Genomic DNA, 57,553 nt, shown 5'->3' with positions numbered 1-57,553 from the left:
TTCCGCATCGGCCGGCAAGGGGTGGAGAAGGCGCTGGACGAGGCCCTGCGCGGCGAGCCCGGCGGTAATCGCGTCGAGGTGGACGCGCGGGGTCGGGTGGTGGCCGAGGATGTGGGCGGCTCCCGCCCGGCGGTTCCCGGGCAGGAAGTGGTTCTGACCCTCGACGCCGACATTCAGAACCGGGCGCTGGAGGTGTTCGGCGAGGAGTCCGGGGCCTGCGTCGTGATGGACGTCCGCAACGGCGACATCCTGGCGATGACCTCCGCCCCCTCGTTCGATCCCAACCTGTTTGTGGGGGGCGTGCGTTCCAGCATCTATCGCGCCTTGGCCGACTATGAACGTCGCCCGCTGCTGGACAAGGCTCTAACGGGGACGTTCGCGCCCGGCTCGACCTTCAAGCCGGTCGTCGGGCTGACGGCGTTGAAACGGGGCGGCGACCCGAACCGACGGATCGTCTGCAACGGGGCCTACTATCTGGGGCGGCGGTTCGCCTGCCTGGGGCGACACGGTTCGCAGGACATGCGTTCGGCGATCAAGAACTCCTGCAACGTCTATTTCATGACCCTGGCGGTCGAGGTCGGGCCGGACGCCATCGCCGAGACGGCGCGCGAAATGGGATTCGGCCAGACCTACGACATCGGCATCTCCGGCCAGAAGCCGGGCCTGGTGCCTGACCGAGAATGGCGGCGGAAGAATCCCGTGCGGGGCGACGGCAAATGGTATCCGGGCGAAACGCCGAGCTACGGCATCGGTCAAGGCGCCTTGACGGTCAACGCCCTGCAATTGGCCGTCTATGCTTCGCGACTGGCCAATGGCCGAAAGGCCGTGACACCGCGGCTGATCAAGTCGATCGGGGGAGTGGAGCAGGGGGGCGACCGCAGCTTCGCCGACCTGCCCTATGATCCGGCCTTCGTGCAGGTGATGCGGGAAGGGATGGAGGCGGTGACCGACGTCGGCGGGACCGGCTTCAGGAACAGCCAACTGGGCCTCGGCGACATCCGCATGGCGGGCAAGACCGGGACGGCGCAGGCGCAGAACTACGGCGCCGGGTCGCGCAAGGGCGCGGGCCGGCCCTGGGCCCAGAAGGACCACAACCTGTTCATCGCCTTCGCGCCGGCGGACAATCCCCGCTACGCCGTGTCGGTGATTGTGCAACACGGCGGCATGGGCGGCGGTACAGCCGGCGCGCCGCGCGCGCGGGAGGTGATGAAGGTCGCCTTGCTGAAGGATCCGGAGATGCGCGCGCGAATGGAACGCCCGCCGGCGCCCGAGCCGACAGAGACGACGGACCTGACCCAGCCTTCGACCGTCGAGCCGGCGGCGCCGACGCCGGAGGCGGTTGATCCGCTTCCCCCATCGACGGAGCCGCGCTTATGACCGCTTCCGCCCTGTCTCGTCCCGGCGAGCGCGAGCGCGTTTCGACCAAGATCAGCCAGCTCGACTGGCGGCTTCTGCTGCTCATCTGCGCCGTAGGCGGCGCGGGCGCAATGATGCTCTATTCGGTGGGGGGCGGCTCGTGGTCACCCTGGGCGGCTAAACACCTGATCCGGTTCGGCGTCTGCCTGGTGCTGATGCTGGGGCTGTCGATGATCAACATTCGCTACTGGTTCGCCCTGGCCTATCCCATCTATGGCGTGGCCCTGTTCCTACTGGCTCTCGTCGAGACGCCGTTGGGCTACACCGCGCTCGGCGCCACGCGCTGGCTTGACCTGGGCGTGACCCGCATACAGCCCTCGGAAATCATGAAGATCGGCGTGGTTCTGGCCCTGGCGCGTTGGTACCACGGGGCCTCGGCCAAGGAGGCGAGCTTTCACTGGAAGCTGATCATTCCCGTCGCCATCATCGGCATGCCCTTCCTGCTGGTGGCGCACCAGCCGGATCTGGGCTCGGCCATGCTGATCGGCCTAACCGGCGCGGCCATCATGTTCATGGCCGGTCTGAACTGGAAGATCATCGCCGCCGTCGCCGCCGTCGCCACGGTCGCCGTCCCGCCCTATGTGATGTTCGGCATGCACGACTATCAGCGCCACCGGGTGCTGACCTTCCTGAACCCTGAGGCGGACATGGCCGACAAGGGGTATCAGATCGTCCAATCCAAGATCGCGATGGGCTCGGGCGGGCTTCTTGGCAAGGGCTACGGCCTGGGCAGCCAGAGCCAGCTGGAGTTTCTGCCCGAGCGGCACACCGACTTCATCTTCGCCGCCTTCGCCGAGGAGTTCGGCTTCGTCGGCGCCTTCTTCCTGCTCGGCGCCTATGCGGCCATCATATTGATCTCTTTGCGAATAGCGTCCCTGTCCCACAGTCATTTCGGCCGTTTGGCGGCGTCCGGCGTGATCGCCACCTTCGCCATGTATGTGCTGATCAACGGCGCCATGGTTATGGGGCTTGCGCCGGTCGTGGGCGTGCCCATGCCGCTGTTGTCCAACGGCGGCACCGTGATGCTGACCGTCATGATCGGCTTCGGCCTCGTCATGGCGACGCGGGTGCATCGATACGCCGAACTGCCGAAGGGCCATGGGCTGATCTGAGGCCGATTGAAAAGCGCGCCTCGGCAGGCCGTCCGCCTAGACCTCGCACGTTTGATTACAGCGCCGCAGATTCAGCGTGCGCCGTAGGCAGACTAGACTACTAAGGTAACCGGTGTCTTTTTTGTCCTCAGCCCTGTAACAGGAGGAACAGAAACGACTCGTCGCGTCCGACCGGCGGGAACTGAGGGAAGGATTTCATGACCCAGCCGCTCCGACTACATCCCGACCGCCTGTTTCCGGCCGATGCGGGAACCCGCGCAGTCGCGCGGCGGCTGTACGACGCTGTCAAAGATCTGCCGATCATCAGTCCGCACGGGCATACAGACCCCAGCTGGTTCGCCCTGAACCAAGCCTTCGCCAACCCGGCTGAGCTGCTGATTACGCCCGACCATTACGTCTTTCGAATGCTGTATTCGCAGGGGATGGCGATGGAGGATCTGGGCGTGCCGCGCGTCGACGGCGGGCCTGTGGAGACGGATCCCAGGAAAATCTGGCGCCGGTTCGCCGAGAACTATCACCTGTTTCGCGGCACGCCTTCGCGCCTCTGGCATGACTGGGTCTATGCCGAGGTGTTCGGCCTAGATGTGCGTCTGTCGGGCGAGACGGCGGACCACTATTACGATGTCATCGACGCCGCCCTCAAAACCGACGGTTTCCGGCCACGCGCCCTGTTCGAACGCTACAATATCGAGGTTCTGACCACCACCGAGAGCCCGCTGGACACCCTGGATCACCACAAGACCATCGCGTCGTCAGGCTGGAAAGGCAGGGTGCTGACCGCATTTCGACCCGACCCGGTCCTGGATCCGGACTATGAGGGTTTCCGCGACAATCTGCACAGCCTGGCCGATCTTACCGGTCGCGACGTCATGAGCTGGGACGGCTATCTTCAAGCCCTCCGCGACCGTCGCGCCTTCTTCATCGAAAGGGGCGCGACCTCGACCGACCACGGCCATCCGACCGCCTTTACGGCGGATCTGCCGAGAGGAGAGGCCGAGGCTCTGTTCCGTCGCGTATCCACGGCGTCTGCGACAGCTGCGGACGCCGAGCTGTTTCGCGGCCAGATGCTGACCGAAATGGCCGCCATGTCGGTCGAGGACGGCCTGGTGATGCAACTGCATCCCGGCAGTTTCCGCAATCATTCGGCGACGGTGTTCGATCGCTTTGGACGCGACAAGGGATGCGACATTCCCACCCCGACCGATTACGTCAGGGCCTTGAAGCCGCTGCTGGATCGCTTTGGAGCGGACAGGCGCCTGTCCTTGATCGTCTTCACCCTCGACGAGACCAGCTACAGCCGCGAACTGGCTCCGCTGGCCGGTCATTATCCGGCGTTGAAACTGGGCCCCAGTTGGTGGTTCCACGACAGCCCAGAGGGCATGCGCCGCTTCCGCGAACAGGTCACCGAGACCGCCGGCTTTTACAACACGGTCGGGTTCAATGACGACACCCGCGCCTTCCTGTCGATCCCGGCCCGTCACGATGTGGCGCGCCGCATGGACTGCGGCTTCCTGGCCCGGCTTGTGGTGGAGCATAGGATCGAGGAGGACGAGGCGCACGAGGTCGCCCACGCCCTGACCTATGGTCTGGTCAAGGCGGCCTACAAGCTGTGAGCGGTCCGACGTCCCGGCTGAACTCAGAGGCCTTGTCGCGACTGCCTTTGGACGTCGCTCAGCCCAAATATGACCGAGCGGAGGTGAAGACCGGCGTGGTGCATCTGGGGGTGGGAGCCTTCCACCGCGCCCATCAGGCGGTTGTCTTCGACGACGCCCTGGCCGGCGGCGACCTGCGTTGGGGGGTTCTCGGGGCCTCGCTGCGGTCACCGGGCGTCAGAGACCAACTGAATCCCCAAGAGGGACTGTACACCCTGGTGGTGCGTGACGGGGCGCGTGAGGATCTTCGCGTCATTGGCGCGGGCTGCGGCGTCCTGGTCGGCCCAGAAGACCCCGCCGCCCTGGTGGCCGCCATGGCGAGGGCTGAGGTTCACATCGTCACCTTGACCGTCACCGAAAAGGGTTACCGTATCGACCCCGCAAGCGGCGATCTGATTTTCAATGATCCGGACGTGGCCGCGGATTTGACCGATCTGGAGGCGCCGCGCACGGCCCCCGGATTCCTTGTTGCGGCGTTGAAGGCGCGCAAGGCTGCGGGCCTCAAACCCTTCACCGTCATCAGCTGCGACAATCTTCCGCAGAACGGGCAAAGAATCAGGGCGGCCGTGCTGGCGATGGCGGGCCGTATCGACCCTGACTTGGCCGACTGGATCAGGCGTCATGGCGCCTTCCCGCAGACCATGATCGACCGGATCGTTCCTGCGACCACCCCCGACGACGTGGCGCGACTGACCGGCCGGCTCGGCGTCGAGGATCAAGGCATGGTCAAGACGGAGCCCTTCACCCAGTGGGTGATCGAAAACCATTTCGCCGGCGAGCGACCGGACTTTCCAGGCCTGGGCGTTCAGTTGGCGGAGTCCGTCGAGCCTTGGGAGAACGCCAAGCTGAGACTTCTGAACGGCGCTCACTCCGCCTTGTCCTACCTGGGGGCCCTGGCCGGCTTCGAACATGTGCATGAGGTGGTGGGCGTGCCGTCTTTCCGCACCTATGTCGAAGCCCTGTGGGACGAGGTCGAGACGACGTTGGAGCCGCCGCCCGGTTTGGTGATCGCCGACTATCGGAACGCCCTGATGGCGCGCTTCTGCAACGCCGCCCTGATGCATCGCACACGCCAGATCGCCATCGACGGTTCTCAGAAGCTGCCGCAGCGACTGTTGGCGACGGCCGCAGATCGTTTGGCGGCAGGGCTCGGGATCAAGGCGACGGCGCTGGGCGTAGCGGCCTGGATGAGGTGGCAATCGGGTTTGACGGAAGGGGGAGAGCGCTTCGAGGTCGATGATCCGCTGGCCGCCGAAACGGCCCGGCGTCTGGCTGAGGCTGACAATGAAGCCGACCAGGTGCTGAGTCTTCTGAGGCTTGCGGCCGTTTTTCCGCAGCGCCTGGCGGCGGACGACCGCTTCGCCCTGGCGGTTACGGACGCCTATCTGTCGCTGTGTCGCAAAGGAGCGGTCGAGGCGGCGCGGGAGGCGGCGGTCTAGATCATGTCTCGCATTCTGGTCTTAAATTCACTCGACGACGTCGCCATCGCCCTGGATGACATTTCCGAAGGCCAGACTCCCGAAGGCTTGGACGTCCCCGCGCGCACCCACATCCCCACGGGTCATAAGATCGCGCGTCATGCTGTGGAAGCGGGAGGAGTGGTTCGTCGCTATGGTCAGGTCATCGGCCGCGCCGGCATGGCGATCGCGCCGGGAGACCACGTTCACATCCATAATCTGATGATGACCGACGATGGACGAGAGGCCGAGGTGGGGGCGGATCTGCGTTCGCCGCCGCTGCGGTCTGACGCGACCTTTCAGGGGATCGTTCGCCCGGACGGGCGAGTGGGGACGCGAAACTATATCGGCGTGCTCACCAGCGTGAACTGTTCCGCCACAGTGGCGCGCCGCATCGCCGACGCCTTTCCTGATGACGGCCTGCCGGACGGTGTCGACGGAGTGGTCGCCTTCACCCACCAGGGGGGATGCGGCGGCTCATCCCTGTCTTCCGATGTGGCCCTCTTGCAGCGCACCCTGGGAGGCTATGCCCGCCACCCCAACTTTCACGCCCTGCTGATCGTGGGGCTGGGGTGCGAGGCCAATCAAATCCCCGCCTGGCTCGCCAATGAGGGGCTGAACGCCGGTCCCACCCTTCACGCCCTGACCATACAGGAGGCCGGAGGAACGGCGCGCGCGATCGAGGCCGGCGTCGCGATCGTTCGCGATCTGATCACGGAGGCCGCCAAGACACGACGCACGACCGTGTCGGTCGAGCATCTAACGGTCGGCCTTCAGTGCGGCGGTTCGGACGGCTGGTCCGGCGTCACGGCCAACCCGGCCTTGGGCGAGGCGGTCGATCGGCTGGTCAGCCACGGCGGGTCGGCCCTGTTGTCGGAGACACCCGAAATCTGGGGAGCCGAACACCTGCTGCTGCGCCGTGCTGCGTCACAGGCCGTCGCCGACAAGCTGCAGGCGCGCCTGGCCTGGTGGCGCGACTATGCGGCGCGACATCAGATGGAGCTGAACAACAACCCCTCTCCGGGCAATCTGAAGGGCGGATTGACAACCATCCTGGAGAAGTCTCTGGGGGCCGTGGCCAAGTCGGGGTCGACGCCGCTCAACGACGTGATAGGCTATGCCGAACCGCTGGCGGCCAGGGGGCTCAGCTTCATGGACAGCCCAGGCTACGACCCCTGTTCGGCGACGGGCCAGATCGCCTCGGGCGCCAATCTGATCGTCTTCACCACCGGCCGCGGCTCAGTCTTCGGGGCCAAGCCGGCGCCCTCGATCAAGATCGCGTCCAACGCCAGATTGGCGCGCTGGATGGACGAAGACATGGATATCGACGCTTCGCCGGTTCTCACGGGCGCCAGCCTGGCCGACGTCGGCGAACGGATCTTCCAAAAGATGCTGGCCGTGGCCTCTGGCGAGCCTTCAAAGTCGGAGGCGCTGGGCATCGGCGACAATGAGTTCGTCCCTTGGCAGGTGGGCGCCTACCTCTAAGGGACTGACACCGGACGGCCCGATCATTCGGGCCGTCCGCTCCGGTCAGGCGACCAGCGCCTGGATCAGATCGCCCATGTTTCGAATGAAGACCGAGGTGGAGACGCCCTCGACCGGGTAGTCGGTCCGATAGGGCGACGTGTCCCAGACGTCGCCGACACGTGTCATCTGATATTCGCCGCCGGTCACGGCGGTCGGGGAGTCGCCCCTGTAGGGGTTCGACGTCGTCGTCAGTGGGGTCGGCCAATATCCCCGCGCATTCAGTCCGGCCAGAACCTCGGCTACGCGGCTTTCGCTGACCGGCGACGGCCGTTTGGCCTCGCTGGACATGTCCCAGACATCGACGTCCTGAAGGGTGAAATAGGTCGGAAGCCGTAGAGAGCCCGGTCGCGCCTTCAGCGGCGACCCTTGCGTCACAGCCTCGACCGGCAGGGCGGAGAGGCGAGCATACTCCGCGCGGAGAGCGGGCGTGTCCACGTTCCGGAACGAACCGTAATGGACGATCAGATTCTCGGGATTGTCGTCGGCGTAGTACTGGCCGTTGGCGACGTTGGATCCTCGGCGATGGATGTAGATCGGTGTGTTGGCCCCTTCAAGAATGAAGGTGGGATGGGTCCGCCCCGGCATATTGAGCGGTGGTTTGGTCGCGACCTGATCCAGCCAGTCCAGGGCCTCAGGCAGACGTTCAAGGAACTTCCTGTCCCCGGTCAATCGGTAGAAGCCGAGCATCGACTTGATGTTGGTGCCCGTCGCATGGGTGACGAAGGCCTGAGGTTCGATCGTCCGCGCGCCGGCCGGCTTTAGGGTGTCGGGGAAATGCTGCAGTCCCCAGGCGGGCTGCGGCTGGGGCTGTTGGGTTCTGACGAAGATATCCATGCCGCGGTTGATCGCATCCAGGATGCGCGGATCGCCGCGTCCGTTCCGCGCCAACCCGTGCCAGGCGTAGATCAGAAACTCCAGGTTCTCGCCTGCGACATCGTCATTGAAGGTGATGTAGGGCGTGTAATCAGCGTGCCCGTGGACGCCGCCATTCTGCACGAAGGGGTAACGTTGAGGCCAGCCGCCGTTCGGATACTGGCTGTCGAGGACAAAATCGATCGCCTTGTTCAGAGGCGCCAGATATTTGCGGTCTCGCTTTTCGAGGTACAGGCGAAGAAGCAGTTGCGAGGCCTCAGCCGTACCCGCGTCATCGAAGGTGGCGTTGCCGTAGTAGCGATGAAATTCTTCCAACCGCCAGGCGTTCTTGCCGACCGTGTCGTACCACCGCCTCAGCGAAGCCTCGCCGGCCGTGTCGATGACATAGTTCCAGCCGCCGGCCGGGTGTTGGCCCCGGACTAGAGCGTCGGCGGCGGACTTGGCGGCCTCATAATAGAATTCGTCGCCGGTCGCATGGTAGGCGTCCAGGAACAGGTGCCCCATGGTCGCGGTTCCAGGCGGCTGCACCCAGATCATGGTCGGGCCGGCTTCCAGCTCGCCCCAACGCCGAGAAAAGTCGGGCAGATACTGCCAGACATAACCGCCTTCGACTGCAGCCTCATCGGTCATAAAGCGTGCGGCCCGCTTCATCCCCGCCAGGATGGCGTCCCGCTGAGGCGCCGAGGCGGCGACAGCGAGGGCGGGTGCTGAGGCGGCGACGAATGTGGCGGCGGCGCCGGCGGCCAAGACGGCGCGACGGCTCATGGAAGGGGCATGCATGCTGAAACTCCTGGACCTCTGAAACGGCTCTTCGCGGCCGGTTGGACACTCAATCAAGCACGATTGACACCGGTTTCCTAGGGGAGTCTTGACGGGATCCGGCTTGGGATCTAACGGCGAATGTCGAACCCGTCGTCACCCATGGCCGCCCGAACCTGATCGGCCGAGAACAGGTTGAAATCGCCCGGAACCGAATGTTTCAGTCCGGCGGCCGCCAAGCCGAAATCCAGCGCCTGCTGATCCGACCAGCCGCTCCAGAGCCCGAACAGCACGCCGGAAGCGAAGGCGTCGCCACCGCCCACCCGGTCCACGACACCGGCCATGTGCAAGGCGTCCGCCCGCGTTTCGACGATTCGTCCACCGTCTCGCGTCAGCATCACCGCTGAAAGCGCCTGGTCGGCGACGCTGTCTTGCACCCGCAAGGTGCAGGCGATGCGTTGAAGACGAGGAAAGGCGTCGAAGGCGGCCTTTGCGGCCTCGCGACGCCGGACGGCGGGGTCGGCGTCGTCGAACCGCGTCCTCAGCACCAGGCCGAAGTCGCGATCGTCAGCAAAGGCCAGGGTCGCGCCGCTCAGCATGCGGCCCAAGACCCTCGGGGGATCGCCGTCCCATTGCTCCCACAGCTTTCCGCGGAAGTTGCCGTCATAACTGACCTTAACCCCCAGGCGCGCCGCAGCGTCTATCAGGGCGACGGCGGCGGACGAGCCGTTAGGGCCCGTAGCCGGCGTGACGCCGGACGCGTGCAGCCATTCCACCCCGTCCAGCAAGGCGTCCCAGTCGAACGCCGTATGGACATGTTCGACGAAGGCGGAGCCGGCGCGGTCGTACAGGACTTCCGATGGGCGCCTTACGGCCCCAGGGGTGAGGAAGTACAGGCCCATTCGACCGGCCTTGAACAGGACCGTCGAGGTATCGACGCCGTGTCGGCGCACTTCGTCACGCGCGGCGCGACCCAGGACGTTGTCGGGCAAGACTGTCGCCAAACCCGTGGGGGCGCCGAATTGGGCCAGGGAAACCGCGACATTCGCCTCCGCGCCCCCTGGACGGACCGTCAGGGCGGGAGACTGCAGAAGCAACTCGTGCTGATTGGGCGAAAACCGCAGCAGCATCTCGCCGAAGCAGAGGATGCGGCGGGGAGATGCGCTGTGGGTCATGCTTCAGACTAGCCGTCGCTCAGCGCGCCTGCCAACCGCCGTCGACCGGCAGGATGGCGCCTTGGACATAGTCGGACGCTCGGCTCGCCAGGAAGACGGCGGCCCCGCCGAGGTCCGAAGGCTCGCCCCAGCGGCCGGCCGGGATGCGGCCCAGGATTTCAGCCGAGCGGACGGGGTCCTCGCGCAGCGCCTGAGTGTTGGCAGTGGCGAAATACCCAGGCGCAATGGCGTTGGCGGTGATGCCGTGCGGCGCCCATTCGTTGGCCATCAGCTTGGTCAGGCCGGCCACGCCCGACTTGGAGGCGGTGTAGGAGGGCACCCGGATGCCCCCCTGGAAGGAGAGCATGGAGGCGATGTTGATGATCTTGCCGCCTTCGCCCTGTTTGATGAAGTGACGGGCCACGGCCTGGCTGAGGAAGAAGACGGTCTTCAGATTGATGTTCATCACCAGGTCCCAGTCGGCCTCGGTGAAGTCCACGGCGTCGGCGCGGCGGATCAGGCCCGCATTGTTGACCAGGATGTCGATCCGGCCCATCGCCTCAAGGGTTTCCTGAACCACGCGCTCGACCGGTTCGATCGAGGTCAGATCGGCGCTGACCGCATGAGCGCGGCGTCCCATGGCCTTCACCTTGGCGACCGTGTCGTCGGAATCCGACAGGGCGACCGAAACGATGTCGGCGCCGGCTTCCGCCAGAGCCAGAGCGATTCCCTGGCCCAAGCCCACATTGCCGCCGGTGACCAGGGCGACTGTTCCGGTGAGGTCGAATGGAGTGGTCATATTGTGTTTCCTCTAGTCTGCGCCTTTTGCGACGCCGTTTAGCGGGTGTGATGCGGCAAGGGCTAATGTTCCGCTCTGTCAGCCTCGCCGGGAAATCGATCCGGCTGACCTTGCATCTCTCCCCATGTGGACTAGGTAACCGGTGTCATATTATGATGCAATCCATTAGCCCATAATCGCGCGACATGGTTCGATGTCGCCTGAACTCGCCTTGAGGAGTCCCCATGAAGATCGCGCTCATTATCGAAAACAGCCAGGCCGCAAAAAGCGAGACGGTGCATGCGGCTCTGTCCGCCGTCGCGGAGCCGCTGGGGCATCAGGTGTTCCACTATGGAATGTACGCCGCCGAGGATAAGGCGTCGCTGACCTATGTGATGAACGGCGTGCTGACCGCCATCCTGCTCAACTCCGGCGCCGCCGACTTCGTGGTGACCGGTTGCGGCACCGGCATGGGATCGATGCTGGCCTGCAACAGCATGCCGGGCGTCTTCTGCGGCCTGGTCATTGATCCGACCGACGCCTTCCTGTTCGGCCAGATCAATGACGGAAACGCCATCTCCATGCCCTATGCCAAGGGGTTCGGTTGGGCGGCGGAGCTGAACCTTCAGGACGTGTATCGCAAACTGTTCGAGGGCGAGCGCGGCCTGGGCTATCCCAAGGAACGTGCGGAGATCATGCGCAAGAACCGAGGCGTGCTGCGCGATCTGAAGGCCGCATCCTGCAAGGACATGCTGACCGTGCTGAAGGAGATGGATCAGGACTTGCTGAAAGCCGCGATCGCGGGCGAGCGGTTTTCCGAGTACTTCTTCGCCAACGCTACGGACGAAGGTATTCGTGATTATCTGAAGGGCGTTCTAAGCGGCGCGAAGGCTTTGGAGCCCGCATAAGGCCAAGGCTCGGCCGGCGCGTGAACTGCGCCGGCCGCCTCTGGGAAAGGCTTTTTCAAGCCGCAGGAATAGCGGATTTCCGCACCACGAGAGCAGGTCGGACTTCCGGCTGCTTCAACTGGGCCGCATCCACGCCGCGCATGGGCGCCAGAAGCTTCTCGGCCGCCATGCGGCCCATGTCGCGAATCGGCAGGCGGACGGAGGTCAAGTTCGGCCAGACCCGCGCGGCCATGGGCAGGTCGTCGAACCCGACGATCGACAGGTCGCGCGGCAGCTCCAGCCCCCGCTCGCGGGCGGCCTGCATGATCCCGATCGCCATGTCGTCGTTGAGGGTGAAGATGGCGCTGGGCGGGTGGGCCAAGGAAAGCAGGGCGTGGCCGGCTTCAACGCCTGATTCAAACGTATAGGCGCCCTTGAAGTCGTATTCGGACGCCAGTGGAATCCCGCGCGCCGACAGGGCGTCGAGAAAGCCCTTGCTTCGCACCGCCGATGATCGGAACAGGTCCGGCCCGCGAACCAGACCGATCCGCAGGTGGCCAAGGTCGGCAAGGTGATTCGCCGCCTCAGCCGCCCCTATTCCGTCGTTCGTCACCACCATCGACGCCGGCTCATCCAGGGCCACCGAGGCGATCCGGACATAGGGGCAATCCAGTTCGCGCAGCAGCGCGATGACCGCCTCGTCCTCAGACACCGACGGGGGCATGATGACGCCATAGAGCCTTTGCCGCTCCACGAAGCCTCGGATGTCCTCAAGCAGAGTAGGGGAGTTGCGGTTGCAAGGGTGGACGACAAGTTCCAGCCCCGAACCCTTCAGGGCGTCCAGCACGCCTTGCTGCATATTGACGACATAGGTCGGGCTGGGGTTGTCGTAGATCAGGCCGATCAGGAAAGAGCGGCGGAACGCCAGCCCGCGCGCCTGGGGATCGGGCGTAAAGCCCAACGCCTTGATGACCGCATTGACCCGTTCCCGCGTGTCCTGGCGCACGAACGGCGACTGGTTGATCACGCGCGAGACGGTCTTTTTGGACACTTCCGCCACGCGGGCGACGTCGTTGATGGTGGCCCGCTTAGCCGTCTTGCCGGGGCGCGGATCGTCTTGAGCCAAGGTGCGGCTCCTTCCTTCTTGTCGAGCTTCAGCCATAACGCCGACTCGCGCCGGACGCTACAAACCTCTTCAAAGCGCATTGACACCGGTTTCCTCCCTCGCTCTTATCGCGGCCTGTTTGCGAGGCCTTACCTTGATCCGCACCTATTCATTCGTGAGCGTCGCGTCATGAGCGCGACGCCGATCGCCGAAATCGGGATGGCCTCTGTCGCCGCAGAGCCAGATCAGATCGCGGCGCGCTTCGTGGCGGCGAGACTCGCCTGCCGCGCCACGCCGGATTATCCAGGCCGGATTCCGGAAAACATGGTCCAGGCCTATGCGATCCAGTCCGCCGCCATAGAGCGGTTTCCCGACAAGGTCGTCGGATGGAAGGTCGGCGGAGTGCCGCCTTCACAGCAGCCGGAGCTGGGGGTTCACCGACTGGCCGGGGCCATCTTTGCACGCAATGTTTGGGCGAGCGCTGAAGGCGCCGCGACGGCGTTGCCGGAGATCGAGGGCGGCTTTGCAGCCGTCGAGTCCGAGTTCATCGCCCGCATCGGTCATGATCTGGACCCCGACAAAACGGATTGGAGCTTGGCGGACGCCGTCGCGGCGATCGACAAGATCTTCGTGGGGGTCGAGCTGGCGGGCAGCCCCTTGTCGGCGATCAATGACCTGGGCTCCGCAGTCGTCGCCTCAGACTTCGGCAATAACGGCGGCCTGATCATCGGGCCTGAGTTGGCGGATTGGCGCGAGCGGCTCGAGGCGATCGAGGTCGAAACCTTCGTCAACGGCGAGAGCGTCGGCGTCGGCGGTTCTGCGTCGCTTCAGGGCGGCGCAATGGAGTCCGTCCGTTTCTTGGCCGAGCATTGCGCCCGATGGGGCCGACCGCTGAAGGCCGGCATGTTGATCTCCACCGGCGCTGTCACCGGCGTACACCGGGTCCATGCAGGGGATCAGGCCGTATGCGTATTCAGGGGCGTTGCCGAACTCCATTGCTCGGTCGTGAGGGCTGAAGCGCAGTAATCTTCTTAAACACGTCAACCTGGCCGCCGTTGAGGGACGAGAGAGCCGGGACGCGTGAGGAACCATCAGGAACGGGAATAATCATGACCGACGCGTCAAGCGCAGGACCGATTGAGATCAAGGCGCCGTCGCCGGGCAAGTATCGGTGGATCATCATGTGGCTGCTGTTTGCAGCCATGGTCATCAACTATGTCGATCGCCAGATGATCGGCTTCTTGAAGCCCATGCTGTCAACCGAGTTCGGTTGGTCGGAGACCGACTACGCCGACATCGTCTTCTGGTTCCAGGCCTCCTACGCCGTGGCCTATCTGCTCTGGGGCCGGATCATGGACCGCGTCGGCGCGCGCTGGGGCTTGGGCGTGGCATTCGGCATCTGGCAGATCGGCCACATCCTGCACGGCGCGGCGCGGGATCTGTCGCACTTCATGATGGCGCGCATGCTCCTGGGCGTCGGCGAGGCCGGCGGATTCCCTGGAGGCATCAAGGCCGTCGCCGAGTGGTTCCCAAAGAAGGAACGCGCCCTGGCGACGGGCCTGTTCAACGCGGGCACCAATATCGGCGCCATTGTCACGCCCCTGATCGTTCCGGGTCTGGTTCTGGCCTTCGGCTGGCAACTGGCCTTCGTCATCACCGGCCTGCTGGGCCTAATCTGGCTGCCGATCTGGCTCCTGGTCTATCGCCGGCCGCGCGAACAGAAGCGGCTGTCGGCTGCCGAGCTGGCCTATATCGAGCAGGATCCTGCCGATGTCGTTGAAAAGGTCAAATGGACCAAGCTGTTGGGCGTCAAGGAAACTTGGGCCTACGCCCTGGGCAAGTTCCTGATCGACCCCATCTGGTGGATGTTCCTGTTCTGGCTGCCGGACTTCCTCGGCAAAACCTACGGACTTGATCTGAAATCCTTCGGCCCCCCGCTGGTCGCCATCTACCTGTTGTCGGACGTGGGATCGGTCGGCGGCGGCTGGCTGTCGTCTCGCTTCATGCACCGCGGCATGAGCGTCAATAGGGCCCGCAAGATCACCATGCTGATCTGCGCCCTGTGCGCCGTCCCGGTCGCTTTCGCCGCCATGGCGTCCAACCTCTGGGTGGCGGTCGGCATCATCGGCTTGGCCACCGCGGCCCACCAGGGCTTTTCGGCCAATCTCTACGCCCTGCCGGGCGACGTCTTCCCGCGCTCGGCGGTCGGTTCGGTCGTGGGGATCGGGGGCATGTTGGGGGCCATCGGCGGCATGGCGATGGCGAAGTACGCCGGCTATGTGCTGGAGCAGATCGGCACCTATACGCCGATCTTCATCGTGGCGGCTTCAGCCTATCTAATCGCCCTGTTGGTGGTGCATCTGCTTTCGCCGAAGTACGCTCCGGCCAAGGTCTGATCAAAGCGCGGCCGGACGATCACTCGTCCGGCCGCTTCTTTTTGGATGAAGAGATGAAGCTGCTTCGAAGACATCTGCTCGGCCTGGTCTTCGCCGCAGGCGGGCTGGCGTTCGGACGACCGGCGGCGGCCGAGGCTTTCTCTGCTGGAGAGCGGCAGGCGGCCGCGCCGCCTGACCCCGACGAAACGATCTGGTTGTGGCCCCGCGGCGCGCCGGGCGGGGAGGGGGTGCGGCTCACGCCGATCGTGCCGGAGCGTTCGACCGATCCGGCTTTTCACGACCGCTACGCCCAGTACACCGATGACCGAGGCTGTGTAAAAACGTCTTGGTATGGAGCGAATTAGCTTAGCCTTCTGAGGTCAGCAGGAGGTGGGTATGAGCCGCTTCGTTCAGGGTGCAGATCGCCGGCAGCAGACGCTGCTTCCCGAGTGTCTTGATGACTATGTGGCCGAGGATAATCCGGTCCGGGTGGTCGATGTCTTCGTCGACGAGCTGGATCTGAAGGGGCTGGGGTTTGAGGGGATGACGCCCGCAGCGACGGGACGGCCCGCTTACCACCCGGCCATGCTGCTGAAGCTCTACGTCTACGGCTACCTGAACAAGGTGCAGTCGAGCCGGCGACTGGAGCGTGAGGCGCAGCGCAACGTCGAACTGATGTGGCTAACGGGGCGGCTGGCGCCGGACCACAAGACCATCGCCGACTTCCGCCGCGAGAATGGCCCTGCGATCCAGGCGGCCTGTGCGCAGTTCGTGGTGCTGTGCCGACAGTTGGGCCTGTTCGGATCGGCCCTCGTCGCCATCGACGGTTCGAAGTTCAAGGCGGTGAACACCCGCGACAAGAACTTCACCGCCTACAAGGTGAAGCGGCGGATCGAGCAGGTTGCCGAGCACATCGCCAGCTACCTCGAGGACCTCGATACGGCCGATCGGCACGAGGGGGATGGCGTGGAGGCACGGTCGGTGAGGCTGGTCGAGAAGATCGATCGCCTTCGCGCCCAGATGGCGATGCTGAAGGTCATGGAGGCTGAGGTCGAGGCGTCGCCGGACGGCCAGGTGTCCCTGACCGATCCCGACGCCCGCGCCATGGCGACGTCAGGCCGGGGGAGTGGCATCGTCGGCTACAACGTCCAATCCGCCGTCGAGGGCGAGCATCACCTGATCGTCGCCCACGAGGTGGTGATGACCGGCTCGGACAAGCAACAGCTGGCGAACATGGCGGGTCAGGCCAAGGAGGCCATGGGCGTGGAGAGGCTCGATGTGCTGGCGGACCGGGGCTACTTCTCCGGCGAAGAAATCCTGGCCTGTGAGGCCCTGGGCGCGACGCCCTTCGTGCCAAAGACGCTGACGTCAGGCGCAAAGGCGAATGGGCGCTTCGGCAAGCAGGACTTCGTCTATCTGCCAGATCAAGACGTCTACCGTTGCCCGGCCGGCTCCCTGCTTCCGTACCACATGACCGTCGTCGAAAGAGGCATGACGCTGCATCGGTACTGGGATCGGGCCAGTTGCACAGGCTGTAGCATCAAGGCTCAGTGCACGCCTGCGGTCGAACGAAAGGTCACGCGGTGGGAGCATGAAGCGGTGATCGATGCCCTTCAAACCCGAATGGACCTGAGGCCCAGAGCCATGCGTGAACGGCGAAGCCTGGTCGAACACCCGTTCGGCACCATTAAGGCCTGGATGGGCCACTCCCACTTCCTGATGAAGCGGTTGCCCAACGTGAAGACCGAGATCAGCCTCCACATCCTGGCCTACAATATGAAGCGGGTGATGGCGGTGATGGGAACCAGGCCGTTGATGGAGGCGATCCGGGCCTGAGCACGAGGCGTCCTGCGCTTCGTCTCAACCTCCGCCCCGCCGTCGCTCAGCACGTTTTTACACGGCCTCGACCCTATGCTGACAGTCTTTCGGCCGGCACGGCCCAACGGCTCAGCCCTGCTGTTGATCCCGGGCGGCGGCTACCGTTGGGCGGTTCTCGACAAAGAGGGCTACGACGTCGCCCGCGTTTTTGCGGCGACCGGTACGACCTGTTTCGTGCTTCGCTACCGACTTCCAGCGGATGGTTGGGCCGCCGGGCCGGACGCCCCGCTACAGGATGCGCAACGGGCGATGCGGCTGATCCGCTCACGCGCGGACGTCTATGGAGTGGACCCGGCGCGGATCGGCGTCCTCGGGGCCTCTGCGGGCGGGCATCTCGCAGGATTGCTCAGCGCCAGGCGCGATGAGACCTATCCCGCCATCGACGCCGAAGATGCCGTTTCGCTAAGGCCCGACCTGACGGTCTTGATGTACCCGGTGGCCACCATGGCTGATCCCTACGCCCACCAGGGTTCGCGAACCCATCTGCTGGGCCAGGCTCCCGCAGCGGACCAGATCAGCGCCTATTCTCTGGAGGCGATGGATTGGCGGGACGCCGCGCCGGTTTTCATGCTTCACGCCATGGACGACCTGGCGGTCCCGGTCGAGAACAGCCTTCAACTGTTGAGGACGCTGAAGGCTGCGGCCGTGCCGACGGAGGCACACCTCTTTCAAGAAGGCGGCCACGGCTTCGGCGTACGTCTGATCCAGGGCCGGCCCGCCCAGGTCTGGCCTGACTTGGTCCGGGCCTGGGCCGGTCGGCTGAACGTGCCGCTCTAGGCGGGTCAGGTTCCGGGCTGGATATAGGGAATGGCGGCGAAGAAGGCGCGCTCGTCGCCCCTGGGATCGTTCGCCATGCGTGGCTCGACATCAAACAGCAGAGTCTGGCGCTGTGGCAGTTCGTAACGGTCCCAGCGCGGCAGGCCCGGGTGGTTCGGATCACCGTCCCGCGCCAAGGCGGCGAATGCCTTTCGCATGGCCGCTGAGACGGTCTCGGCGCCAGGACCGTTCACGCGGGATTCGGGCGAGGCGACAGTTCCGAAGACCAGGGGGATGTCCGCCGTGTGGAAGGCGCCCTTGCGGCCAGAGGCCATGACGCCGGGAAAGTCGAGCTGATAGACCCAGGCGGGCGCTCCGGCCTTGGCGCGTTCCTCGGCCTCGATCAGCGCGCCACGCCAGGAGCGGCCGGCCGTGGTCGCGGCGATCAACACCTGGTCGGGCGACCAGTCGGGATGCATGCGACGATAGGCGTCGACGACGACCTCGGGCGCGACGTCGATCCGCATGACGGACGGCGTCAATCGGCCCGGCAGCGTGTCCCAGGTCAGGTCTTGGTTTTTGGGATCGTCGCCCATGAAGCCCAGCGTCTCCTCGCGCGTATTGCCGATGATCATGGGCGTCTTGAGACCCGAGGACGCGGCGTCCGGATAGAAGGGATGTCGGGGCAGGGCGCGGAAATCTAGGACCGGGCCGAAATACAGCCCGCCGAATCCGAGAATCGGGTCCTGCACCGCCTGGGCTTCGAGCAGGCGCTCCACCGGCAGGGTCGCCGCTTCGGCCGCGCGATCGGGTGTCAGCCCCAGGGCCTTCAACCACGTCACAGCGCGAGTGGTGGCGTTGATCGGTCCGGACGCCGTGACCTGCTGACCGCTCATGGTGGCGGCGCAGTGGAACAGGCCTTCCGCCGCCGGCATGGCCATCAGGGTGGCGATCTTCGCGCCGCCCCCGGACTGGCCGAACAGCATGATTCGATCAGGATCGCCGCCGAAGGCCGCGATATTGTCGCGAACCCATCGCAGCGCGAGGATCAGGTCAAGCTGACCGAGGTTGCCGGAGTCTTCAAAGCCTGGAACGAGCCGCGCTAGATAGGCGTAGCCGAAGGCGTTGAGGCGATGATTAAGCGTGACCACGACCACGTCCTCCTCTGCGGCCAGTCGCGAGCCGTCATAGAGGGGGTGCGAGCCCGAGCCGGTGGCGTAGGCGCCGCCGTGGATATAGACCATCACCGGCCGCCGAGCGGCGTCGGCGCCAGGGGTCCAGACATTCAAGAAAAGGCAGTCTTCGCTTTGGTTGGGTTCATCCCCGCGTTGGGGAGCGGCGGCGCCGAACTGGACGGCGAGGACCGGCGTCCGCCAAGGCACGGGCGGTTCGGGCGGCCGAAATCGCCGTGTCGGGGCTCCGTAGCGAATCCCCTTGAAGACGCTGAGCTCCCTTTCCCGCAGGCCGATGACGGGCCCAGCCGTCGTCGTCACGCGCGGCGCCGAGGCGCGCGGCCCTGCCGTCGCCGTTTGCGCTATAACGGCGGCGGACAAACCCGCCGCTAAGGCCGTTCGCCGCGTCATGGGCGTCTGTCCTGCGGAACTGCTGGAGAGGGGCTGCTTCAACCTGATGTCCTTCCCTGTCGCCGGTGTTCTGTCGCCCGGTCGGTAATGGTCGGCAAGGCCGCCTTGCCTATGATGCGCGGGCCTCGAAAACCCGTCAGACGTCCGTCTTGCAATAGAAAGGCGACTGTGCGTACAACAACTATGACACCGGTAGCAGTACTTTGGCAAACCAAAGCTGACACCGGTGTCGTCCGCCAGCAGCGGGCGGCTGAACGGAGGCGGTTGATCTCCGAGGGCCATGAACGGGAGGAGAAAACCAAATGACCCCACGCCAGAAATTCGCTCAACGCGCCCTGACCGCGACCGCATCGCTCGGCGCCTTGACCCTCGCGCTCATGGCGCACGACGCCGCCGCTCAGGCGACCGAGACGGCGCCCCAGCCGCAGAACGCCACTGAGGTTGATGAGATCGTGGTCACCGGTTTTCGGGCCAGCCTTCAGAACGCCCTGAATATCAAGCGACGCGAGGCTGGCGTGGTGGACGCCATCTCGGCCGAAGACATCGCTGATTTCCCTGACACCAACCTCGCCGAGTCGATCCAGCGTATTCCCGGCGTGTCCATTGACCGCGACGCCGGCGAAGGCCGCACCTTGACCGTCCGGGGTCTAAGTTCGGAGTTCACCCGGACGCGGATCAACGGCATCGAAGCCCAGGCTTCCACCGGGGCGACCGATTCTTCCGGCGGCGTCAACCGAGGGCGGGGCTTCGATTTCAACGTCTTCGCCTCGGAGCTCTTCAACAATATCACGGTGCGCAAGACCTCCTCGGCCGAGGTGGAGGAGGGCTCATTGGGGGCCACGGTGGACCTTCGGACCAGCCGACCCTTCGACAAGATGGGCTTCCAAGGCGCGCTGTCTGGCCAGTACGGCTACAATGACCTGTCGGAAGACTGGAGCCCCCGCTTCGCGGGCCTGATCTCCAACACCTGGGCCGACGATCAGCTGGGCGCCCTGTTTTCCATCGCCTACAGCGAACGTGAGAGCCTCGAAGAAGGCTTCAGCTCCGTCCGTTGGGGCCCGGCCAGCGCCGACGGGGGTTTCCAGAACGGCAGCGTCCTGCCCAGCCCGGCGAACACCTATCATCCGCGTATTCCGCGCTACGGCAGCCTTGAACATGGTCAAGAGCGGCTCGGCGCGACCCTTTCGCTTCAGGCGCGGCCCGGCAACGGTCCGACCCTGTTCACCCTGGATATGCTCTACTCCAAGTTGGATTCGACCCGCAGCGAGAACTTCCTGCAAGCTTGGTCCCTAAGTCGCGGGGCCGATCAGGGCGGCAAGCCCCAGGTGGACATCGTCGATTTTGCAATCGATCCCGACACCGGCGAAATGACCTATGCCCGGCTCGACGACATGGACATCCGCAGCGAGCAGCGGTTCGACGTCCTGGAGACTGAGTTCAAGCAGATGACCTTTGCGGTCGAACACGAGTTCTCGGATCGGCTGAGGTTCAACGGCCTGATTGGCCGGGCGGAATCGAGCTTCGGCAATCCGGTGCAGGTCAGCGCCATCATCGACCGACAGAATGTCGACGGCTATTCTTATGATTTCCGGGAAAATCGCAATCTTCCGGCCATCAACTGGGGCTTTGACGTCACCGATCCTGCGCAATGGTCCATCGTCGGCCCGACCGGCGCCCAGCCCCGGTCCGAGCTGCGCTCCAGCGCCAACTTTCAGGACAATGTCTACACCACCGGCGAAGCCAATTTTGCGTTCGAGTTGAGCGAGCGTCTGACCCTGAAGGCGGGCGTCAGCCGCAAGGAATATGAATCAAGCAGCCGGGCCTTTGCGCGGCTGGCGAATGGCGCGCCGGCGCTTCCGGCTGGGGTGACCATGGCGGATGTGACGGATCTGCGGACCGGGTTCGGCAAGAATTTGGACCTGCCCGCCGGGGCGGCGACATCCTGGATCCGTCCGGACCTGGAGGCGCTGCAAACCGTCTGGGATTATCGTTGCAACTGCGACACCGGGGTGGCCGGCGGCGACTTCCGTCTGGTCGGGTTGAACGGCAACCCCTCTACCTACGGCAACTGGCGCGAGGTGACGGAGACCGACACGGGCGGCTTCGTTCAGGCGGATTGGAATCTGGAGATCATGGGCCTGCCGGTCCGCGGCAATGTCGGCGTGCGTCAGGTCAAGACCGAGGTCGAAGCCCTGGGCTATTCCAACGTCGGCGGGGTGGCGACGCCGGTGACGGGCCAGAACGAGTATGAAGACACCCTGCCGTCGCTGAACGTCGCGATTGAGCCGATGGAGGACCTGATCGTCCGCTTCGGCGCCGCCAAGGTGATGTCGCGTCCGCCGGTCACCAGCCTTGTTCCGGTCTTCGCGCTGAGCGCGGTCAACGCATCGAGCAACACCGCCTCGCTTGGAAACGTCGAACTGGAGCCCTATCGCGCCAAGACCTATGATCTGTCGGTCGAATATTATTTCGCGCCCGAAGCCCTGCTGTCTTTCGCCTATTTCTACAAGGACATCTCCACCTTCGTGCAGACGACCCAGCAGACCCTGACCTACGGCGAACTGACGGCGCTCAATCCCGTGGCCTTCCCGGCGGTCTCCACCCGGCCGCCCGGTTCGCCCTATGTGTTCAGCACCCCTACCAATACGGAAGGGGGGCCGCTGAAGGGGTTTGAAATCAGCTACCAGCAGACTTTCAGCTTCCTGCCGGGGCCGCTGTCCAACATCGGCGCGCTGCTGAACTACACCCACGTCGAGTCTGAGATCGACTACTGCACCACGGCGAGCTGCACCGTCATCGTGACTGAGGATCTGGTGAACCTGTCGCCCGAGGCTTGGAACGCGACCCTCTACTATGACGACGGCAAGCTGAACGCGCGGGTCTCAGCCGCCTACCGCGACGCCTATTACCAGAATGTCCCGGGTTCAAACGGCGCGGCGGGTCTGATTCCGTTCCAGGGCAAGTCCGAGACGACGACGATCGACGCCTCCGCCTCTTACAACTTGACGGACAACCTCAGCTTGTCGGTTGAGGGGCTGAATCTGACGGACGAGGAAAACCGTCAGAACCACGGCGACCTGGGCGGCTCCCGCGACAGCACCTATGTCTACCACCACACCGGCCGCCAGATTTACATCGGGGCGCGCTACCGCTTCTGATCGACGGGCCTTCCTGTCCATCGTGCGGCCGAACGGGCGATGCTTAGGCATCGCCCGTTTTGCATGAAAGGCCCTGGGTTTGCCTTTACGCAGTAAGAACCCCGGTCCCGCAGGGCGGAACCGGGGTTGGAAGGTCAGACCGGTTGGCGATCAGGCCTTTGCGGCGCGTTGCTTGTCCGAGGCGCTGCGGGCCAGTTCGCGGTTCAGCCACAGGGCGACCAGGGTGCAGATTGCGCCGGACAGCAGATAGGCGCCGGCGGCGATCAGGCCGAACTGGCTGGAGATCCACAGGGCGGCGAGGGGAGCGAACCCGGCCCCGAACAGCCAAGCCAGATCTGACGTCAGGGCCGAGGCCGTATAGCGGTTCGCCAGGGAGAAGCTGGAGGCCACCGGACCCGAGGCTTGGCCGAATGACAGGCCCAGCAGGATGAAGCCGGAAATCATGAAGGTCAGCTCGCCGATCGCGCCGCCGTTCAGCAGTTGGGGCGCAAAGCCCGAGAAGGCGGCGATGCCGGCGGCGGTGATCGCCAGCAGGGTCCGGCGGCCGTAACGGTCCGCCAGAAGACCCGAGGCCAGGATGGACAGAAGACCGAAGGCGGCGCCGACCATTTCGATCAGCAGGAAGCGCACCGGCGTCTCCTGGGTGAACAGGAAGACCCAGGACAGGGGGAAGACGGTGACCATGTGGAACATGGCGAAGCTGGCCAGCGGGGCGAAGGCGCCGATGGCGATGCGCGGACCCTCAGCCTTGACAGCGGTGTGGACCGGCACCGGCTGAAGTTCGCGCGTCTCGAACAGCTTCTGGAAGCTGGGGGTGACGACGATGCGGAGCCGCGCGAACAAAGCCACGACGTTGATCGCGAAGGCGACGAAGAACGGATAGCGCCAACCCCAATCCAGGAAGTCGGCGGCCGACAGGGTGTTCAGGAAGAAGGCGAACAGGGCGGAGGCGACGATCAATCCGATCGGGGCGCCCAACTGCGGGATCATGGCGTACCAGCCGCGCCGGTTCTCCGGCGCGTTCAGGGCCAGAAGCGACGCCAGCCCGTCCCAGGCGCCGCCCAGGGCGACGCCCTGGCCGATTCGGAAGACGGCGAGCAGGACGGCCGCAGCGATGCCGATCGTCTCATAGCCCGGCAGGAAGGCGACCGCGACGGTCGAAGTGCCCAGAAGGAACAGAGCGGTCGTCAGCTTGGCGCCGCGCCCGAACTTCTGGTCGATGGCGATGAAGAGGGCGGTGCCGAGAGGCCGCGCCAGGAAGGCCAGGGCGAAGACGGCGAAGGACAGCAGGGTGCCGCCGATCGGACCCGCAAAGGGAAAGATCAATTGCGGGAACACCACGACCGAGGCGATGGCGTAGACGAAGAAGTCGAAGAACTCCGACGTGCGGCCGATGATCACACCAATGGCGATCTCCCCGGCGTCCACCTTGCCATGGCTATGGTCATGACGGGCATGGAGGGCGGCGGCGTCGCGTTCCAGCGACTCTGACGAGGGGGTCGTCGAGGCGGACATAGGCTGGCATCGCTCCGTAAAACGGGTAAAATTGGAAGGTCGCGGCACTGACGCCGTATTATGACCGCGCGCCCTTTGCGATGAAAGGCGGTCCAAGGGGATAGGACAGATTGTCCAATGTCGTTCCGCGTCGAAGCTGACTATCGGGCCGAATTCGAACGCCAACCGTCGCGACTCCTCCCCCTTGTCCGACGTTTTCCGATTGGAGCCGTCTTGCGCCTTCTGCGCCTACTCCTGCTCGCGCCCCTGGCAGCCGCGCTGTCGGCCTGCGACCTGGTCGTCCTGAAACCCGCAGGCGACGTCGCCCAGCAGCAGGGCGATCTGTTGATGGTGTCGACCCTGCTGATGCTGCTGATCATCGTGCCGGTGATGAGCCTGACCGTCTTCTTCGCCTGGAAATACCGGGCGTCGAACAAGGAGGCCGAATATCAGCCCGACTGGGACCACTCGACCCATCTGGAAGTCGTGATCTGGGCGGCGCCGCTGCTGATCATCATCTGCCTGGGCGCCCTGACCTGGGCGGGCACGCACCTTCTGGACCCCTATCGCCCGATCGATCGGATCAAGCCGGGGCAGGCCGTGGCGGAAAACGTCGAGCCCCTGCAGGTCAATGTGGTGGCCCTGGATTGGAAGTGGCTGTTCATCTATCCGCAGTACGGGGTGGCGACGGTCAATGAACTGGCTGCGCCGGTGGATCGTCCGATCCGGTTCCACATCACCTCCTCCTCGGTGATGAACTCCTTCTATATTCCGGCCCTGGCGGGTCAGATCTACGCCATGCCCGGCATGGAGACCAAGCTGCACGCCGTGATCAACCGGCCCGGCGACTATGAGGGCTTTTCGGCCAACTATTCGGGCGACGGCTTCTCGCACATGCGTTTCGTCTTCCACGGGGTCGATCAGGCCGGGTTCGACGGCTGGATCGCCGGCGTGCGGCGCGGCGGTCAGGCCTTGGACCGCGAGCGTTATCTGGAACTGGAAAAGCCCAGCGAGAAGGTCCCGGCCCTCTATTTCGCCAATGTCGAAGGCGGACTGTGGGACGCCATCCTCAATATGTGTGTCGAGCCCGGCAAGATGTGCATGGGCGAGATGATGCAGATCGACCGCAAGGGCGGCCTCACCATGGCTTCGGTGCGCAACACCATGCCGCTGGTCTATGACAAATACGCCGGCCGCGGGAAGAACGCCGCCGTCTTCGGCTCCGACGACAGCTATGTGATGACCATCTGCACCCCCTTGCAGGCCGAGGCGGCCGCCGCAGAGCGTATTCGCCGCGCTGAATTGGATTCGGTCAGCGCCCCGGTCAGCCTGGCTCCTTTGATGGAGCAGGGCCTGTCGCTTCAGGGACAGCCGATGGCGGCGCTGTCCCGATCACAACAATCGACGGGGGCGGTTTCGACCGACGTCCGTTCCGCCCCCAACGCTTGAGCGAACACAGTCGATGAACGCTGACACCCTCATTCCCCTTATCTTCGGGCGGCTGACGCTCGAGGCCCTGCCGCATGAGCCGATCGTGCTCGCGACCATGGTCGTCGTCGTGCTCGGCGGGGCCGCCCTGGTCGGCGCCCTGACCTATTTCAAACTGTGGGGCTATCTCTGGAAGGAGTGGTTCACCACCGTGGACCACAAGAAGATCGGGATCATGTACATGATCCTGGGTCTGATCATGTTCGTGCGGGGCTTCGCCGACGCGATCATGATGCGCCTGCAACAGGCCATGGCCTTCGGCGGGTCCGAGGGGTATCTGAACGCCCACCACTATGACCAGATCTTCACCGCCCACGGCGTGATCATGATCTTCTTCGTGGCCATGCCGCTGGTGACGGGCATCATGAACTATGTCGTGCCGCTCCAAATCGGCGCGCGCGACGTGTCCTTCCCCTTCCTGAACAACTTCAGCTTCTGGATGACGACGGCCGGCGCCGTCATCGTCATGGCCTCGTTGTTCGTCGGCGAGTTCGCCCGGACGGGCTGGCTGGCCTATCCGCCGCTCTCGGGCATCGGCTACAGCCCCGGCGTCGGCGTCGACTACTATATCTGGGCGCTTCAGATCGCGGGGGTGGGGACCACCCTGTCCGGCATCAACCTGATCGCCACCATCGTGAAGATGCGCGCGCCCGGCATGGGCATGATGAAGATGCCGGTCTTCACCTGGACCTCGCTGTGCACCAACGTCCTGATCGTGGCGTCCTTCCCTGTCCTGACCGCCGTTCTGGCCCTGCTGACGCTGGACCGTTACGTCGGCACCAACTTCTTCACGAACGACTTCGGCGGCAATCCGATGATGTACGTGAACCTGATCTGGATCTGGGGTCACCCGGAGGTCTACATCCTGATCCTGCCGCTGTTCGGGGTCTTTTCGGAGATCGCCTCGACCTTCTCGGGCAAGAAGCTGTTCGGCTACACCTCCATGGTCTACGCCACGGTCGTCATCACCATCCTGTCGTACCTGGTGTGGCTGCACCACTTCTTCACCATGGGCTCGGGCGCCTCGGTGAACTCCTTCTTCGGCATCACCACGATGATCATTTCGATCCCGACGGGCGCGAAGATCTTCAACTGGCTGTTCACCATGTATCGCGGCCGTATCCGCTTCGAACTGCCGATGATGTGGCTGGTCGCCTTCATGCTGACCTTCGTCATCGGCGGTATGACGGGCGTGCTGCTGGCGGTGCCGCCGGCCGACTTCGTGCTGCACAACTCGCTGTTCCTGATTGCCCACTTCCACAACGTCATCATCGGCGGGGTGTTGTTCGGCCTGTTCGCCGCCATCAACTTCTGGTGGCCCAAGGCCTTCGGCTTCAAGCTGGACAAGTTCTGGGGGATGGTGAGCTTCTGTTGCTGGGTGCCCGGCTTCTGGCTGGCCTTTGCGCCCCTGTACGTTCTGGGGCTGATGGGCGTGACGCGCCGGATGCGCGTGTTCGACGATCCGTCGCTGCAGATCTGGTTCGTGATCGCGGCCATCGGCGCGGGCGTCATCGCCCTGGGCATCGCCGCCATGTTCATCCAGTTCGCGGTCTCGATCATCAATCGCGACAAGCTGCGCGACACGACCGGCGACCCTTGGGGCGGCCGGACTCTGGAATGGGCGACCTCTTCGCCGCCGCCGGCCTATAACTTCGCCTCCACCCCCGTCGTCCATGACGCCGACGCCTGGTGGGACATGAAAAAGAAGAAGTATCAGCGCCCGCTGAGCGGCTACAAGGCCATCCACATGCCCTCGAACACGGGCGCCGGCGTCATCATCTCCGGCCTGTGCCTGGTGATGGGGCTTGCCCTGGTCTGGTACATCTGGTGGCTGGCGGCGCTCAGCTTCCTGGGCGTGCTGGCGGTCTCGATCGCCCATACTTTCAACTACAAGCGCGACTACTACATCCCTGCGGATGAGGTCCGCGCGACCGAAGAGGCGCGCACCCGCCTCCTGGCCGGAACGGAGGCCTGATCCATGAGCGCGACGGCGATCAAGATCGACGACCCGAACGTCTTCCACCTGGAAGAGGAGCCGCATCACGAGGAAGGCTCCAGCACCATGCTGGGCTTCTGGCTCTATCTGATGAGCGACTGCCTCATCTTCGCGATGCTGTTCGCCGTGTTCGGCGTCGTGGGGGGCAACTATGCCGCAGGCCCCGGACCGAAAGAGCTGTTCGACCTGGAGCTGGTGGCGGTCAACACCGCCATGCTGCTGTTCTCGTCGATCACCTACGGCTTCGCCATGCTGGCGATGGACAAGAACAAGACGCGCCAGACCCTGATCTGGCTGGCCGTCACCGGCCTGTTCGGTCTGGCCTTCCTGGGGATCGAGCTCTACGAGTTCGCCCACCTGATCCATGAAGGCGCGACGCCGCAACGCAGCGCCTTCCTCTCGGCCTTCTTCACCCTGGTCGGCACCCACGGCCTGCACGTGACCTTCGGCATCATCTGGCTGGTGACGCTGATGGTCCAGGTGAGCTGGAAGGGGCTGATCCCCGCCAACAAGCGCCGCCTGATGTGCCTGTCGATGTTCTGGCACTTCCTCGACGTCATCTGGATCGGCGTCTTCACCTTCGTCTATCTGCTGGGCATGGTTCGATGAGCGCCGACAAGAACGACCACTCGCCGGAGTCCCACGACACCGACCACCTGGGCCACGAGGGGCATAATCACGGCTCCTTCAAGAGCTATCTCATCGGGTTTGTGTTGTCGGTGATCCTGACCGCCATCCCCTTCTGGCTGGTCATGACCGGGGTCCTGCCGACCCAGGCCACCGCCCTGATCGTCATGGCCTTCGCCGTGGTGCAGATCGTGGTCCACATGATCTACTTCCTGCACATGAATTCGAAGTCCGAAGGCGGCTGGACCATGCTGGCCCTGATCTTCACGATCATCGTCGTGGTCATCGCCCTGTCGGGCTCGCTGTGGGTCATGTATCATTTGAACACCAATATGATGCCCTCCACCCATGACATGAGCCAGATGTCCTCCTGAGAGGACGGCTAGGAGACCGCCATCCAGGCCCGGCAGTCCATCGCGCGGCGTACCTCCCCGGTTCTGCTTTGGGCCGGGCTGGGCGCGGCCCTGCTGTTCGCCGGCTTCGTCGCCCTCGGCGTCTGGCAGCTCGAGCGGCTGAGGTGGAAGACCGAGCTGATCGCACAGGTGGACGCCCGGGTTCACGCCGCCCCTCAACCGGCGCCGGGCCCCGCCGCCTGGGCGACGCTGTCTCAGGCCAATGATCAGTACCGACGGGTCATGGTCCGCGGCGTGTTCGATCATGGCCGCGAGACCCTGGTTCAGGCGGTGACCGACTATGGCGCCGGCTTCTGGGTTCTGACGCCGCTGCGAACGACGCAAGGCTTCACCGTTCTGGTCAACCGGGGCTTCGTTACCCCCGAGAGGCGCGCGCCCGAGACTCGAAGCGGCGCGCAGGTGGGCGGTCCGCAGACCGTCGTGGGTCTTTTGCGCGTCACCGAGCCCGGAGGCGGCTTTCTTCGCGCCAATGATCCCGGCGCGGGGCGCTGGTATTCGCGCGACGTCGCGGCCATTGCGGCGGCGCGCGGCCTGTCGAACGCCGCACCCTATTTCATCGACGCCGACGCCCGACCGAACCCGGACGGATGGCCGCGCGGCGGATTGACCGTCATCGCCTTTCCGAACTCTCATCTCGTCTACGCCCTCACCTGGTTCGGCATGGCCTTGCTGACCCTGGTCGGATACGGCGTCTTGGCGCGCGAAACGCGACGTCGACGGGCGGCGCCATGAACTCGGTCTTGCAGCGCCTGTTCGGAATGGGCGACTGGCGCGAGACGGCGGTGTCTCAGGAAGCCGTAAACCGCCGCAATCTTCGCCTTCTGGTGCAGTTGCGATGGCTGGCCGTGGCGGGACAGATCGCCACCATCCTGATCGTCCACTTCGTCATGGATATTCGGGTTCCGATCGGCTGGCTGCTGATCGCCCCGGCCGGTCTGGTGGTGGTGAACCTGATCAGCATTCCATTGACCCAGAGGCGCGACGCCATATCCGATCAGGAACTGATGCTGGCGCTTCTCGCCGACGTCGCCGCCCTGACGTGGCAACTGTTCCTGACCGGCGGCTCGACCAATCCGTTCGTCGCCCTTTATATTTTGCAGGTGGTCCTGGGCGCCGTGCTTCTGGCGCCGGCCTATGCCTGGTCGCTGATCGTCGTGACCAGCCTGTGTTTCGCAGGCTTGGGTCTGTTCAACCGGCCGCTCGACCTCCCTGGGGAGCATGGCGGGGGCTTAAGCCTCTATTTGGCGGGCGGTCTGATCTGTTTTCTGCTCATCGCGGTGCTGCTGGTGCTTTTCATCACCCGGATCACGGAGAATCTGAGAGCCAGGGACGCCTATCTTGCGGACATTCGGCAGCAGGCGACCGAGCGGGATCACATCGTTCGCATGGGGTTGCTCGCGTCCGGGGCGGCCCATGAGTTGGGGACGCCCCTGGCCTCCCTCTCGGTCATCCTCAGCGACTGGCGTCGCATGCCTCTGCTGAAGGCCAACGCTGATCTGATCCAGGACATGCAGGTGATGCAGGCCGAGGTCGAGCGCTGCAAATCCATTGTGACCGGCATTCTGATGTCGGCCGGAGAGGCGAGGGGACAGGCGCCGACCCAAACTACCCTGGTGCGATTTCTGCGCGAGGTCGCCGACGGCTGGGGCGCGCGGGACAGCCGCGTGAAGGTGGAGCTGACGCCGTGGAACGGACTCGATCCACGGATCATCGCCGACCCGGCCCTGCGACAGGTTTTGAGCGTCCTGTTCGACAATTCGGTCGAGGCGGGCGCCCGGCGGGTCATCGTCACGCCCACGGTGACCGAAGGCTGTTTGCAGGTCACGCTGCGGGACAATGGGCCGGGCTTCCCCGCCACGGTTCTTGAGCGGCTGGGCAAGCCCTATAATACGACGAAGGATCGCCCTGGCGCGGGCCTGGGCCTGTTTCTGCTGGTCAATGTGATCCGCTCCCTCGGCGGCGTGGTCGAAGCGTCCAATCCCGCCGCAGGCGGGGGAGAGGTGCGGCTGACCGTCCCGATCGACGTCCTGGCGCCGGAGGATAATTCTGCTGGAGAACTTCCATGAGCGATGAAGCCCCCGTGCTGTTGATCGTCGAGGACGACGAGTCCTTTTCGCGCACCCTGCGGAAATCCTTCGAGCGTCGCGGCTACACTGTCGTCAGCGCCGACGGCCCCGACCAGATGGGCGAGGTTTTGAAGACGCATCGGCCCGGCTTCGCCGTAGTGGATCTGAAACTGGGGGGCGCCTCGGGCCTGGCCTGCGTCTCCACCCTGCATGCACTGGACCCCGAGATGAACATCGTCGTCCTGACCGGCTTCGCCAGTATCGCGACGGCGGTGGAGGCCATCAAACTGGGCGCCCGCCACTATCTGGCCAAGCCGGCCAGCACCGACGACATCGAGGCCGCCTTCGGCAAGGCCGCAGGCGACGCCGATACGCCGCTGACTACTCGCCCCACCTCCATCAAGACTCTGGAATGGGAACGCATTCACGAGACCCTGGCTGAGACCGATTTCAACATCTCAGAGGCCGCCCGCCGCCTGGGCATGCACCGCCGCACCCTGGCGCGAAAGCTGGAGAAACGCCGCGTCACCTGATCGACAGGCCGAGGTCGTCGCCGCATGCGAAAGGCGGCGGTGAGCGATCGGATGTGAAGGGAAGGGGGCGCCGCCGATCTCGTCGGCGACTAATCCCGAGTGGCTCCGCGGGTAGGATTCGAACCTACGACCAGCCGATTAACAGTCGGCTGCTCTACCACTGAGCTACCGCGGAACTGCTCGGGAGGCGGGCCTATAGCAGCGGCCGTTCGATTCGTGCAATGGGGAAAATGACGAATGCGCACGATCTCCATCCATGACCCTGACGATCCGAGGATCGCCGGCTTTCGCCACATCCGCGAACGGGACCTGACCGGCCGAGAGGGACTGTTCGTGGCCGAGGGCGAGGTGGTTTTGCGCGTTCTGGCCTCCGCCGCTTCACGCTGTCGTCCACGCGCGATCCTGCTGGCGCAGAAGCGCGTCGAGGCGCTGGCGGACGTGATTGCGATCCTTCCGGCCGACGTTCCCGTCTATGCGGCGCCCCAGGCGGTGCTCGACGGGATCGCGGGCTTCGCCCTGCACCGCGGCATCCTGGCCCTGGGGGAGAAGCCGGCGACGGCTTCCGTCGAGGCCCTGCTGTGCGACGTGCGAGCAGATGATGTGTTCGTCGTGGCCTGCGGCGTCGGCAATCACGACAATATGGGCGGCCTGTTCCGCAATGCGGCCGCCTTTGGCGCGCGGGCGGTTCTTCTGGACGACCTCTGTTGCGACCCCTTCTATCGCAAGGCCATTCGGGTTTCCGTCGGGGCCGTGCTGCGAACCCCATTCGCCGTGGGAACCAGGGCGTCAGCCTTGGTCGAGGCGCTTCGAGCGGCCGGCGTCGAGGTGCTGGCGCTGACGCCCTCGGCGACCGAGCGATTGGCCGACTATCGTCGCAGCGGACCGGTGGCCGTCGTGTTGGGATCCGAAGGGCCGGGCCTTCCCCCAGAGGTGATCGGTCGATGCCGGGCGGTCGGCGTTCCCATGGCGGGCGGCTTTGATTCGCTGAATGTCGCGGCGACCAGCGCCCTGGCTCTGTATCAGATGACATCGAACGGAGATCACCCAGAGTTTAAGCGTTAACCTTCTATTCACCTTGCGTGTCGAACGAAGTTGTGGCGACCATCGGCCTGCTGGGGGGGGCTGATCATGAATCTTCTGTACTTTCTGAACAGGAACGCCAGGGTCGCTCTGGCTATCGCCTTGGGTGTCGCCGCCTTGGGCGCGGCCGGTGCGATCGGGTGGATCACCGCACCGGTCTGATTCGGATCGGCGGCTGAGACAGAAGGGGCGCGAACCGTGCGGTTCGCGCCCCTTTTCAGTGCAGCGTCTCTTCGCGATGGAGGCCTGACCGGGAATCGAACCCGGGTGCAAGGATTTGCAGTCCTCTGCGTCACCACTCCGCCATCAGGCCGCTGTGATCCCCGATCACTCGGGGGCGGTCATCGCGAGGGGCGTTCGCTATCAGATCGGATTGTCCGCTGCAACGCACGGAACTATAAGCACGCGATAATTCCTCTCCCCCTCCCGTTTGAAGGCTGACCACAGATGGATTTCACTGCCGAGCGCAAGGCCATGGTCGATTCCCAGGTTCGCGTGAACGATGTCACCAGCCATGAGATCCACAAGGCGATGATGGCGGTGCCGCGCGAGAACTATTGCGCGCCAGACCGGATCTTCGCCGCCTATTCGGATGCCGAGGTCGAGATCGCGGCCGACCGTCGATTGATGCCGGCGCGGGATTTGTCGAAACTGCTTCAGGCCGCCGACGCCCGCGAGGGCGAAAAGGCCCTGGCCATAGCGGCGCCCTATGCTGCGGCGGTGCTAGCGCGCATGGGCTTGACGGTGACGGCTCAGGAAGCCGAACAGGCGGTGTTCGACGTTGTCGGGGCGGCTTTGGAGGCGGAAGGCGTCGCGACGGCCCTGGCCCCGCTGAGCCGACCGGTCGGCGAGGGCTGGGATCTGATCGTCTGCGAAGGCGGCGTCGCCGCCCTGCCGGACGCCTGGGGCGCCGCCCTGCGGATCGGCGGTCGGATGGTTCTGGTCGAGCGTCGCGGCGCTATCGGCAAGGCGGCCCTCTACACCAAGGGCCGAGAAGGGCTGTCTCGCCGCGAACTGTTCGATTCGTCGCCGGCCCTCCTGGCGGAACTGACGCCGGCGCCCAGTTTCGCCCTGTGAAACCGACGGTAAGCCCGGGTGCAGCCTGGACTCGGCGGTGAGCGTGAAAAAAACTTAACTGGCGTGGAACGGGCGGAAGCCGCAGTTACGCTGAAGAACATCGGACGCTCGCGGGGGCGTCAGGCAAGGACGGACAATGTTGAAACGCTCGCGTACCCTGGCTTCGGCCGCTGTGGTTGCTCTCGTGACCGGACTGGGCGCGCCCGCCTGGGCTGAAACCCTCCAGGATGCGATCGCCCTGGCCTATCGCACCAATCCGAACCTGCTGGCGCAACGCGCCAACCAGCGGGCTTTGGACGAGACGGTCGTTCAGGCGCGGTCGGGCCTGCGGCCGACGCTCAGCGGTTCGGTGGGGGCCAGCTACACCCGCAACGACTTCCCGACCGTGACCCAGTTCGTCGACACCAACAATGACGGCGTGCCCGACACCCAGGTCTCCAGCTCCTCGAGCGAGAGCGACGGCGCCACGGCTGGGGTCAGCCTGTCCCAGAACATCTGGACGGCGGGACGCAGCGCCCTGGCGATCGACCAGGCCCGCGCCGGGGTGTTGGCGGGCCGGGAGACCCTGCGCGGTACCGAACAGTCGGTCATGCTGGCGGTGATCCAGGCCTATGTGAACGTCACCCGCGACATGGAGATCCTGCGTATTCGCGAGGAGAATCTGTCGGTTCTTCAGCGCCAGCTGGAAGAGACCAGCGCACGGTTCGAGGTGGGGGAGATCACCCGCACCGACGTGGCCCAGGCCGAAGCCTCCCTGGCTCAGTCGCAGGCCGACCTGGCCAGCGCGCGGGCGCAACTGTCGACCTCGCGCGCCGCTTATGCCGCCGTGGTGGGCCAGTCGCCGACCGACCTGGAGGCCGCCCCCGTCCTGCCGACGATTCCGGCCGATTTCGACGCCGCCATGGAGGTGGCCCTGGCGCGCAACCCCGGTCTTCTGGCGGCGCAATACCGGCTTCAGCAGGCCGAGGCGGCGGTGGCGGCGGCGCGCGCCGAATATCTGCCTTCCATTCGCGCGACAGCCTCCTACGGCGGTACGGCGACCGACCTCAGCAATCTGGATGAGCTGGCGGATCGCCGCAGCTTTACGGCCGGCGCCACCCTGTCGGTGCCGCTGTTCACCGGCGGCCTGAACCGTTCGCGGGTCGCCCAGTCCCTGGAACAGGCCAACGCCGCCCAGATCGCCATCGAGGCCGAACGGCGCACCATCCTGCAGAACGTCAGTTCCGCCTACGCCCAGGTTCTGTCCACACGGGCGAACGTCACTGCGGGGAACGAGGCGGTTCGCGCCGCCTCCGTCGCCGCCGAGGGCGTGCGGCAGGAGGCCCAGGTGGGCCTTCGCACCACTCTGGACGTGCTGAACCAGGAAGTGGCTCTGCGCTCGGCCCAGACCGCCCTGGCCAGCGCGCGTGCGGCCGAATATGTCGCCCGCGCCTCGCTGCTGTCGGCCATGGGACAGTTGGAAGGGCCTGCCTTGAACCCGACGCTGGAAGCCTATGACGCCAAGGCCAACTACGACCGCGTGCGCAATCGCGGGGCCTTGCCCTGGGACGGCGTGATCGAGGCGCTGGACCGGGTGGCCTCGCCGCCCGTCGTGGACGCTGACGATGCGCCCGACGCCCCGATCGACGCCCAGCTGAAAAGCGAAGTTGTCGAGACGGCGCCGCAGAATTGAGCCTCTGATCAGCCTTCAAGCCTAAAACGCCCGTTGATTCCGGTGGGCGTTGGTGCGACGACAAACGGGCGGCCGGGGGGATCAGCAGTCTTTTCGGGGCGTGTCGCGACGTCTGGCGTCGTGTCTCAGTTTGTTCCAGGTCTCTCCAAGGTTTAGCCATGACCGATCAGCCCGCGCAGGAACCGACCATGGAGGAGATCCTGGCGTCTATTCGCCGGATCATCTCCGAAGACGAGGCGCCGGCGGAAACCCCCGCTGCTGCGGCGGCGGAGCCGCAAGCCGCCCCCGAACCGGAACCCCAGCCGGAGCCTGAGCCGGAACCGGCCGAGACCATCTTCGCCGCCCAGCCGGAGCCGGTCGCCGATGCCGAGCCCCAGCCAGCGGCTGCGGAAGAAGACGTTCTCGAGCTGACCGAGCTTTATGAAGCGCCGCCTGCCGCCGAGAGCATCGGCGATCTGGATGTGGTCGAAGCCGTTGAAGAGGCCCCTGCCGCGACGGAGCCGGCGCCTGCGGCGTCCAGCGGCTATGATGCCCTGGTTGGCGAAAGCGCCGCCGCCAGCGCCGCCTCGGCCTTTGCGGGCTTGGCGGCCAGCTTCAAGAAGCCGGAGGCCGCGCCTGCGCCGGCGGGAGGCGACATGAGCTTCGTCAGCGGCAATACGGTCGAGGCGATGGTGGCGGAAATGCTGCGTCCGCTGCTCAAGGACTGGCTGGACAACAATCTGCCGGGGATCGTCCAGGCGGCGGTACAGAGGGAAGTCGAACGCATCGCGCGCAGCGCCTAGCCCTTCGCTTCACCTCAGACTATCGAGGGGCGGCTCCTGAAGGGGCCGCCCTTTGTCATTCAAGGCCGCGCCCTGGCCGCACGACAACGATCAAAGAAGACCCATGCTCGAAAAGACCTTCGAACCCCAGGCCGCCGAACCCCGCCTGTACGCCCAGTGGGAAGAGAGCGGCCTGTTCGCGCCCCGCACGGAAGGGGCCGAGGGCGCCTATTCGATCGTCATTCCGCCGCCGAACGTGACGGGCAGCCTGCACATCGGCCATGCGTTGAACAATACGCTTCAGGACATCCTGGCCCGCTATCACCGGATGAAGGGCAAGGCGGTGCTGTGGCTGCCGGGTACGGACCACGCCGGCATCGCCACCCAGATGGTGGTCGAGCGCCAGCTGGCCGCCGCCGGAAATGTCGGGCGGCGCGACATGGGTCGCGACGCCTTCATCGACAAGGTCTGGGAGTGGAAGGCCGAGAGCGGCGGGACCATCGTGCGCCAGCTGCGCCGCCTGGGGGCCTCGTGCGACTGGTCGCGCGAGCGGTTCACCCTGGACGAGGGGCTGAACGCGGCCGTGCGCAAGGTCTTCGTGCAACTGCACAAGGAGGGCCTGATCTATCGCGACAAGCGGCTGGTGAACTGGGATCCGCATTTCCAGACCGCCATCTCGGACCTGGAGGTCGAGCAGCGCGAGGTGGACGGCGCCTATTGGCATTTCGCCTATCCGCTGGCGGACGGCGTCACCTACGAACACCCCGTCGCCTTTGACGAGGACGGCGAGGCGACGGAATGGGAGACGCGCGACTTCATCGTGGTGGCGACGACCCGGCCCGAGACGATGCTGGGCGACACCGGCGTGGCCGTTCATCCGGAGGATGAGCGGTACAAGGGGCTGGTCGGCAAGTTCGTGACCCTGCCGATCACCGGACGCCGTATTCCCGTTGTGGCTGATGAGTATGCTGACCCGACCAAGGGCTCGGGCGCGGTCAAGATCACCCCGGCGCATGATTTCAACGACTTCGGCGTCGGCAAGCGCGCCGGCCTGCCGGCCCTGAACGTCATGGACGCCTTCGCCCGGATCGTCGCCGACGACGTGCCGGAAATCCCGGCCGAATACGTCGGCATGGACCGCTTCGCCGCGCGCAAGGCCATCGTGGCTCGCGCCGAGGAAGAGGGCTGGCTGCGCGAGATCGAGAAGACCAAGCATGTGGTGCCGCACGGCGACCGTTCCGGCGTGGTCATCGAGCCCTGGCTGACGGACCAGTGGTACGTCGACGCCAAGGTTCTGGCCCAGCCCGCGCTGAAGGCGGTGGAGCAGGGCGAGACGGTGTTCGAGCCGAAGTCTTACGAGAAGATCTATTTCGAATGGCTGCGCAACATCGAACCCTGGTGCATCAGCCGCCAGCTGTGGTGGGGCCACCGCATCCCGGCCTGGTACGGTCCGAACGGCGAGATCTATGTCGCGGAGACCGAAGAGGACGCCCGCGAACAAGCGATGGCGGGCTATGATTCCGAGGTCGCCCTGACCCAGGACGAGGACGTGCTGGACACCTGGTTCTCCTCGGCCCTGTGGCCGTTCTCGACCATGGGCTGGCCCGAGAAGACCGAGGATCTGGAGCGGTTCTATCCGACCAGCGATCTGGTCACGGCGGCGGACATCATCTTCTTCTGGGTCGCCCGGATGATGATGATGGGCCTGCACTTCATGGACGAGGTCCCGTTCAAGCGGGTCATCATCAACGGCCTGGTCCGCGACGAGAAGGGCCAGAAGATGTCAAAGTCCAAGGGGAACGTGATCGACCCCCTGGGCATCATCGATGAGCTGGGCGCCGATCCCTTGCGCTTCACCATGGCCATCCTGTCTGGCACGCGCGACATCAAGCTGTCGAAGCAGCGGATCGAGGGCTACCGCAACTTCGGCACCAAGCTGTGGAACGCGGCACGGTTCAGCCAGATGAACGGCTGCGCCCGCGTCGAGGGCTTCGATCCCGCGACCGTCGAACAGACGATCAACCGCTGGATCCGGGGCGAACTGACCAAGGCCGAGCGGGCCGTGTCGGAGGCCATCGAGGGCGGGCGGTTCGACGATGCGGCGGGGGCGCTGTACCGGTTCGTCTGGAACGTCTTCTGCGACTGGTATCTGGAGCTGGCCAAGCCGATCTTCCAGGGCTCGGACGAGGCCGCAAAGGCCGAAACGCGAGCCATGACGGCCTGGACCCTGGACCAGACGCTGAAGCTGCTGCACCCGGTCATGCCCTTCATCACCGAGGAGCTGTGGGCCGAGCTGGGCAAGGAGGGGCCGGCGCGCGAGACCCTGCTGATCGGCGCCGAATGGCCGGTGCTGCCGGACGGCTTCATCGAAGCCTCGGCCGAGGCCGAGATCGGCTGGCTGGTCGATCTGGTCGGCGAAATCCGGGGGCTGCGGGCCGAGATGAATGTGCCGCCGTCGGCCAAGCCGCCGTTGGCCTTCGTCGCGCCGGACGCCGCCACGGCCGAGCGAATCGCGCGCCATCGCGACCTGATCCTGACCCTAGGTCGCGTGTCCGAGGTCGGATCGGCGGAGGCCGCGCCGACGGGGGCCGTGACCTTCGTCTCGGGCGGATCGACGGCGGCGCTGTCGCTGGCGGGGATCATCGACCTGACCGCCGAGCGGGCGCGGTTGGAAAAGGAGATCGCCGTCTTTGACGCCGATATCGGCCATGTGAACAAGAAGCTGGGCAATCCCAACTTCGTGTCGCGCGCCGCGGCCGAAGTGGTCGAGGAGCAGCGCATGAAGCTGGCTGAGGCGGAAGCCGGCAAGGTCAAGCTGCAGGCGGCGCTGGCGCGGCTCAGCGAGATCGGATGACCCAATCCTCTCCCGCGGGGGGAGGAGGACCGCGAAGCGGTGGAGGGGGCTCGATCCAAGGCTGGTGTCCGGGGCAGGGCCCCTCCACCACGCTGCGCGCGGTCCCCCTCCCCCCGTGGGGGAGGATTTAGATGCGCATCGACCAACTGCTCGTCGCACGGGGACTGTTTGACACCCGTTCCCGCGCCCGCACCGCCATTGAGGCGGGGCGGGTGAAGGCGGATGGGCGCGTCGTGGCCAAGCCCTCGGAGCAGATCGCCGAGGAGGCCGAAATCGAGGCGGAACCGGCCCACCGCTGGGTCGGGCGCGGGGCGCTGAAGCTGGATCACGCCTTGACCGTCTGGCCCGTGGCGGTCGAGGGGCGGGTGGTGCTGGACGTCGGCGCCTCGACCGGCGGCTTCACCGAGGTCTGTCTGGATCGCGGGGCGGCCAAGGTGTTCGCGGTCGACGTCGGGTTTGGACAGATGCACGACCGGGTGGCGGCCGATCCGCGCGTGGTCAATCTGGAGCGGACGGACGCGCGCGATCTGACGCGCGACCTGATTCCGGAGGCGCCGTCTGTGATCGTGTGCGACGCCAGCTTCATCAGCCTGAGCAAGGTGCTGCCCGCCGCCCTGGATCTTGCGGCGCCCGGCGCGGATCTGGTCACGCTGGTGAAGCCGCAGTTCGAGGCGGACGGTCCCGGCGCCGGCAAGAAGGGTGTGGTCAAGGATCCGGCCGCCCACGCCGCCGCCGTGGAGCGCGTCAGGGATTGGTTGGAGGCCCTGGGTTGGGCCGTCCAGGCGACGACCGAAAGCCCGATCACCGGCGGCGACGGCAATGTCGAGTTCCTGCTCTGGGCCAATCAGCCAGGCTAAACAGCCCTAAGCCGCGCGAAGCGTTGGAGCCCTCCTAGCGCCGGCTCAAATAGGCCAAAGGCCGGTAGCCCCTCAAAAATGAGAAACCGCCGGAGGACTGATCCTCCGGCGGCTCCCGTCACGTCGTCGATTTGACAGGGGGGCTGAAATTAATCGACGACGCGATAGCGGCCGTACTGGTCGGGGCAGGTGCGGACATAGCGGGTGTCCGTGCGACCGTCCGGCAGACGGATGCGGCTTTCCGCCAAGCGGCATCGGTCGGAGTTCTGATAGGAATCGATCGGGCGCGAGCGGTAATCATCGTACCGGTCGTCGGCGTAGTCGTCGCGGCGATCATCGTAGCGATAGCCGTTATCGCCCGTATAGCGATCGTCGTAATAGCCGTAACTCGGCTGGCTGTAGCCGCCGCTGTAATAGCCGTTGGAGGCGTAGCCGGCCTGATAGCTGCGGCAGGCGTCGGAGCTGGAGCGGCCGACTTGCGAGCCGATAACGGCGCCCACGACCCCGCCCAGAATACTGCCTTCGGTGCGGCGTCCGCGCGCGGCCAGCTGAGAGCCGATGACGGCGCCCGCGCCGCCGCCGATCACGGCGCCGGCGCCGGTGCGTCCTTCTCGCTCGCGGGCGCAGGGATCGTAGGTCTGCCGACCATAGCGGCCGTAGTCATAGGCGGGGGCGTAGGCGCCGGTTCCGTAGTTGCGGCTGTAGCTGTAGGCTTGAGCAGAGGCGGAGACCGGGGCGGCCAAGGCGCCGATCGTAAGGGCCGCAACTGCGGCGAGGGACGTGTTGGAAAGGCGCATCTTCAACCCCTTATGGTCGGACGTTCAGTGACGGGCGCTGAACGGCTGGACCGGCTGTCTGTTGCATGCAGGTTTAGGACCGCGAAGCTGAACGGCTTTTGAGCGGGCTGTTCATCTTCGTTCATGTTTCGTGGGCCTATCGCGCTCAGCGCTGCTAGAGGCGGTGGCTTGGCGCGGAGGAGCGTCGGGGCTAGAAGCCCGGCGATGCAGACCTTTACGATCAGCCGCGTCGGCGGGCAGGGCGACGGCGTCGCCGAGACGCCGCAGGGGCCGGTCTTCGCCGCCTTGACCCTGGCGGGAGAGACGGTGCGGGGGGAAGTCGTCGACGGGCGGCTGGAGCAGGTCGAGATCCTGACCCCCAGCCCAGACCGGATCGCGCCGGTGTCGCCCCAGTACGGCGACTGCGGCGGTTGCTCGCTGCAACACTGGGCGGCCAGGCCCTATCTGGAGTGGAAGCGCGAACAGGTGCGGCTGGCCCTGGCGCGCGAGAAGATCGAGACCGAGGTCGAGGCGACGGTGGCGAGCCCGCCCGGAACGCGCCGACGGGTGGCTCTGCACGCGCGCCGGACCCAGGACGGTCGGGTGGTGCTGGGCTTCAAGGCGCGGCGGTCGTGGCGGCTGGTCGAGGTGCGGGAATGCCCGGTGGCCGATTCCCGGATCATCCGCGCCATCCCGGCCCTGACCGAGGTGGCGGCGGCCTTTCTGGAGCATCCCAAGTCGGCGCCGACCCTGCACGTGACCTGGACCCTGTCGGGGCTGGACGTGGATGTGACGGGGGTGGAGCGACGCTCGGGCGGGGGGCTGTCGGCCGACGCCCAGATGCGGGCCATAGAGGCGGCGCGGCGGGCCGATCTGGCGCGGCTGAGCCTCGCGGGCGAGACCCTGATGATGGCGCGTCAACCCTTGATCGGCTTCGGCCCCGCCACCGTGCCCCTGCCGGCGGGGGGCTTTCTGCAGGCCGTGCCCCAGGCCGAGGCGGCCATGGTTGAGCGGGCCGTGGCGGCGGTGAAGGGCGCCAAAAAGATCGCCGATCTGTTCTGCGGGGCCGGGACCTTCACCTTCCCGCTGGCGACGGTGGCGCCGGTGATCGCGGCCGATGCGTCCAAGGCGGGGATCGCGGCCCTGAAGGCGGGCGCAGGCTCGGCCAAGGGGATGAAGGCGATCACGGCGGAGGCGCGCGACCTGTTCCGGCGGCCCCTGACCCCCTATGATCTGAAGGGGTGCGAGGCCATCGTGTTCGACCCGCCGCGCGCGGGCGCCATCGACCAGACGGCCCAGATCGCCGGGACCAAGGCCGCCGTCGTGGTCGGGGTGTCGTGCAATCCCCAAACCTTTGCGCGGGACGCGCGGGTGCTGATTGACGCCGGGTTCCGGCTGGAGCGGGTCACGCCGGTGGACCAGTTCCTGTGGTCGGCTCATGTCGAACTTGTCAGTGTTTTCAAGCGGTAGCCCCATGGATGACGAGCTGGAAGATGGCGGCGGGTTTGATGCCGACGACTGGAGCCGGTTAACGCCCTTCGTCGGGGTAGTGGCGACCCTGGACGACGTCCAAGCGCGCCGGGCCGTCTTCGCTTTGGGCGAGACCGACGACCCGCGCCCCATCGCCATGGACCTGCCCCAGCCGGTGATCTGGTGGGAGGAGGACGGCGAACAGGCGGCCGTCGCCGTCCAGGCCGAGAGCCATCTGGGGCCGGACGGCGAGGCGATGGAGATCCTGGGCCTCATCCTGCCGGACGGGGAGGGGGCGGTGGCCCTGATGGAGGATGTCGATCTGGTCGACGACACGGACCCGACCTGGCGCGATCTGGTGACACGGGCCGTCGATCCGTCAGCGGCGGACTAGGCCTGATCGTTCAAGAAAAAATGAGTGCACTTTAGTGCACATTTTGGCGGGAGCTTCCCGACGCGCTGAATTGTCAAAGACCTGTTCACGACCTTACCACGCCAGTGGAAAGCGCCGGGTTCAGGGTGGTTTGACGCTCTCAACAGGCTGAAAAGGCGGGCGTCTTCCGTCAAGATTACGAGCGTCTGCCAAGCGTCGCATGATTCAGCCGAACAGCTCCAACTGCGGCCGGGCGTCGGCGGGGATGCGGAACTGGGTTTCGTCGAGCGGTCGCAGCGGCGCATCCAGGCCGTAGCGTTTGACGGCGGCTTTGAAGCGGGCGCCGATCAGTTCGGCGACGGGGCCGGTTCCCTTCATCCGCTGGGACCAGTCGGCGTCATAATCCCTGCCCCCGCGCGTCTGGCGGATCAGGGACATGACGCGGGCGGCGCGGTCCGGGCGGGCGTCGGCCAGCCATTCGCGAAACAGATCCTTGATCTCGAGCGGCAGGCGCAGGGTGACATACATGGCCCGCGTCGCCCCCGCCTTGGCCGCCGCCTCCAGCACTGATTCCAGCTCGTGGTCGTTCAGACCGGGAATGACCGGGGCGAAGCCGACCCCGACGGGACAGCCGGCGTCGGCCAGGCGACGGATGGCCTCCAGCCGTTTGGCCGGGGTTGAGGCGCGGGGCTCCATGGCGCGGGCCAGACCCCGGTCCAGGGTGGTGATGGAGATGAAGGCCGAGGCCAGGCCGGCCTGCCCCATGGGCCCCAGAATATCGGCGTCGCGCGCGATCAGCACCGATTTGGTGATGATGCTGAAGGGGTGGTTGAAACGCCGCATGACCTCGAGGATCGAACGGGTCGATTCCAGCTCGCGTTCGACCGGCTGATAGGGGTCGGTGTTGCCGCCTATGTGGATGCGCTTGCAACGGTATCGGGGGGCGAGGAAGGCCTGTTCCAGCAGACGTGCGCCCTCGGGCTTAAAGAAGATCCGGCTCTCGAAATCCAGGCCCGGGGATAGGCCCATCCAAGCATGGGACGGACGGGCGTAGCAGTAGATACAGCCATGTTCGCAACCTTTGTACGGGTTGATGGAGCGGTCGAAGCCGATGTCGGGACTGTCGTTCCGGGCGATGATGGTGCGGGCGTGTTCGGGCGTGAGGGTGGTGCGCAGCGGCGCGGCCTGGGCGTCGTCGTTCGTCCAGCCGTCGTCGAACGACTCATGCTGCTCGGGCTCGTAACGGCCTGTCGCATTCGAACGCGCGCCTCTTCCCTTGGCGGTTTGCATGACAGGAAAGGTGGATCAAAAAAGAGAACATAGCAAGAACAGTTGTCCTCCATCTTCGAGGCGCCGCTCACGACGAGATCTAAACGATACAGTGTCTGTTGCGAAATCGGCCGTTGCGGGTGTAGACGGCTGTTTTGCTTCCTCGCACGGCGATGGCCGAGGCGGCGGGGGCTGCTTGCGTCCTGATCCGGAGAGCCCGATGGCCGCCCGCCGCTATTCCGCTGTCGCCGTCGCCCTGCACTGGGCGATCGCGCTCTGCATCCTGTCCATGATCCCGATGGGTTGGTGGATGACCGCCGCTGTCGAACAGCCGGGGAGCCAGGCTGCAGCCTACCGCCTGTTCCAGCTCCACAAGTCGATCGGCTTTCTGATTCTGGCCCTGACGCTGGTGCGGATCGTCTGGCGGCTGGCGCATCGGCCGCCGGCCCTGCCTACGGGGATGAGGCGGTGGGAGGCCTTCGCCGCCCATGCGACCCATGCGGCCTTCTACGCCCTGATGCTGGGGCTGCCGCTGACGGGGTGGCTATATGTTTCGGCCGGCTGGGCCGTGTCGCAGGACCGGGCGCTGGAGGTGGCGACCCGCTGGTTCGGCCTGTTTCCCATCCCGCACCTGCCGGGGATGGCCGAACTGGCGACGGAGGCGCGGCGGGCAGTGGCCTTTTCGGCCATGGGCGCGCACGCCGCCATGGCCTGGGGCGCAGTCGTCCTGGTGATCCTGCACGTCGGGGCGGCGCTGAAACACCAGTTCCTCGACCGCGACGGCGTCCTGGCGCGCATGGTTCCAGGTCTGAGGCCGGGCGAGGAGGATTCCGAGGAAGGCGTGAAGCCGGACGCGCGCGCGGCCTGGGCGGAACGCGGTCTCGGCCTGGCCCTGATCCTCGTCGTGGCGACGGCCGGGGCGATCGCCGCGCAGCCTGCCCCCAGGACTGAACCGACGCCTCGACCTGAAATCGCGCCCGTTCCGGCGCCCGAGCCCGATATCCCGGCCGAACCGACGGATGTCCAGGCGGCCGAGGCCGAAACCGCCGAACCGGCTGCGGCGGCGGAGGCGTCGCAAAAGGCCGTCGACTGGACCATAGACCGCGAGGCCTCCGAGATCGCCTTCGCCGGGAGCCAGTCGGGCGCCGCCTTCAACGGCCGGTTCGAACGCTGGAGCGGCCAGATCCGGTTCGACCCTGCCGATCTGGCGGGGTCGAAGGCGGTGATCACCGTCCAGACCGGCTCGGCGCGGACAGGGGACTCGACGCAGGAGGCTTCGATCCAGGGGGCTGAATGGTTCGACGTCGGCCAATATCCGACCGCCCGGTTCGAGACGACGGGCTTCCGGTCGCTCGGCGGGGATCGATACCAGGCGACGGGCCGCTTGCGGATCAAGACGACCAGTCTGCGAGTTGTCCTGCCCTTCACCTATCGTGAGGCCGGCGGCGTCGCGACGGTGGAGGGTCGGCTGCAACTGGACCGGACCGCGTTGAACCTGGGCCTGGAATCCGACGCGACCGGCGACTGGGTCTCTAAGATGGTCGACGTCCGGATCAAGGTCAGAGCGCGGCGGGCCGAATAGGCGCCGACTTGCCCTGACGGAAGTCTGGCCTTAGGGGTCCGCGCTCTTGATCAATGATTCAGGGAGCGGTCGATGACCCTCGCACTTCTGTTTCCGGGACAGGGCAGCCAGGCCGTCGGCATGGGCGCGCAACTGGCCGACGCCTTCGCCTCCGCCCGCGACGTCTTCGCCGAGGTGGACGAGGCCCTGGGCCAGAAGCTGTCGGTGCTGATGCGCGAAGGCCCCGAGGACCAGCTGACCCTGACCGAGAACGCCCAGCCGGCCCTGATGGCGGTGTCGGTCGCGGTCATCCGGGCGCTGAAGGTCGAGTTTGATTTCGACGTGGCCAAGGCGGCCTATGTGGCCGGTCACTCTCTGGGCGAATATTCGGCCCTGGCGGCGGCCGGGGCGATCTCGCTGTCGGATACGGCGCGGCTGCTGAAACTGCGCGGCCAGGCCATGCAGCGGGCGGTTCCGGTCGGGCAGGGGGCGATGGCTTCGCTGATCGGGCCCAAGACCGATCTGGCCCTGGCCGAGGCCGCAGCGGCGGCCGGTGCTGAAGTCGGCGTCTGCGTGGTCGCCAATGACAACAACGCCGGCAACATCGTCATCTCGGGCGAGAAGGCGGCTGTGGACCGGGCCATCGAAAAGGCCAAGGAACTGGGGGCGCGGGCGATTCCGCTGAACGTCTCGGCGCCCTTCCACTGCCCGCTGATGCAGCCGGCGGCGGACGAGATGGCGGCGGCCCTGGCCTCGGCGACCATTCTGGCGCCGGCGGTTCCCGTGGTGGCCAATGTGCTGGCGCGGCCGGAGAACGATCCTGAAGTCATCCGGCGCCTGCTGGTCGAGCAGGTGACCGGCCGGGTGCGCTGGCGCGAGAGCATGGAGTGGATGGCGAGCGAAGGGCGGGTGACCCGCTTCGTCGAGGTCGGTTCCGGCAAGGTGCTGACCGGCATGGCCAAGCGGATCGCGCCTGACGCCGAGAGTCTGCCTCTGAACACGCCGGAAGAGCTGGAAGCCTTTGCGAGGGGGGTGACGAGTGGCGAGTGACGAGTGGCGAGACTATCGCCGCCCCACTTTGCTTTTCCTCGTCACTCGCCACTAATCACTCGCCACTTCGGAGAGACATAAATGTTCAATCTTGCAGGCAAGACCGCGCTGGTGACCGGCGCGACGGGCGGGATCGGCGGCGCGGTGGCGCGGGCGCTGCACGCCCAGGGCGCGACCGTGGTGCTGTCGGGCACACGCGAGGCGGTGCTGGCGGATCTGGCCAAAGAACTGGGCGAGCGGGCGCATTTCGCGACGGCCAACCTGTCGGACCCCGAGTCGGTCGATAATCTGGTGAACGCGGCCGAGACGGCGGCGGGCTCAGCCCTGGACATCCTGGTGGCCAACGCCGGCATCACCAAGGACGGCCTCCTGATGCGGATGAAGGACGAGGATTTCCAGTCGGTCATCCAGATCAATCTGGAGAGCTATTTCCGCCTGACCCGCGCGGCGGTGAAGGGGATGATGAAGCGCCGGTCGGGCCGGATCATCGGCGTGACCTCGGTCGTCGGCGTCACCGGCAATCCGGGCCAAACCAACTATTCGGCGTCCAAGGCCGGGATGATCGGCTTTTCCAAGTCGCTGGCGCAGGAGGTCGGATCGCGCGGGATCACAGTCAATTGCATCGCGCCGGGCTTCATCGCCTCGCCCATGACCGACGTGCTGAACGACCAGCAACGCGAGACCATTCTGGGCCGGATTCCGGCGGGCCGGCTGGGCACGGGCGAGGAGATCGCGGCCGCCGCCGTCTATCTGTCGTCTGACGAAGCCGCCTATGTGACGGGCCAGACCCTGCATGTGAACGGCGGCATGGCGATGATCTGATCGTCATCACGACACGCAACAGACTATTTCCCGCCCGAAAGCCTGTGCTAAAGGGCAGGAACGCATCGGCGGTTCAGGCTTTCGGGCTTGCATCGTCGTCGCTGCCGTGAGACGGCGATTTCTGAAGCTACCCCCGCCTCTACGGCGATTTTAAACAGGCAGAGAGACACTCATGTCCGACACCCTCGAGCGCGTTCGCAAGATCGTCATCGACCACCTGGACGCCGATCCGGACAAGGTCACGGAAAAGGCCAGCTTCATCGACGACCTGGGCGCCGACTCGCTCGACAACGTCGAGCTGGTGATGGCCTTCGAAGAAGAGTTCGACATCGAGATCCCGGATGACGCCGCCGAGCACATCCAGACGGTCGGCGATGCGGTCAAGTTCATCGACGAAAAGTCGGCGGGCTGATCCAGCCCCGACTGGCGGCCCACAGGCTGACAGATCACAGGGCCGCCCGGCGCTCCTAGCGGAGACGCCCGGCGGCCTTTACTGTTTCTGACCCTCGCGAATCCGCAGTGATTCCCCGGGACAGGATTGGAGTTGAAGGAGCACGCACCATGCGCCGCGTCGTCGTTACGGGCATCGGTCTGCTGACCCCCCTGGGCTGGGGCGTCGACAAGAGCTGGAAGGGCATCGTCGAGGGACGGTCGGGCATCGGTCCGATCACGGCCTTCGACACCGAGGGCTATAGCTGCACCATCGCCGGCGAAGTGCCGAGCGTCGACGGGCGCGGCGGCGGCGGGGAAGGCGACTTCGACCCCGAGAAAATCATGTCCGCCAAGGACCGAAAGCGCGTCGACGACTTCATCCTGTACGCCATAGCGGCGGCGGACGAGGCCCTGCACGATGCCGGCTGGAAGCCCCATACGGACGAGGACAAGGAGCGGACCGGGGTCATGGTCGGCTCCGGCATCGGCGGCCTGGGCCCCATCGCCGATACGGCCATCGTCTTGAAGGAGCAGGGACCGCGCCGAGTCAGCCCCTTCTTCATCCCCAGCGCCCTGATCAATCTGGCCGGCGGACAGATTTCGATCCGCCACGGGCTGAAGGGGCCGAACCATGCGGTGGTGACCGCCTGCGCCACCGGCGCCCACGCCATCGGCGACGCGGCCCGGATGATCGCCCTGGATGACGCCGACGTCATGGTGGCGGGCGGCGCCGAAAGCTCGATCGTGCCGATCGGCATCGCCGGCTTTTTGGCCTGCAAGGCCCTCTGCACCGCCTATAACGACACGCCGGAGAAGGCCTCGCGACCCTATGACCGGGGCCACGCCGGCTTCGTCATGGGCGAGGGCGCAGGCATCCTGGTGTTGGAGGAGTACGAACACGCCAAGGCGCGCGGCGCCAAGATCTACGCCGAGATCGTCGGCTACGGCATGAGCGGCGACGCCTATCACATCACCGCCCCGTCCGAGGACGGCGAGGGCGGGGCGCGCGCCATGAAGGCGGCGCTGAAGCGGGCCGGGCTGCAGCCGTCGGACCTTGACTATGTCAACGCCCACGGGACTTCGACCATGGCTGACTGGATCGAGCTGAAGGCGATCGAGGGCCTTGTTGGCGATCACGCCAAGAACCTGGCCGTCAGTTCGACAAAGTCGATGACGGGCCACCTGCTGGGCGCTGCAGGCGCCATCGAAGCGGCCTTCTGCGTCCTGGCCATCCGGGATCAGGTCGCGCCGCCGACGATCAATCTGGACGACCCGGAGATGGAGACCCCGATCGACCTGGTGCCGAACAAGGCCAAGCCGATGAAGATCGACGTGGCCATGTCCAACAGTTTCGGCTTCGGGGGCACCAACGCCTCGGTGATCTTCAAGAAGGTCGACTGACATGTCCGGACGGGGGCGGGGTCACAGGAGGATGGAGAAACGGTCGGGGCTGACGGTCAGCCTGCTGACCGCCTCGGCGACTTTCAGCCTGTTCCTGATCGCCGCCCTCGCCATCGTCTGGGGCGTCTATTATGGGCCGGGCCCGGGCGCACGGCAGGGGGACCGGACGGTCGTGACCCTGGCCAGCGGCTCCGGCGTCTCGGCCATCGCCGCCCAGCTGAAGGCGGCGGGGGTGATCCGTTCGACCGACCTGTTCAAGGCGGCGGCCACCTTCACCGGGGCGGATCGCAAGCTGCGGGCCGGCGAATATGAGGTGCCGTCGGGGACCTCGCTGGCCGGAGTGCTGAACCTGCTGGTCGAGGGGCGGGTGGTGCGCCATTTCGTGACCTTGCCGGAAGGCTGGTCCTCGGCCCAGGCGCTGGACATCCTGGCCAAGGAGCCGGTGCTGACCGGAACCGTCGAGACGACGCCTGAGGAAGGCAGTCTGTGGCCCGACACCTATGAGGTGTCACGCGGCGACACCCGCCAGTCGGTGATCGACCGGATGCAGCGCGCCGCCAAGGAGAACCTGCGGCTATTGTGGGCCCGGCGCGGACCGGGAACCGTGGTGCGCAACCCCGAAGAGGCGGTGATTCTGGCCTCCATCGTCGAGAAGGAGACCGGGCTGGCGGCTGAGCGGCCGCGCGTGGCGGCGGTCTTCTCCAATCGACTGCGTCAGGGGATGCGGCTGGAGAGCGATCCGACCATCGTCTACGGCCTGACCCAGGGGCGGCCGCTGGGCCGCGGCATCCGCCGGTCCGAGCTGCAGCGCCAGACGCCCTGGAACACCTATCAGATCGACGGCCTGCCGCCGACGCCCATCGCCAATCCGGGCAAGGAGGCGCTGGAGGCCGTGCTGAACCCGCCGGCGGACCCGGCCCTGTTCTTCGTCGCCGACGGATCGGGCGGCCACGTCTTCGCCGTTACCTATGAAGAGCATCTGCGGAATGTGGCGCGCTGGCGTCAGATTGAGCGACAGAAGGCCGGCCTGCCGCCCGAAGATCCGGCGCCGGTCGCGGCGGAGGCCGAATCGGCAGCGCCCGGCGTCGCCGATCAGGCGACGATCACCCTGCCCCCGAGGGCGGGCCAGGAGCTGAGATGAGCATATCCGGCATGACGGGCTTCGGCCGCGCCGAAGGCGCCGGCTGCGGCTGGACCTGGTCGGTCGAGGCGCGGTCGGTGAACGGGCGCAATCTCGAAGTCCGGTTCCGCGGGCCGAACGGTTTCGACGCCCTGGAGCGCGCCGTCAGGACGGCCGCCCAGGCTCGCTTCGCGCGCGGTCAGATCACCGTCGGCGTCCAGGCCAGACGGGTGGAGGGGGCGGAGGCGGCGGTCACCATCAACGCCCCGCTGCTGGCGCGTTATCTGACCCTGGCGAATGAGCTGGCGGAGGATGGGGCGACGCCCCCGTCTGCGGACGGCCTGTTGGCCCTGCGCGGCGTCATAGAGGCCCCTGAGGAGACGGACGATCCCGAGGCGCGCGCCGCGCTGGAGACCGCCATCGGCCGGACGGTCGAAGAGGCGATGGACGCCCTGAGGGGCGCGCGTCATGCGGAGGGCGCCCAGCTGGCGCCCGTGCTGGGCGGGTTCATCGACCGAATCGAGGCCCTGGTCGCCTCGGCCGAGGGCGAAGCCCAGGCGCAGGTCGAGGCGATCCGCGACCGGTTCAGCCGCCGTATGGCCGAACTGGCGCCGGATGCGCCGGGCCTGGAAGAGCGAGTCTTTTTGGAAGCTGCGTCGCTGGCGGCCAAGGCCGACGTGCGCGAGGAGCTGGACCGGCTGTCGGCCCATGTCGCCGCGGCGCGCCACCTGATGACCGCGCCGCCGGCTGGACGGAAACTGGCCTTCCTGCTGCAGGAATTCATGCGCGAGGCCAACACCCTCTGCTCGAAATCGGCTACGACGGCGCTCACTGGAATCGGCCTCGAGCTGAAGGCCGTCATCGAACAGTTGCGTGAACAGGTTCAGAATGTCGAATGAACGCTCGCCCCGCCGGGGCGTCCTCCTCATCGTCGCCAGCCCTTCGGGCGCCGGCAAGACGTCGCTGTGCCGCCGGTTGATGGCGGACCACGGGGGGCTGGAGCTGTCGGTGTCGATGACGACGCGGGGCATCCGTCCCGGCGAGGTTGACGGTCGCGACTATAATTTCGTGGATCGCGAGCGGTTCCAGAAGCTGATCGACGCCGACGCCTTCCTGGAATGGGCCGATGTCCACGGCAATCTGTACGGCAGCCCGCGCGGGCCGGTCGATCGGGCCCTGGCCGAGGGGCGTGACGTCCTGTTCGACATCGACTGGCAGGGGGCGCGCGACGTAGCCGAGAAATGCCCGGAGGACGCGGTGCGGGTCTTCATCCTGCCGCCCAGCCTGGAAGAGCTGCGCCGACGACTGGTCACCCGGTCGCAGGACTCGGACGATGTCATCGAGCGCCGCGTCGCCAACGCCAAGGGTGAGATCGAACACTGCGACGCCTTCGACTATGTGATCGTCAACGAGGATTTTGACCGGTCCTACGCCGAGCTGGCGCACATCTATCACGCCGAGCGTTCGCGCCGGTTCCGCAATCTGTGGGTGGGGGATTACAAGGCCGCCCTGCTACGCGAGCCCGTCTGAACGAACAACGACACCGCGGCTGGCGGAGGGGGGACAGGCCGCCGCGGTGTCGTCTTCGGCTGTGAAGCGGCGACGACATCGCGCCGGCGGGGGCGTCCTACGCGATGTCGTCCTATGCGCTACGCAACTGCACTCCTTATCCCACCAGGCAGGTTCCAGAGGGTAAATATCGGCCTAGGGGCGATTGCTTAGGTACGACCCACCCTGGGCCTGCCGCCTTTCGCGGATCGGCTCAGCCTGGATTTCGAGCGGCGAACCAAGGCGTGATTCGTTCCAACGCGGCCTTGATCTCCCCTGTCGAGACCGCGAAGCTGAAGCGGATGTAGCGTCGACCATCGACGGGGTCGAAATCCACGCCCGGCGCAGTGGCCACGCCGGTTTCGCGCAGCAGTTGTTCGCAGAAGGCCACGCTGTCGTCCGTCAGGTGGCCGATGTCGGCCCAGATGTAGAAGGCGCCGTCAGGCGGCGCGATCTTCCTCAATCCAAGCGCCGGCAGGGCCGCCAGCATCAGCTCGCGGTTGCGGGCGTAGGTCTGGATATGGCCCTCAAGCTCTTCGATCGCGTCCATGGCGACCAGGCCCGCGTGCTGGCTGAGGCTGGGCGGGGTCAGGAACATGTTCCCGATATAGGCGCGAGCGGCCTCGATCAGGGTCTCGGGGACCAGCAACCAGCCCAGCCGCCAGCCGGCCATGCTCCAGTATTTGGAGAAGCTGTTGATCACCAGGGCGTCGGGGGCGAACTGCAGCATCGACGGGGTCGGGCCCACGTAGGACAGGCCGTGATAGATTTCGTCCGAAAGGATGGCGATGTTTCGCGCGCGGCAGACCTCGGCGATGGCGGCGAGTTCGGCCTCCGGGATGATGGTCCCGGTCGGATTGGCCGGGCTGGCGATGATGACGCCGGCCGGAGCGGGATCGAGCGCCTCCAGCTGGGCGGCGGTCAGCTGGAACCGGGTCTCGGGACCGCAGGCGATCTCCACCGGCTCCAGATGCAGGGCGCGCAGGCTGTTGCGATAGGCGACATAGCCGGGACGGGCCAGGGCGATGCGGTCGCCCGGCTTGAACCGGACGCTGAGCGCCAGGACCAGGGCGGGCGAGGCGCCGCAGGTCAGCAAAATGTGGGCGGGATCGACCGTTACGCCGTACCGGTCCTGGTACAGACGCGCGATGCGGGCGCGCAGGTCAGGGCTTTCCCAATAGCCCATGGCGTCGGCGTCCAGCACCTGATGCGCGCGGGCGACGGCGGCGGCGGGGGCGCCGGTCGAGGGCTGGCCGAACTCCATATGGATGATCGACCGGCCTTCGGACTTCAACTGGTGCGCCAGGCGGCTGACGGTGATGGCGCGGAAGGGTTCGACGGTCATGGGATCACTTACGTTCTAGGCGTTGAGCTAGCATCGACAAGAACCAAACCATCCCCATGCACAAAACGCCCAAGGTCACCGTAATCCAGCCTGTCGGCGTAGGATGAACATCAATCCAGCTAGGGTCGATGCCGAGAATGCACCCCCAAGAGCCGTGAACTACAATGTTGATCAAACCTGCGTTGATGATGTGCAAAGCACAGGCGTAACCGATGGCCCTTAGCGCGACGTTCGGTCCCCAATAGATGGTAGAGCAGAGGAGGATGAAGCTAGATGCGCCAGCGAACCAAGGTGCTTCCTGTATTACGGATAGAACGTTGCAGGATAGACTCATCCCCCTGCTGAAAGCCGCCAAAGCAAACTGCGCGAACAAGCCAAAAGCCATTACAACGCAGAAGATGATCCTAGGCCAGCGATGACGGCGCCGTGACGACACTACGCGGTGCTCTATATTGCCCAAGGTATCAGGTCCTACTGCAGCGCATCCGCCAGACGCAGGAAGCCCGCCACGTCGATGGTCTCGGCGCGGGCGTCCGGTTCAATGCCGGCGGCCTCGCACAGGGCGGCGCCGCCCAGCTGTTTCAGGCTGGAGCGGAGCATCTTGCGGCGCTGGCCGAAGGCGGCGGCGGTGACGCGTTCAAGCTTCTTAAGGCGTTCGGGCGAAGGACGTTCGTCCAACGGGATCAGATGGACCACGGCCGAGGCCACTTTGGGCGGCGGAGTGAAGGCGGCGGCGGGCAGGTGCATGACGATGCAGGCGGTGCAGACGGCCTGGGCGATGACGGCCAGACGGCCGTAGGCGTCCTCGCCGGGTCCTGCGGCGACGCGCTCGGCGACCTCCTTCTGGAACATCAGGGTCAGGCTGTGGGGCAGCCAGGGGCCGGTCAGCCATTTGATCAGCAGGGCGGTGCCGACATTGTAGGGCAGGTTGGAGACCAGATGGGCGGGGCCGGAGACCAGATCCGCCTCCTTCACCTTCAGGGCGTCAGCCTCGACGATCGTCAGACGACCGGAGCCATCGTCCAGTTCTGACAGCAGGGGAATGAAGCGCGGATCCTTTTCGACGAGGACCACGGGGCCTGCGTCGGAGTCCAGCAGGGCGCGGGTCAGGCCGCCGGGGCCGGGGCCGACCTCGATCACGGCGCGCCCGTCGAACGGACCGGCCAGGCGGACGATCTTGCGCGTGACATTGAGGTCCAGCAGGAAATGCTGGCCGAAGCTCTTTTTCGCCGACAGGCCGTGGGCGTCGAGGGTTTCGCGGAGGGAAGGAAGGTCGGTCACACGCCCTGTTAGCGCGCGGCGCGGGCCGCCGCCATCTCCGAGGCCAGACGAATAGCGGCGATCAGGCTGTCCGGACGCGCAATCCCCTTGCCGGCGATGTCGAAACCCGTTCCGTGATCGGGCGAGGTGCGGATGACGGGCAGACCCAGCGAGACATTGACCCCGCCCCAGAAGTCCAGGGTCTTGACCGGGATCAGGGCCTGGTCGTGGTACATGCAGATCACCGCATCATAGGTCGCGCGGGCGGCGTCGTGGAACAGGGTGTCGGCGGGTCTGGGATCGGTGATGTCGATCCCTTCGCCGCGCAGATGTTCGGCGACGGGGATCAGGGTCTCGATCTCCTGCAGCCCCAGGGCGCCGCCTTCGCCCGCGTGGGGGTTCAAGGCGGCCATGGCTAGGCGCGGGCGGGCGATGGCGAAGTCGCGCTTCAGGCTTTCGTGGACGACGCGGGCGGTGCGGGCGACCCGCTCGGCCGTGATCAGCTCGGGAACCTGATCCAGGGCGACGTGGATAGTCACCAGACAGGCGCGCAGGTCGCGGGCGGCCAGCATCATCACGGGCCCCCGCGTGCCGGCGTAGGGGGCGTCGGCGGTCAGTTCGGCGATGAACTCGGTGTGGCCCGGAAAGCGGAAACCCGAGGCGTACATAGGCGCCTTGGCGATGGGGGCTGTGACCAGACCCGAGGCTTCGCCCGACAAGGCGAAGCTGACAGCCTCTTCGATGCCGTCGGCGACCGAGGGCGCATTGGCCGGGTCGGGAAGGCCGATTGTCACCGGCGCGGGCAGGGCGCGGTGAATGACCGGGAGGGCCCGCTCGAAATGCTGGGCGGCCTCGCCGGGCGTGAAGACGTCGGCGACGGCTATGCCTTGCGCCTCAAGCAGGGCGGCGTCGCCGATTACGGCGAACGGCAGCATGTCGGCCGAGCGCGCCCGCCAGGCGGCGGCCACGATCTCCGGCCCGACGCCGGCGGGTTCGCCCAGCGTCAGGACCAGAGGCCGGGTCATTTGAACTCGATCAGGGCGTCGTTGCGCAGATCGCGGATATAGCGACGCTCCAGCACCGCCAGGTTCTGGCCGCGCAGGCGGTTCTCGACCTGCTGACGATTGGGGGCCTCAGGACCGCCGACGCGACGGCCGCAGACGGCGACCAGATGAAGCCCGAGCGGTGTGCGGATCGGGGTCGAGACCGAGCCGATCTCGCCGGTGCGGGCGAACTGCTGGAACTGGGGCGCCAGATTGGCCACGTCCGATTCGCCCAGGTCGGCGCCGATCACGCCCTGGGTCGCACGCGCCTGGGACAGGATGTTGTCGCAGTTCAGTCCCTGGCGGAGGCCTTCCAAAGTCCGGGTGGCCGCTGCGAGCTCGGCCTCTGACGCCGATTCCGGCAGTTCGACCATCATCTGCTTCATTGAAACCAGGCTGGTGGCCGCGCCATCGCGCTTGTCGCGCATATAGATGATGTAGACGCCGCCATCGACCGGGACGGGGTTCGACAGCTGGCCGGGCTGGAGCTGGTCGAAGATGGTCTGAAGGGCCGGCTGCACCGTGCCCTTGACCACCCAGCCTGCGTCGCCGGGGACGCGGGCCGAGGCGGACGGGGCGGAGGAGAACTGTTGGGCGACCGCCTGGAAGGGCGCGCCCTGAATGATCTGCTGCACCAGCTGGCGGGCGCCGTTCATCGCAGCCTCTTGGCCGCCGACCCGTGCCGCTTCGATGTAGATTTCACCGATCAGATACTGGGGCTGGGCCGCCGCCTCGTTCAGGCGGCGCAGTTCCTGCTCGACTTGAAGCGTGCTGGGCCGGGCGCGGCTGTTGAAGCGGCCGGGCACCAGCTGGCTCCAGCCGATTTCCGTGCGCAGGTTTTCGCGGAAGGCGCTGGGCTGAATGCCGCCTTGCTGGAGAAACTCCATATAGGCGGCGGGCGTGACGCCGGCCTGGCGCGCCATCTGGGCGATTTCCTCGTCGATCTCCTGGTCGGTGACCTTCAAGGTCTCGAACTTGGTGATTTCCTGGGCCTTCAGCCGTTCTTCGATCAGACGGTTCAGCGCCGCCTGCTGAATCGCCGGCAGATTCTGTTCGGTCGGCTGAACCTGGGACGAGGCGATCAGCATCAGCATCTGCTGGCGCAGGTCATAGCCGGTGATGATCTTGTCATTGACCGTAGCGACAATGCCGTCGGCCAGTTCGAACTGAGGCGCGGCGCGGGCCGCAACCGGTCCGTCTCCGGCCGCCGGGTTAGGCGCGCCTGCGGCCGTCGGCTGCTGGGCGGCCGGAGCGGGCGCCGTCTGACCATAGGCCGAACCGGCGAGGAGGAGCGCCGCGAGCGCAGCCCCCGTCGAATAACGCATCAAACCCATTGGTCGTCCTGATTCCTCACAGCGGTCCACCGGCCGGGCCGGCAGGCGGTCGCGCCCCGTACAGCGTCATGCTCAACGCAATCCGCCCTGTCCATAACCTGAACCTCCGAAAGTGGCGAGGTTTAGGCGTAGATACACCCCGTCCGACGGACCACTGGCCCGAACCCGCGTATTGTCGCGGCGATAACCGATCTCGACCCTAAAACAATCGTCGTCGAACAGGAGGCCGACCTCCTGGCGGGTGATGACGTTGCGCTCCAGATCGGCGATGCCGGCTACGGCCACGCCCCAGTGGCCGTAGACGAACTGCTGACCCGCCAGCTGGACGAATTCATAGTTCCGATTGAGCGGCCCTGACAGCGGATTGGACCGATCGACGATGTAGCTGAAGCTGGCGAGGTTGCGCCGGCCCCAGCGTCCGTCCAGCGCGGCCTCGGCGCGCCGGATGTCGCCGGATCCGTCAAAGGTGGCGTGGCCCCAGCTGCGGATACGGTCCGACGGTGAGAAGCTGCCTTGAACCACCCAGTCTGAGGCGGAGGACGCCAGGCCGGTGGGGTCGTAAAGGGCGCCGGTCGTGCTGTCCGGTATGGTGGTGCGGAAGGCGTCTTCGTCGTCGGCGCGGTAGCTGCGGCCCACGAAAAGGCTGGCGCTGCGGCCTTCGGACCAGCGGATCGTAGCGCGGGCGCCGGCGGTGAAACGGGCGCCGCCTTCCACCAGGTCATAGCCCGAGAAGCGGTCCATGCGGAACAGGGAGGATTCATCCAGTTCGATGACCTGTGAATCCTCATTGGGAATGCGAGGGTCGATGTCGGACTTGTTGGAGACCGACAGCTGGGCGACCGGCTCCAGAATGATGTCGCCGCGCGGCGTGCGACGCACCAGGGGGTAACTGAGGTCCACCCCGGCGCTCGCGCGCGTGCGGCTCAGCGTCTCGTCGCTTTCGACGCCCATCATCGGCGGCAGGTCGGACAGGGCGTAGAAGTCCACGCGGCCGTCGACGAAAGGCTCGATACGCAGGCCGTTGGGCGTGATGAAGACGCGACGCCACTCCGCCTGACCTGTGATCCGTCGGCTGTCCACGCCCGAAAGCCCCGTTGGGTCCCCAGGCACGATGTCCGGATTGAGCACCGGCGCGCCGACGAAAACGTCGCGATACAGGGATACGGCGGACCCCTTCAGCCGCAGCCGGCCGCCGCCGATCAGGCCCGACGGCTCCCAGCGGGCGTCGACCAGGGGGGCGACGATCGGCAGGGCGCCGTCGTTTTCAAAGACCTTGAACCCTTCCGCGTCGCGGAAATCCGTGTCGGCGAAGCGGTTGTCCAGTCTCAAGCTCTGGATCGAAAAGGCTGCGATCGAAATAT

Annotated in this window: 48 protein-coding genes and 2 tRNA genes (2 of these 50 only partly in view); 35 read left to right on the top strand and 15 right to left on the bottom strand. The window is 66.0% G+C overall.

What is annotated here, in order from left to right; translation table 11 throughout:
- The 5 genes from mrdA to ACW178_RS10605 form a co-directional block, all read left to right on the top strand.
- Positions 1–1,377: the 3' portion of a penicillin-binding protein 2 gene (gene mrdA, locus ACW178_RS10625; RefSeq protein ID WP_492024542.1), read on the top strand. Its footprint begins 621 nt before the window's first position; 1,377 of the gene's 1,998 nt are visible here — the last part of the coding sequence; its start codon lies beyond the left edge, outside the window; its stop codon occupies positions 1,375–1,377.
- The gene (rodA, locus tag ACW178_RS10620; RefSeq protein WP_182714300.1) at positions 1,374–2,528 is read left to right on the top strand and encodes a rod shape-determining protein RodA; all 1,155 of its coding nucleotides are present in this window, start codon (positions 1,374–1,376) and stop codon (positions 2,526–2,528) included. Before mrdA ends, rodA begins: the two co-directional genes overlap by 4 nt.
- Before the next feature lie 197 nt (positions 2,529–2,725).
- On the top strand, positions 2,726–4,141 hold the full coding sequence (uxaC, locus tag ACW178_RS10615) for a glucuronate isomerase (protein WP_287103939.1): 1,416 nt from the start codon (positions 2,726–2,728) through the stop codon (positions 4,139–4,141).
- A gap of 32 nt (positions 4,142–4,173) precedes the next feature.
- Positions 4,174–5,619 carry a mannitol dehydrogenase family protein gene (locus ACW178_RS10610; protein ID WP_492024541.1) on the top strand — a complete coding sequence of 482 codons (1,446 nt, stop codon included), beginning with the start codon at positions 4,174–4,176 and terminating at the stop codon, positions 5,617–5,619.
- A gap of 3 nt (positions 5,620–5,622) precedes the next feature.
- A complete protein-coding gene (locus ACW178_RS10605) occupies positions 5,623–7,122 on the top strand; it encodes a UxaA family hydrolase (protein ID WP_287103942.1) in 1,500 nt (499 codons plus the stop codon).
- Positions 7,123–7,167: 45 nt separating this feature from the next.
- Here ACW178_RS10605 and ACW178_RS10600 read toward each other — a convergent pair whose 3' ends face one another.
- From ACW178_RS10600 to kduD, 3 genes are all read right to left on the bottom strand, one after another.
- Entirely contained in the window at positions 7,168–8,817 is a 1,650-nt protein-coding gene (locus ACW178_RS10600; RefSeq protein ID WP_287103944.1) for a pectate lyase, read from the bottom strand.
- 110 nt (positions 8,818–8,927) lie between these two features.
- The gene (locus ACW178_RS10595; protein ID WP_287103945.1) at positions 8,928–9,971 is read right to left on the bottom strand and encodes a sugar kinase; all 1,044 of its coding nucleotides are present in this window, start codon (positions 9,969–9,971) and stop codon (positions 8,928–8,930) included.
- Positions 9,972–9,990: 19 nt separating this feature from the next.
- A complete protein-coding gene (gene kduD, locus ACW178_RS10590; protein WP_054765844.1) occupies positions 9,991–10,749 on the bottom strand; it encodes a 2-dehydro-3-deoxy-D-gluconate 5-dehydrogenase KduD in 759 nt (252 codons plus the stop codon).
- A gap of 224 nt (positions 10,750–10,973) precedes the next feature.
- On the opposite strand from kduD, the gene ACW178_RS10585 reads away from it, so the two are divergent.
- Entirely contained in the window at positions 10,974–11,636 is a 663-nt protein-coding gene (locus tag ACW178_RS10585; protein ID WP_182714294.1) for an RpiB/LacA/LacB family sugar-phosphate isomerase, read from the top strand.
- A 55-nt stretch (positions 11,637–11,691) separates the two neighbouring features.
- Here ACW178_RS10585 and ACW178_RS10580 read toward each other — a convergent pair whose 3' ends face one another.
- Positions 11,692–12,741 carry a LacI family DNA-binding transcriptional regulator gene (locus tag ACW178_RS10580; RefSeq protein WP_224764259.1) on the bottom strand — a complete coding sequence of 350 codons (1,050 nt, stop codon included), beginning with the start codon at positions 12,739–12,741 and terminating at the stop codon, positions 11,692–11,694.
- A gap of 18 nt (positions 12,742–12,759) precedes the next feature.
- On the opposite strand from ACW178_RS10580, the gene ACW178_RS10575 reads away from it, so the two are divergent.
- The 5 genes from ACW178_RS10575 to ACW178_RS10555 all read left to right on the top strand — a co-directional run bounded on the left by ACW178_RS10575 (position 12,760) and on the right by ACW178_RS10555 (position 17,750).
- Positions 12,760–13,746 (top strand): 2-keto-4-pentenoate hydratase, encoded by a 987-nt coding sequence (locus ACW178_RS10575; protein WP_287103947.1) that lies wholly within the window; start codon positions 12,760–12,762, stop codon positions 13,744–13,746.
- 83 nt (positions 13,747–13,829) lie between these two features.
- Entirely contained in the window at positions 13,830–15,116 is a 1,287-nt protein-coding gene (locus ACW178_RS10570) for an MFS transporter (RefSeq protein ID WP_152950316.1), read from the top strand.
- A gap of 53 nt (positions 15,117–15,169) precedes the next feature.
- Positions 15,170–15,460: a hypothetical protein gene (locus tag ACW178_RS10565; protein ID WP_492024540.1), complete on the top strand. Its 291-nt coding sequence runs from the start codon at positions 15,170–15,172 to the stop codon at positions 15,458–15,460.
- Positions 15,461–15,491: 31 nt separating this feature from the next.
- Positions 15,492–16,931, top strand: a complete 1,440-nt coding sequence (locus ACW178_RS10560; RefSeq protein ID WP_287105140.1) for an IS1182 family transposase — start codon at positions 15,492–15,494, stop codon at positions 16,929–16,931.
- A 75-nt stretch (positions 16,932–17,006) separates the two neighbouring features.
- Positions 17,007–17,750 (top strand): alpha/beta hydrolase, encoded by a 744-nt coding sequence (locus tag ACW178_RS10555; protein ID WP_492024539.1) that lies wholly within the window; start codon positions 17,007–17,009, stop codon positions 17,748–17,750.
- A gap of 5 nt (positions 17,751–17,755) precedes the next feature.
- On the opposite strand, the gene ACW178_RS10550 is transcribed toward ACW178_RS10555, so the two are convergent.
- Positions 17,756–19,312, bottom strand: a complete 1,557-nt coding sequence (locus ACW178_RS10550) for a carboxylesterase/lipase family protein (RefSeq protein WP_287103949.1) — start codon at positions 19,310–19,312, stop codon at positions 17,756–17,758.
- Positions 19,313–19,614: 302 nt separating this feature from the next.
- On the opposite strand from ACW178_RS10550, the gene ACW178_RS10545 reads away from it, so the two are divergent.
- Positions 19,615–22,470 carry a TonB-dependent receptor gene (locus ACW178_RS10545; protein ID WP_492024538.1) on the top strand — a complete coding sequence of 952 codons (2,856 nt, stop codon included), beginning with the start codon at positions 19,615–19,617 and terminating at the stop codon, positions 22,468–22,470.
- A 150-nt stretch (positions 22,471–22,620) separates the two neighbouring features.
- On the opposite strand, the gene ACW178_RS10540 is transcribed toward ACW178_RS10545, so the two are convergent.
- Positions 22,621–23,985 carry an MFS transporter gene (locus ACW178_RS10540; protein ID WP_287395441.1) on the bottom strand — a complete coding sequence of 455 codons (1,365 nt, stop codon included), beginning with the start codon at positions 23,983–23,985 and terminating at the stop codon, positions 22,621–22,623.
- A 213-nt stretch (positions 23,986–24,198) separates the two neighbouring features.
- On the opposite strand from ACW178_RS10540, the gene cyoA reads away from it, so the two are divergent.
- Genes cyoA through ACW178_RS10505 form a run of 7 tightly spaced genes read left to right on the top strand, consistent with a single transcriptional unit; the run spans position 24,199 to position 31,087 of the window.
- Entirely contained in the window at positions 24,199–25,413 is a 1,215-nt protein-coding gene (gene cyoA, locus ACW178_RS10535; RefSeq protein WP_492024537.1) for a ubiquinol oxidase subunit II, read from the top strand.
- A gap of 13 nt (positions 25,414–25,426) precedes the next feature.
- Entirely contained in the window at positions 25,427–27,427 is a 2,001-nt protein-coding gene (gene cyoB / locus ACW178_RS10530) for a cytochrome o ubiquinol oxidase subunit I (protein ID WP_333896477.1), read from the top strand.
- 3 nt (positions 27,428–27,430) lie between these two features.
- Positions 27,431–28,057, top strand: coding sequence for a cytochrome o ubiquinol oxidase subunit III (cyoC, locus tag ACW178_RS10525; RefSeq protein ID WP_054765835.1), 627 nt, complete (start codon positions 27,431–27,433; stop codon positions 28,055–28,057).
- Entirely contained in the window at positions 28,054–28,449 is a 396-nt protein-coding gene (cyoD, locus tag ACW178_RS10520; RefSeq protein ID WP_152950309.1) for a cytochrome o ubiquinol oxidase subunit IV, read from the top strand. Before cyoC ends, cyoD begins: the two co-directional genes overlap by 4 nt.
- 21 nt (positions 28,450–28,470) lie before the next feature.
- Entirely contained in the window at positions 28,471–29,220 is a 750-nt protein-coding gene (locus tag ACW178_RS10515) for an SURF1 family protein (protein ID WP_321208060.1), read from the top strand.
- On the top strand, positions 29,217–30,554 hold the full coding sequence (locus tag ACW178_RS10510; RefSeq protein WP_287105078.1) for an ATP-binding protein: 1,338 nt from the start codon (positions 29,217–29,219) through the stop codon (positions 30,552–30,554). The genes ACW178_RS10515 and ACW178_RS10510 overlap by 4 nt, the downstream gene beginning before the upstream one ends.
- Positions 30,551–31,087, top strand: a complete 537-nt coding sequence (locus ACW178_RS10505; protein WP_054765832.1) for a response regulator transcription factor — start codon at positions 30,551–30,553, stop codon at positions 31,085–31,087. Before ACW178_RS10510 ends, ACW178_RS10505 begins: the two co-directional genes overlap by 4 nt.
- 100 nt (positions 31,088–31,187) lie before the next feature.
- Here ACW178_RS10505 and ACW178_RS10500 read toward each other — a convergent pair.
- A tRNA-Asn gene (locus ACW178_RS10500) sits at positions 31,188–31,262 on the bottom strand.
- A 62-nt stretch (positions 31,263–31,324) separates the two neighbouring features.
- On the opposite strand from ACW178_RS10500, the gene ACW178_RS10495 reads away from it, so the two are divergent.
- Positions 31,325–32,149, top strand: a complete 825-nt coding sequence (locus ACW178_RS10495; protein ID WP_287105080.1) for a TrmH family RNA methyltransferase — start codon at positions 31,325–31,327, stop codon at positions 32,147–32,149.
- Positions 32,150–32,406: 257 nt separating this feature from the next.
- Here ACW178_RS10495 and ACW178_RS10490 read toward each other — a convergent pair.
- A tRNA-Cys gene (locus ACW178_RS10490) sits at positions 32,407–32,480 on the bottom strand.
- A gap of 134 nt (positions 32,481–32,614) precedes the next feature.
- On the opposite strand from ACW178_RS10490, the gene ACW178_RS10485 reads away from it, so the two are divergent.
- From ACW178_RS10485 to ACW178_RS10465, 5 genes are all read left to right on the top strand, one after another.
- Entirely contained in the window at positions 32,615–33,244 is a 630-nt protein-coding gene (locus ACW178_RS10485; protein ID WP_183215442.1) for a protein-L-isoaspartate O-methyltransferase family protein, read from the top strand.
- Positions 33,245–33,380: 136 nt separating this feature from the next.
- On the top strand, positions 33,381–34,916 hold the full coding sequence (locus tag ACW178_RS10480) for a TolC family outer membrane protein (protein WP_054765829.1): 1,536 nt from the start codon (positions 33,381–33,383) through the stop codon (positions 34,914–34,916).
- A 158-nt stretch (positions 34,917–35,074) separates the two neighbouring features.
- Positions 35,075–35,698: a DUF2497 domain-containing protein gene (locus ACW178_RS10475; RefSeq protein WP_152950304.1), complete on the top strand. Its 624-nt coding sequence runs from the start codon at positions 35,075–35,077 to the stop codon at positions 35,696–35,698.
- Between the two features lie 103 nt (positions 35,699–35,801).
- Positions 35,802–38,531, top strand: coding sequence for a valine--tRNA ligase (locus ACW178_RS10470; RefSeq protein WP_492024536.1), 2,730 nt, complete (start codon positions 35,802–35,804; stop codon positions 38,529–38,531).
- 131 nt (positions 38,532–38,662) lie between these two features.
- Positions 38,663–39,388 carry a TlyA family RNA methyltransferase gene (locus tag ACW178_RS10465; protein ID WP_287106452.1) on the top strand — a complete coding sequence of 242 codons (726 nt, stop codon included), beginning with the start codon at positions 38,663–38,665 and terminating at the stop codon, positions 39,386–39,388.
- 149 nt (positions 39,389–39,537) lie between these two features.
- On the opposite strand, the gene ACW178_RS10460 is transcribed toward ACW178_RS10465, so the two are convergent.
- The gene (locus ACW178_RS10460) at positions 39,538–40,185 is read right to left on the bottom strand and encodes a YMGG-like glycine zipper-containing protein (protein WP_054766953.1); all 648 of its coding nucleotides are present in this window, start codon (positions 40,183–40,185) and stop codon (positions 39,538–39,540) included.
- Positions 40,186–40,389: 204 nt separating this feature from the next.
- Between ACW178_RS10460 and ACW178_RS10455 the strand changes: the two genes are divergently transcribed.
- Both ACW178_RS10455 and ACW178_RS10450 read left to right on the top strand, forming a co-directional pair.
- Entirely contained in the window at positions 40,390–41,634 is a 1,245-nt protein-coding gene (locus ACW178_RS10455; RefSeq protein ID WP_287106453.1) for a class I SAM-dependent RNA methyltransferase, read from the top strand.
- Between the two features lie 4 nt (positions 41,635–41,638).
- Positions 41,639–42,028, top strand: a complete 390-nt coding sequence (locus tag ACW178_RS10450; RefSeq protein ID WP_191553995.1) for a hypothetical protein — start codon at positions 41,639–41,641, stop codon at positions 42,026–42,028.
- A 204-nt stretch (positions 42,029–42,232) separates the two neighbouring features.
- Here ACW178_RS10450 and ACW178_RS10445 read toward each other — a convergent pair whose 3' ends face one another.
- A complete protein-coding gene (locus tag ACW178_RS10445; RefSeq protein ID WP_287106455.1) occupies positions 42,233–43,297 on the bottom strand; it encodes a PA0069 family radical SAM protein in 1,065 nt (354 codons plus the stop codon).
- A 199-nt stretch (positions 43,298–43,496) separates the two neighbouring features.
- On the opposite strand from ACW178_RS10445, the gene ACW178_RS10440 reads away from it, so the two are divergent.
- The 8 genes from ACW178_RS10440 to gmk all read left to right on the top strand — a co-directional run bounded on the left by ACW178_RS10440 (position 43,497) and on the right by gmk (position 51,192).
- Positions 43,497–44,858, top strand: a complete 1,362-nt coding sequence (locus ACW178_RS10440) for a cytochrome b/b6 domain-containing protein (RefSeq protein WP_287106456.1) — start codon at positions 43,497–43,499, stop codon at positions 44,856–44,858.
- A 72-nt stretch (positions 44,859–44,930) separates the two neighbouring features.
- Entirely contained in the window at positions 44,931–45,887 is a 957-nt protein-coding gene (gene fabD / locus ACW178_RS10435) for an ACP S-malonyltransferase (protein WP_152950298.1), read from the top strand.
- An 81-nt stretch (positions 45,888–45,968) separates the two neighbouring features.
- On the top strand, positions 45,969–46,709 hold the full coding sequence (gene fabG, locus ACW178_RS10430; RefSeq protein WP_287106458.1) for a 3-oxoacyl-[acyl-carrier-protein] reductase: 741 nt from the start codon (positions 45,969–45,971) through the stop codon (positions 46,707–46,709).
- A 172-nt stretch (positions 46,710–46,881) separates the two neighbouring features.
- Positions 46,882–47,121: an acyl carrier protein gene (locus ACW178_RS10425; protein ID WP_008264317.1), complete on the top strand. Its 240-nt coding sequence runs from the start codon at positions 46,882–46,884 to the stop codon at positions 47,119–47,121.
- Between the two features lie 149 nt (positions 47,122–47,270).
- A complete protein-coding gene (gene fabF / locus ACW178_RS10420; protein WP_287106460.1) occupies positions 47,271–48,542 on the top strand; it encodes a beta-ketoacyl-ACP synthase II in 1,272 nt (423 codons plus the stop codon).
- Positions 48,543–48,573: 31 nt separating this feature from the next.
- Positions 48,574–49,683, top strand: coding sequence for an endolytic transglycosylase MltG (gene mltG, locus ACW178_RS10415; protein ID WP_287106461.1), 1,110 nt, complete (start codon positions 48,574–48,576; stop codon positions 49,681–49,683).
- Positions 49,680–50,561 (top strand): YicC/YloC family endoribonuclease, encoded by an 882-nt coding sequence (locus ACW178_RS10410; RefSeq protein ID WP_287106462.1) that lies wholly within the window; start codon positions 49,680–49,682, stop codon positions 50,559–50,561. The genes mltG and ACW178_RS10410 overlap by 4 nt, the downstream gene beginning before the upstream one ends.
- Positions 50,551–51,192, top strand: a complete 642-nt coding sequence (gene gmk / locus ACW178_RS10405; protein WP_152950293.1) for a guanylate kinase — start codon at positions 50,551–50,553, stop codon at positions 51,190–51,192. The genes ACW178_RS10410 and gmk overlap by 11 nt, the downstream gene beginning before the upstream one ends.
- Positions 51,193–51,424: 232 nt before the next feature.
- Here gmk and ACW178_RS10400 read toward each other — a convergent pair whose 3' ends face one another.
- From ACW178_RS10400 to ACW178_RS10380, 5 genes are all read right to left on the bottom strand, one after another.
- On the bottom strand, positions 51,425–52,555 hold the full coding sequence (locus ACW178_RS10400; protein WP_287106464.1) for a pyridoxal phosphate-dependent aminotransferase: 1,131 nt from the start codon (positions 52,553–52,555) through the stop codon (positions 51,425–51,427).
- 471 nt (positions 52,556–53,026) lie between these two features.
- Positions 53,027–53,836: a 16S rRNA (adenine(1518)-N(6)/adenine(1519)-N(6))-dimethyltransferase RsmA gene (gene rsmA / locus ACW178_RS10395; RefSeq protein ID WP_287106465.1), complete on the bottom strand. Its 810-nt coding sequence runs from the start codon at positions 53,834–53,836 to the stop codon at positions 53,027–53,029.
- An 8-nt stretch (positions 53,837–53,844) separates the two neighbouring features.
- Complete coding sequence (pdxA, locus tag ACW178_RS10390) at positions 53,845–54,840, bottom strand: 4-hydroxythreonine-4-phosphate dehydrogenase PdxA (RefSeq protein WP_287106466.1); 996 nt, start codon at positions 54,838–54,840, stop codon at positions 53,845–53,847.
- A complete protein-coding gene (locus ACW178_RS10385; protein WP_231681292.1) occupies positions 54,837–56,192 on the bottom strand; it encodes a peptidylprolyl isomerase in 1,356 nt (451 codons plus the stop codon). The genes pdxA and ACW178_RS10385 overlap by 4 nt, the downstream gene beginning before the upstream one ends.
- 72 nt (positions 56,193–56,264) lie before the next feature.
- A protein-coding gene (locus tag ACW178_RS10380; RefSeq protein ID WP_492024535.1) for an LPS-assembly protein LptD crosses the window boundary here: on the bottom strand, positions 56,265–57,553 show its 3' portion. Its footprint extends 1,162 nt past the window's final position; only the last 1,289 of its 2,451 coding nucleotides appear in the window; its start codon lies beyond the right edge, outside the window; its stop codon occupies positions 56,265–56,267.

The organism is Brevundimonas sp. AVps4, assembly GCF_058681525.1.
Note: the sequence above shows the minus strand (reverse complement) of the source record. Positions and strands in the feature narration are given on the sequence as shown.

What these genes read in the sequence shown, in the direction of transcription:
- rodA (WP_182714300.1), top strand. Translation starts at nt 1,374, where the DNA reads ATGACCGCTTCCGCCCTGTCTCGTCCCGGCGAGCGCGAGCGCGTTTCG.
- uxaC (WP_287103939.1), top strand. Translation starts at nt 2,726, where the DNA reads ATGACCCAGCCGCTCCGACTACATCCCGACCGCCTGTTTCCGGCCGAT.
- ACW178_RS10605 (WP_287103942.1), top strand. Translation starts at nt 5,623, where the DNA reads ATGTCTCGCATTCTGGTCTTAAATTCACTCGACGACGTCGCCATCGCC.
- ACW178_RS10600 (WP_287103944.1), bottom strand. Translation starts at nt 8,817, where the DNA reads ATGCATGCCCCTTCCATGAGCCGTCGCGCCGTCTTGGCCGCCGGCGCC.
- ACW178_RS10595 (WP_287103945.1), bottom strand. Translation starts at nt 9,971, where the DNA reads ATGACCCACAGCGCATCTCCCCGCCGCATCCTCTGCTTCGGCGAGATG.
- kduD (WP_054765844.1), bottom strand. Translation starts at nt 10,749, where the DNA reads ATGACCACTCCATTCGACCTCACCGGAACAGTCGCCCTGGTCACCGGC.
- ACW178_RS10585 (WP_182714294.1), top strand. Translation starts at nt 10,974, where the DNA reads ATGAAGATCGCGCTCATTATCGAAAACAGCCAGGCCGCAAAAAGCGAG.
- ACW178_RS10570 (WP_152950316.1), top strand. Translation starts at nt 13,830, where the DNA reads ATGACCGACGCGTCAAGCGCAGGACCGATTGAGATCAAGGCGCCGTCG.
- ACW178_RS10565 (WP_492024540.1), top strand. Translation starts at nt 15,170, where the DNA reads ATGAAGCTGCTTCGAAGACATCTGCTCGGCCTGGTCTTCGCCGCAGGC.
- ACW178_RS10560 (WP_287105140.1), top strand. Translation starts at nt 15,492, where the DNA reads ATGAGCCGCTTCGTTCAGGGTGCAGATCGCCGGCAGCAGACGCTGCTT.
- ACW178_RS10555 (WP_492024539.1), top strand. Translation starts at nt 17,007, where the DNA reads ATGCTGACAGTCTTTCGGCCGGCACGGCCCAACGGCTCAGCCCTGCTG.
- ACW178_RS10550 (WP_287103949.1), bottom strand. Translation starts at nt 19,312, where the DNA reads ATGACGCGGCGAACGGCCTTAGCGGCGGGTTTGTCCGCCGCCGTTATA.
- ACW178_RS10545 (WP_492024538.1), top strand. Translation starts at nt 19,615, where the DNA reads ATGACCCCACGCCAGAAATTCGCTCAACGCGCCCTGACCGCGACCGCA.
- ACW178_RS10540 (WP_287395441.1), bottom strand. Translation starts at nt 23,985, where the DNA reads ATGTCCGCCTCGACGACCCCCTCGTCAGAGTCGCTGGAACGCGACGCC.
- cyoB (WP_333896477.1), top strand. Translation starts at nt 25,427, where the DNA reads ATGAACGCTGACACCCTCATTCCCCTTATCTTCGGGCGGCTGACGCTC.
- cyoC (WP_054765835.1), top strand. Translation starts at nt 27,431, where the DNA reads ATGAGCGCGACGGCGATCAAGATCGACGACCCGAACGTCTTCCACCTG.
- cyoD (WP_152950309.1), top strand. Translation starts at nt 28,054, where the DNA reads ATGAGCGCCGACAAGAACGACCACTCGCCGGAGTCCCACGACACCGAC.
- ACW178_RS10510 (WP_287105078.1), top strand. Translation starts at nt 29,217, where the DNA reads ATGAACTCGGTCTTGCAGCGCCTGTTCGGAATGGGCGACTGGCGCGAG.
- ACW178_RS10505 (WP_054765832.1), top strand. Translation starts at nt 30,551, where the DNA reads ATGAGCGATGAAGCCCCCGTGCTGTTGATCGTCGAGGACGACGAGTCC.
- ACW178_RS10495 (WP_287105080.1), top strand. Translation starts at nt 31,325, where the DNA reads ATGCGCACGATCTCCATCCATGACCCTGACGATCCGAGGATCGCCGGC.
- ACW178_RS10485 (WP_183215442.1), top strand. Translation starts at nt 32,615, where the DNA reads ATGGATTTCACTGCCGAGCGCAAGGCCATGGTCGATTCCCAGGTTCGC.
- ACW178_RS10480 (WP_054765829.1), top strand. Translation starts at nt 33,381, where the DNA reads ATGTTGAAACGCTCGCGTACCCTGGCTTCGGCCGCTGTGGTTGCTCTC.
- ACW178_RS10475 (WP_152950304.1), top strand. Translation starts at nt 35,075, where the DNA reads ATGACCGATCAGCCCGCGCAGGAACCGACCATGGAGGAGATCCTGGCG.
- ACW178_RS10470 (WP_492024536.1), top strand. Translation starts at nt 35,802, where the DNA reads ATGCTCGAAAAGACCTTCGAACCCCAGGCCGCCGAACCCCGCCTGTAC.
- ACW178_RS10465 (WP_287106452.1), top strand. Translation starts at nt 38,663, where the DNA reads ATGCGCATCGACCAACTGCTCGTCGCACGGGGACTGTTTGACACCCGT.
- ACW178_RS10460 (WP_054766953.1), bottom strand. Translation starts at nt 40,185, where the DNA reads ATGCGCCTTTCCAACACGTCCCTCGCCGCAGTTGCGGCCCTTACGATC.
- ACW178_RS10455 (WP_287106453.1), top strand. Translation starts at nt 40,390, where the DNA reads ATGCAGACCTTTACGATCAGCCGCGTCGGCGGGCAGGGCGACGGCGTC.
- ACW178_RS10450 (WP_191553995.1), top strand. Translation starts at nt 41,639, where the DNA reads ATGGATGACGAGCTGGAAGATGGCGGCGGGTTTGATGCCGACGACTGG.
- ACW178_RS10445 (WP_287106455.1), bottom strand. Translation starts at nt 43,297, where the DNA reads ATGCAAACCGCCAAGGGAAGAGGCGCGCGTTCGAATGCGACAGGCCGT.
- ACW178_RS10440 (WP_287106456.1), top strand. Translation starts at nt 43,497, where the DNA reads ATGGCCGCCCGCCGCTATTCCGCTGTCGCCGTCGCCCTGCACTGGGCG.
- fabD (WP_152950298.1), top strand. Translation starts at nt 44,931, where the DNA reads ATGACCCTCGCACTTCTGTTTCCGGGACAGGGCAGCCAGGCCGTCGGC.
- fabG (WP_287106458.1), top strand. Translation starts at nt 45,969, where the DNA reads ATGTTCAATCTTGCAGGCAAGACCGCGCTGGTGACCGGCGCGACGGGC.
- ACW178_RS10425 (WP_008264317.1), top strand. Translation starts at nt 46,882, where the DNA reads ATGTCCGACACCCTCGAGCGCGTTCGCAAGATCGTCATCGACCACCTG.
- fabF (WP_287106460.1), top strand. Translation starts at nt 47,271, where the DNA reads ATGCGCCGCGTCGTCGTTACGGGCATCGGTCTGCTGACCCCCCTGGGC.
- mltG (WP_287106461.1), top strand. Translation starts at nt 48,574, where the DNA reads ATGGAGAAACGGTCGGGGCTGACGGTCAGCCTGCTGACCGCCTCGGCG.
- ACW178_RS10410 (WP_287106462.1), top strand. Translation starts at nt 49,680, where the DNA reads ATGAGCATATCCGGCATGACGGGCTTCGGCCGCGCCGAAGGCGCCGGC.
- gmk (WP_152950293.1), top strand. Translation starts at nt 50,551, where the DNA reads ATGTCGAATGAACGCTCGCCCCGCCGGGGCGTCCTCCTCATCGTCGCC.
- ACW178_RS10400 (WP_287106464.1), bottom strand. Translation starts at nt 52,555, where the DNA reads ATGACCGTCGAACCCTTCCGCGCCATCACCGTCAGCCGCCTGGCGCAC.
- pdxA (WP_287106466.1), bottom strand. Translation starts at nt 54,840, where the DNA reads ATGACCCGGCCTCTGGTCCTGACGCTGGGCGAACCCGCCGGCGTCGGG.
- ACW178_RS10385 (WP_231681292.1), bottom strand. Translation starts at nt 56,192, where the DNA reads ATGGGTTTGATGCGTTATTCGACGGGGGCTGCGCTCGCGGCGCTCCTC.